At 68.4% G+C, this 57671-nt stretch carries 44 protein-coding genes (2 of these 44 running past the window's edge); 12 read left to right on the top strand and 32 right to left on the bottom strand.

The window, feature by feature from the left end; all coding sequences use genetic code 11:
• The 8 genes from M9945_RS15045 to M9945_RS15010 form a co-directional block, all read right to left on the bottom strand.
• Positions 1–943, bottom strand: the 5' portion of a protein-coding gene (locus M9945_RS15045; RefSeq protein WP_367945257.1) for an ABC transporter substrate-binding protein. Its footprint begins 50 nt before the window's first position; 943 of the gene's 993 nt are visible here — the first part of the coding sequence; it begins with the start codon at positions 941–943; its stop codon lies off the left edge, out of view.
• 23 nt (positions 944–966) lie between these two features.
• Positions 967–1824 carry an ABC transporter permease gene (locus M9945_RS15040; protein WP_367945256.1) on the bottom strand — a complete coding sequence of 286 codons (858 nt, stop codon included), beginning with the start codon at positions 1822–1824 and terminating at the stop codon, positions 967–969.
• Positions 1821–2744 carry an ABC transporter permease gene (locus tag M9945_RS15035; protein ID WP_367945255.1) on the bottom strand — a complete coding sequence of 308 codons (924 nt, stop codon included), beginning with the start codon at positions 2742–2744 and terminating at the stop codon, positions 1821–1823. Before M9945_RS15035 ends, M9945_RS15040 begins: the two co-directional genes overlap by 4 nt.
• Before the next feature lie 159 nt (positions 2745–2903).
• On the bottom strand, positions 2904–3737 hold the full coding sequence (locus tag M9945_RS15030) for an ABC transporter ATP-binding protein (RefSeq protein WP_367945254.1): 834 nt from the start codon (positions 3735–3737) through the stop codon (positions 2904–2906).
• A 10-nt stretch (positions 3738–3747) separates the two neighbouring features.
• Complete coding sequence (hydA, locus tag M9945_RS15025) at positions 3748–5199, bottom strand: dihydropyrimidinase (RefSeq protein ID WP_367945253.1); 1452 nt, start codon at positions 5197–5199, stop codon at positions 3748–3750.
• Between the two features lie 12 nt (positions 5200–5211).
• Positions 5212–6090 carry a hypothetical protein gene (locus M9945_RS15020; protein WP_367930947.1) on the bottom strand — a complete coding sequence of 293 codons (879 nt, stop codon included), beginning with the start codon at positions 6088–6090 and terminating at the stop codon, positions 5212–5214.
• Between the two features lie 12 nt (positions 6091–6102).
• Entirely contained in the window at positions 6103–7353 is a 1251-nt protein-coding gene (locus tag M9945_RS15015; RefSeq protein WP_367945252.1) for a Zn-dependent hydrolase, read from the bottom strand.
• A 104-nt stretch (positions 7354–7457) separates the two neighbouring features.
• Entirely contained in the window at positions 7458–8786 is a 1329-nt protein-coding gene (locus M9945_RS15010) for an aspartate aminotransferase family protein (RefSeq protein WP_367945251.1), read from the bottom strand.
• 244 nt (positions 8787–9030) lie between these two features.
• On the opposite strand from M9945_RS15010, the gene rutR reads away from it, so the two are divergent.
• The 3 genes from rutR to M9945_RS14995 all read left to right on the top strand — a co-directional run bounded on the left by rutR (position 9031) and on the right by M9945_RS14995 (position 10767).
• The gene (rutR, locus tag M9945_RS15005) at positions 9031–9663 is read left to right on the top strand and encodes an HTH-type transcriptional regulator RutR (protein ID WP_367930950.1); all 633 of its coding nucleotides are present in this window, start codon (positions 9031–9033) and stop codon (positions 9661–9663) included.
• 8 nt (positions 9664–9671) lie between these two features.
• Positions 9672–10310: an RNA polymerase sigma factor gene (locus M9945_RS15000; protein ID WP_367945250.1), complete on the top strand. Its 639-nt coding sequence runs from the start codon at positions 9672–9674 to the stop codon at positions 10308–10310.
• A gap of 73 nt (positions 10311–10383) precedes the next feature.
• Positions 10384–10767: a VOC family protein gene (locus M9945_RS14995; RefSeq protein WP_367945249.1), complete on the top strand. Its 384-nt coding sequence runs from the start codon at positions 10384–10386 to the stop codon at positions 10765–10767.
• Between the two features lie 9 nt (positions 10768–10776).
• On the opposite strand, the gene M9945_RS14990 is transcribed toward M9945_RS14995, so the two are convergent.
• The 3 genes from M9945_RS14990 to M9945_RS14980 all read right to left on the bottom strand — a co-directional run bounded on the left by M9945_RS14990 (position 10777) and on the right by M9945_RS14980 (position 13994).
• Positions 10777–11031: a hypothetical protein gene (locus tag M9945_RS14990; protein ID WP_367945248.1), complete on the bottom strand. Its 255-nt coding sequence runs from the start codon at positions 11029–11031 to the stop codon at positions 10777–10779.
• A 255-nt stretch (positions 11032–11286) separates the two neighbouring features.
• Positions 11287–12600 (bottom strand): NAD-dependent dihydropyrimidine dehydrogenase subunit PreA, encoded by a 1314-nt coding sequence (gene preA, locus M9945_RS14985; protein ID WP_367945247.1) that lies wholly within the window; start codon positions 12598–12600, stop codon positions 11287–11289.
• Between the two features lie 2 nt (positions 12601–12602).
• The gene (locus tag M9945_RS14980) at positions 12603–13994 is read right to left on the bottom strand and encodes an NAD(P)-dependent oxidoreductase (RefSeq protein ID WP_367945246.1); all 1392 of its coding nucleotides are present in this window, start codon (positions 13992–13994) and stop codon (positions 12603–12605) included.
• A gap of 248 nt (positions 13995–14242) precedes the next feature.
• On the opposite strand from M9945_RS14980, the gene M9945_RS14975 reads away from it, so the two are divergent.
• Complete coding sequence (locus tag M9945_RS14975) at positions 14243–19720, top strand: MG2 domain-containing protein (protein ID WP_367945245.1); 5478 nt, start codon at positions 14243–14245, stop codon at positions 19718–19720.
• A gap of 310 nt (positions 19721–20030) precedes the next feature.
• Positions 20031–22100: a penicillin-binding protein 1C gene (gene pbpC / locus M9945_RS14970; RefSeq protein ID WP_367928982.1), complete on the top strand. Its 2070-nt coding sequence runs from the start codon at positions 20031–20033 to the stop codon at positions 22098–22100.
• 409 nt (positions 22101–22509) lie between these two features.
• On the opposite strand, the gene M9945_RS14965 is transcribed toward pbpC, so the two are convergent.
• A complete protein-coding gene (locus M9945_RS14965; protein ID WP_367945244.1) occupies positions 22510–23751 on the bottom strand; it encodes an NAD(P)/FAD-dependent oxidoreductase in 1242 nt (413 codons plus the stop codon).
• A gap of 311 nt (positions 23752–24062) precedes the next feature.
• Between M9945_RS14965 and M9945_RS14960 the strand changes: the two genes are divergently transcribed.
• Both M9945_RS14960 and kynU read left to right on the top strand, forming a co-directional pair.
• Positions 24063–25244 carry an aromatic amino acid transaminase gene (locus M9945_RS14960; RefSeq protein ID WP_367945243.1) on the top strand — a complete coding sequence of 394 codons (1182 nt, stop codon included), beginning with the start codon at positions 24063–24065 and terminating at the stop codon, positions 25242–25244.
• The gene (kynU, locus tag M9945_RS14955; protein WP_367945242.1) at positions 25241–26527 is read left to right on the top strand and encodes a kynureninase; all 1287 of its coding nucleotides are present in this window, start codon (positions 25241–25243) and stop codon (positions 26525–26527) included. Before M9945_RS14960 ends, kynU begins: the two co-directional genes overlap by 4 nt.
• A 104-nt stretch (positions 26528–26631) precedes the next feature.
• Here kynU and M9945_RS14950 read toward each other — a convergent pair whose 3' ends face one another.
• Positions 26632–27615 (bottom strand): MBL fold metallo-hydrolase, encoded by a 984-nt coding sequence (locus M9945_RS14950; RefSeq protein WP_367945241.1) that lies wholly within the window; start codon positions 27613–27615, stop codon positions 26632–26634.
• Between the two features lie 230 nt (positions 27616–27845).
• Here M9945_RS14950 and M9945_RS14945 point away from each other — a divergent pair, with 230 nt between their 5' ends.
• A complete protein-coding gene (locus M9945_RS14945; protein ID WP_367945240.1) occupies positions 27846–29261 on the top strand; it encodes an MFS transporter in 1416 nt (471 codons plus the stop codon).
• On the opposite strand, the gene M9945_RS14940 is transcribed toward M9945_RS14945, so the two are convergent.
• The 18 genes from M9945_RS14940 to M9945_RS14855 form a co-directional block, all read right to left on the bottom strand.
• On the bottom strand, positions 29250–29990 hold the full coding sequence (locus M9945_RS14940) for an RlmE family RNA methyltransferase (protein WP_367945239.1): 741 nt from the start codon (positions 29988–29990) through the stop codon (positions 29250–29252). The genes M9945_RS14945 and M9945_RS14940 overlap by 12 nt on opposite strands.
• The gene (locus M9945_RS14935) at positions 29987–31513 is read right to left on the bottom strand and encodes a Ppx/GppA phosphatase family protein (protein ID WP_367945238.1); all 1527 of its coding nucleotides are present in this window, start codon (positions 31511–31513) and stop codon (positions 29987–29989) included. Before M9945_RS14935 ends, M9945_RS14940 begins: the two co-directional genes overlap by 4 nt.
• A 148-nt stretch (positions 31514–31661) precedes the next feature.
• Positions 31662–32690 (bottom strand): NADP-dependent oxidoreductase, encoded by a 1029-nt coding sequence (locus tag M9945_RS14930; protein WP_367945237.1) that lies wholly within the window; start codon positions 32688–32690, stop codon positions 31662–31664.
• A 126-nt stretch (positions 32691–32816) separates the two neighbouring features.
• On the bottom strand, positions 32817–34100 hold the full coding sequence (locus M9945_RS14925; protein ID WP_367945236.1) for a 4-aminobutyrate--2-oxoglutarate transaminase: 1284 nt from the start codon (positions 34098–34100) through the stop codon (positions 32817–32819).
• Positions 34101–34209: 109 nt separating this feature from the next.
• A complete protein-coding gene (locus M9945_RS14920) occupies positions 34210–34914 on the bottom strand; it encodes a Crp/Fnr family transcriptional regulator (protein WP_367945235.1) in 705 nt (234 codons plus the stop codon).
• Positions 34915–34982: 68 nt separating this feature from the next.
• Positions 34983–35372: a hypothetical protein gene (locus M9945_RS14915; protein WP_367945234.1), complete on the bottom strand. Its 390-nt coding sequence runs from the start codon at positions 35370–35372 to the stop codon at positions 34983–34985.
• A 170-nt stretch (positions 35373–35542) separates the two neighbouring features.
• The gene (locus M9945_RS14910) at positions 35543–37072 is read right to left on the bottom strand and encodes an aldehyde dehydrogenase family protein (RefSeq protein WP_367945233.1); all 1530 of its coding nucleotides are present in this window, start codon (positions 37070–37072) and stop codon (positions 35543–35545) included.
• 265 nt (positions 37073–37337) lie between these two features.
• On the bottom strand, positions 37338–37790 hold the full coding sequence (locus M9945_RS14905) for a DUF411 domain-containing protein (protein ID WP_367945232.1): 453 nt from the start codon (positions 37788–37790) through the stop codon (positions 37338–37340).
• A gap of 128 nt (positions 37791–37918) precedes the next feature.
• A complete protein-coding gene (locus tag M9945_RS14900; RefSeq protein WP_367945231.1) occupies positions 37919–38827 on the bottom strand; it encodes a cation diffusion facilitator family transporter in 909 nt (302 codons plus the stop codon).
• Between the two features lie 16 nt (positions 38828–38843).
• Positions 38844–41033, bottom strand: a complete 2190-nt coding sequence (locus M9945_RS14895) for an anthranilate synthase (RefSeq protein WP_367945230.1) — start codon at positions 41031–41033, stop codon at positions 38844–38846.
• Positions 41034–41322: 289 nt separating this feature from the next.
• Positions 41323–43524 carry a TonB-dependent hemoglobin/transferrin/lactoferrin family receptor gene (locus tag M9945_RS14890; RefSeq protein ID WP_367945229.1) on the bottom strand — a complete coding sequence of 734 codons (2202 nt, stop codon included), beginning with the start codon at positions 43522–43524 and terminating at the stop codon, positions 41323–41325.
• A gap of 306 nt (positions 43525–43830) precedes the next feature.
• Positions 43831–45510 carry a formate--tetrahydrofolate ligase gene (locus tag M9945_RS14885; RefSeq protein WP_367945228.1) on the bottom strand — a complete coding sequence of 560 codons (1680 nt, stop codon included), beginning with the start codon at positions 45508–45510 and terminating at the stop codon, positions 43831–43833.
• 121 nt (positions 45511–45631) lie between these two features.
• Positions 45632–46768, bottom strand: a complete 1137-nt coding sequence (locus M9945_RS14880; RefSeq protein WP_367945227.1) for a DUF2333 family protein — start codon at positions 46766–46768, stop codon at positions 45632–45634.
• Positions 46769–46782: 14 nt separating this feature from the next.
• The gene (locus tag M9945_RS14875) at positions 46783–48069 is read right to left on the bottom strand and encodes a DUF6638 family protein (RefSeq protein ID WP_367945226.1); all 1287 of its coding nucleotides are present in this window, start codon (positions 48067–48069) and stop codon (positions 46783–46785) included.
• A gap of 70 nt (positions 48070–48139) precedes the next feature.
• Complete coding sequence (locus tag M9945_RS14870) at positions 48140–48550, bottom strand: endonuclease domain-containing protein (RefSeq protein WP_367945593.1); 411 nt, start codon at positions 48548–48550, stop codon at positions 48140–48142.
• Between the two features lie 61 nt (positions 48551–48611).
• Positions 48612–50522 (bottom strand): ATP-binding protein, encoded by a 1911-nt coding sequence (locus tag M9945_RS14865; protein WP_367945225.1) that lies wholly within the window; start codon positions 50520–50522, stop codon positions 48612–48614.
• Between the two features lie 12 nt (positions 50523–50534).
• Positions 50535–51680, bottom strand: coding sequence for a hypothetical protein (locus M9945_RS14860; RefSeq protein ID WP_367928961.1), 1146 nt, complete (start codon positions 51678–51680; stop codon positions 50535–50537).
• A gap of 30 nt (positions 51681–51710) precedes the next feature.
• Positions 51711–52799, bottom strand: coding sequence for a hypothetical protein (locus M9945_RS14855; protein WP_367945224.1), 1089 nt, complete (start codon positions 52797–52799; stop codon positions 51711–51713).
• Between the two features lie 268 nt (positions 52800–53067).
• Here M9945_RS14855 and M9945_RS14850 point away from each other — a divergent pair, with 268 nt between their 5' ends.
• From M9945_RS14850 to choV, 3 genes are all read left to right on the top strand, one after another.
• A complete protein-coding gene (locus M9945_RS14850) occupies positions 53068–54015 on the top strand; it encodes a choline ABC transporter substrate-binding protein (protein ID WP_367945223.1) in 948 nt (315 codons plus the stop codon).
• Positions 54016–54209: 194 nt separating this feature from the next.
• Positions 54210–55064, top strand: a complete 855-nt coding sequence (gene choW / locus M9945_RS14845) for a choline ABC transporter permease subunit (RefSeq protein WP_367945222.1) — start codon at positions 54210–54212, stop codon at positions 55062–55064.
• Positions 55061–56242, top strand: a complete 1182-nt coding sequence (gene choV, locus M9945_RS14840; protein WP_367928957.1) for a choline ABC transporter ATP-binding protein — start codon at positions 55061–55063, stop codon at positions 56240–56242. The genes choW and choV overlap by 4 nt, the downstream gene beginning before the upstream one ends.
• Before the next feature lie 25 nt (positions 56243–56267).
• On the opposite strand, the gene M9945_RS14835 is transcribed toward choV, so the two are convergent.
• Complete coding sequence (locus tag M9945_RS14835) at positions 56268–56753, bottom strand: SRPBCC family protein (protein ID WP_367945221.1); 486 nt, start codon at positions 56751–56753, stop codon at positions 56268–56270.
• 222 nt (positions 56754–56975) lie between these two features.
• Here M9945_RS14835 and M9945_RS14830 point away from each other — a divergent pair, with 222 nt between their 5' ends.
• Positions 56976–57671: the 5' portion of a 3-hydroxyacyl-CoA dehydrogenase gene (locus tag M9945_RS14830; protein ID WP_367945220.1), read on the top strand. It continues 66 nt past the right edge of the window; the window shows 696 of its 762 coding nt (coding positions 1–696); its start codon is at positions 56976–56978; its stop codon lies off the right edge, out of view.

Raw genomic sequence — 57671 nt, 5'->3', positions numbered from 1 at the left:
GCTTCTTGGCGATCACCGGCTCGTCGCCGCCGGTCAGCAGCGTCTCGACGGTGCGCTCGTAGTCGGCCGGGTCGAGCGCGCCGTTGGAGCCGGCCGTCAGCTTGGCCACCTCGCGCGCCATGCGCTTCTGGTGATGCTCCTGCTGCGCACCGGTCTCGTCGTTCTCGAGCACGATCTCGGCCGCCTCGTCCGGGTTCTCCTCGGCATATTTCCAGCCCTTCATCGACGCCTTGACGAAGCGAGCCATCTTGTCGACGAAGGCCTCGTCGGCGAGGTTCTGCTCCAGCACCCAAAGGCCGTCCTCCAGCGTCGCGACGCCCTGGTCCTCGTATTTGAAGGTGATGAGCTCGTCTTCCTTGATGCCGGCGTCGATGACCTGCCAGTACTCGTTATAGGTCATCACCGAGATGCAGTCGGCCTGCTTCTGGAGCAGCGGATCGACGTTGAAGCCCTGCTTCAGCACGTTGACGCCGTCGGCCCCGCCCTGCGTCGGGATGCCGAGCTTGTTCATCCAGTTCATGAACGGATATTCGTTGCCGAAGAACCAGACGCCGAGCGTCCGGCCCTTGAAGTCCTCCGGCCCGGTGATGCCGGTGGATTTGAGGCACGTCAGCATCATGCCCGACGACTTGTAGGGCTGGGCGATGTTGACGAGCGGCACGCCGCGCTCGCGCGTCGCCAGCGCCGCCGGCATCCATTCGACGATGACGTCGGCGCCGCCGCCGGCGATCACCTGCGGCGGGGCGATGTCCGGCCCGCCCGGCTTGATCTCGACGTCGAGGTTCTCCTCTTCGTAGAAGCCCTTTTCCTTGGCGACGTAGTAACCGGCGAACTGCGCCTGCGTCACCCATTTGAGCTGGAGCGTGACCTTGTCCGCGGCAAGGGCCTGGAACGCGGCCAGCGACATCGCGCCGGCGAGAAGTGCAACTGCTGTTTTTTTCATTGTTTCACCCTCTGAGGTAGCGCCTATCCACCACGGACAGACGGATGCCAGAACGTCACGGCCCTCTCGGCGAGGGACACGACCCCGTAGAAGACGGAGCCCGCGACCGCCGCGACTGCGATCTCCGCCCAGACCATGTCGACATTCATCCGCCCGACCTCGGTCGAGATGCGGAAGCCCATGCCGACGATGGGCGTGCCGAAGAACTCGGCGACGATGGCGCCGATCAGCGCCAGCGTCGAATTGATCTTCAGCGCGTTGAAGATGAACGGGGCGGCCGCCGGCAGGCGCAGCTTGATGAGCGTCTGCCAGTAGCCCGCCGCATAGGTGCGCATCAGGTCGCGGTCGATCGACGAGGAGGCCGCCAGGCCCTGCACCGTGTTCACCAGCATCGGGAAGAAGGTCATGATGATGACCACCGCCGCCTTGGACGGCCAGTCGAAGCCGAACCACATCACCATGATCGGCGCGACGCCGATGATCGGCAGCGCCGAGACGAAATTGCCGAGCGGCAAGAGCCCGCGCTGCAGGAAGGGCGAGCGGTCGATCAGGATGGCGACGAGGAAGCCGCAGCCGCAGCCGAGCACGTAGCCGATCAGCACCGCCTTCAGGAACGTCTGCTGGAAGTCGGCCCACAGGATCGGCACCGAGCCGACGATGCGCGCCCAGATCATCGACGGAGGCGGCAAGAGCACCGAGGGGATCTGGAAGCCGCGCACGATGCCTTCCCAAAGCGCCAGAACCGCGATGCCGAACACGGTCGGCACCACGATGCCGATCAGCCGGCGCAAGGTCGACGAACGCGGCTCGAACCGCACCAGCCATTCGTTGAACGCCCAGGCGATGGCCCAGAACAGGAGCGCGAGGATGAGCGGCGTCATGGCGCCATCCCCATGCGCTTCAGCACCATGCGGTGACCGGCGCCGACGATGGCGACGAGGACGGCGGCCAGCGCCGCGGCCATGAACAGCGCCGACCAGATCTGCACCGTCTGGCCGTAATAGGAGCCGGCGAGCAGGCGCGCGCCAAGGCCAGCCACCGCGCCGGTCGGCAATTCGCCGACGATGGCGCCGACGAGGCTGATCGCCACCGCTACCTTGAGCGAGGTGAACAGATAGGGCATCGCGCTCGGCCAGCGCAGCTTCCAGAAGGTCTGGACGGCGCTGGCATTGTAGGTGCGCATCAGGTCGAGCTGGATCACCTCGGGGCTGCGCAGCCCCTTGACCATGCCGACGACGACCGGGAAGAACGAGAGATAGGTCGAGATCAGCGCCTTGGGCAGCAGCCCGGTCAGGCCGACCGCGTTGAGCACCACGATGATCATCGGCGCGATGGCAAGGATGGGGATGGTCTGGCTCGCCACCACCCACGGCATCACCGACTTGTCCATCGCCCGGTTGTGGACGATGAACACGGCGAGCACGATGCCGAGCAAGGTGCCGAGCACGAAGCCGAGCAGCGTCGACGACAGCGTGATCCACGCATGGTAGAGGAGGCTGCGCCGCGAGGTCGGCGCGACCTCGACCGTCGTGCGCCACATCTCGGCGAACACCTGATGCGGGCTCGGCAGCACCGGCCGCTCCTGCGCCAGCGTGTCGCGCACGAGATCGGCGAACATCCACGCCTGCCCCGCCCGCTCGTAGACGCCAAGCTGCCACGGCATGTTGAGCCAGACGGCAAAGCCGTACCACAGCGCGACGATCGCGGCGACGACGATCGCCACCGGCAGCGCGTTGCCGGCGGCGAGCCGCGAGACGAGACCGGGCCGCGCCGCGGGTTCCTGTGCGGCAAGCGCGCTCATGGCGCGTACCTGCGGGCCAGGCGCTGCCCCTCACCTGCCTGCCGGCATCCTCTCCCCGTGAACGGGGAGAGGAGGACTGGCCGCAACCTCGCCGCTTCCCCTTCTCCCCGTTCACGGGGAGAAGGTGCCCGAAGGGCGGATGAGGGGCGGCGCAGGCCTCTACTCGTCATAGCTGTGCCCCGCGCGCAGGCCCGCGCGCACCCGCGCGGCGATCTCGAGGAATTCGGGCGACTCGCGGATGTCGAGCGGCCGCTCCTTCGGCAGGGTCGAGTGGATCACGTCCGTCACCCTGCCGGGGCGCGGCGACATGACAACGATCTTGGTCGACAGATACACCGCCTCGGGGATCGAGTGGGTGACGAAGCAGATCGTCTTCTTCGTCCGTGCCCACAGCTCCAGAAGCTGCTCGTTCAGATGATCGCGCACGATCTCGTCGAGCGCGCCGAACGGCTCGTCCATCAGCAAAAGGTCTGCATCGAAGGCGAGCGCGCGGGCGATCGAGGCGCGCTGCTGCATGCCGCCGGAAAGCTGCCACGGGAACTTCTTCTCGAAGCCGGAGAGGTTGACCAGCGACAGCGTGCGGGCGATCCGCTCCCTGACCTCGGCCCTGGGATAGCCCATGATCTCCAGCGGCAGCGCCACGTTGCGCTCGATGGTGCGCCACGGGAACAGGCCCGCCGCCTGGAACACGTAGCCGTAGGAGCGCGCCTCGCGCGCCGCCCGCGGCGTCATGCCGTTGACGAGGATCGACCCTTCAGTCGGCTGCTCGAGGTCGGCGATGACCCGCAGGAACGTCGTCTTGCCGCAGCCCGACGGGCCGATGAAGGAGACGAACTCGCCCTTGTCGATGGCGAGGTCGACGTCGGACAGCGCGTGGACCGGCCCGTCATTGGTCTCGAAGGTAAGGCCGAGCTTCGATGCCGCGATCACCGTTGCCGGCGCGGTCGCGGGGTTCGTCGTGGCTGGCTCGATATGGCTGGCGGGTGCGTTCATGGGGCGGCCGTCAAACCCCGCTCGCCGGAATGCCGCTGCGCTCGATCGCGCGCGGGGCGACCAGCTCCTTCCAGGTCGACAGCGCCTTGTTGACCGCCATGTGCGGCTGGCGCGCCACGAACTCGCCATGGCCGGGCTTCGCCTCGACCCTGCCTTCCTCGACCACCGGCTCGCCGCGGGTGAAGACGAAGCGCGGCAGGCCCCTGACCTCGACGCCCTCGAACACGTTGTAGTCGATGACCGACTGCTGCGATTTCGCCGAGATGGTCTTCGTCCGCTCCGGATCCCAGACGATGATGTCCGCGTCGGCGCCTTCGAGGATCGCACCCTTTTTCGGATACATGTTCAGGATCTTGGCGATGTTGGTCGAGGTGACGGCGACGAACTCGTTGGGCGTCAGCCGGCCGGTGTTGACGCCGCGGGTCCACAAGACGGGCAGCCTGTCCTCCAGCCCGCCGGTGCCGTTCGGTATCTTGGTGAAATCGCCGACGCCATAGCGCTTCTGGTCGGTGGTGAAGGCGCAATGGTCCGTCGCCACCACCTGCAAGGAGCCGGCGGCGAGCCCGGCCCACAGCGAATCCTGATGCTGTTTGTTGCGGAAGGGCGGGCTCATCACGCGCCGCGCCGCGTGGTCCCAGTCCTTGTCGAAATATTCGCCCTCGTCGAGCACGAGGTGCTGGATGAGCGGCTCGCCGAACACGCGCATGCCCTTCTGCCGTGCGCGGCGGATCGCCTCGTGGCTCTGCTCGCAGGAGGTGTGGACGACATAGAGCGGCACGCCCGCCATGTCAGCGATCATGATCGCGCGGTTGGTCGCCTCGCCCTCCACCTCCGGCGGGCGCGAATAGGCGTGCGCCTCCGGGCCGTTGTTGCCCTCGGCGAGCAGCTTCTGCGACAGCGCCGCGACCACGTCGCCGTTCTCGGCATGGACGAGCGGCAGCGCGCCGAGCTCGGCGCAGCGCTGGAACGAGGCGAACATCTCGTCGTCGTTGACCATCAGCGCGCCCTTGTAGGCCATGAAGTGCTTGAAGGAGGTGATGCCGCGCTTGACCACTTCCGGCATCTCGTCGAACACCTCTTTCCCCCACCAGGTGATCGCCATGTGGAAGGAATAGTCGGCGCAGGCGCGGGTCGATTTGTTGTCCCACATCGCCATCGCCTCGATGAGCGACTGGCCGGGCGAAGGCAGGCAGAAATCGACCACCATGGTCGTGCCGCCGGACAGCGCGGCGCGCGTGCCGCTCTCGAAATCGTCGGCCGAATAGGTGCCCATGAACGGCATTTCGAGATGGGTGTGCGGGTCGATGCCGCCCGGCATCACGTAGCAGCCGGTGGCGTCGTATTCGTGGTCGCCGTGGAGATCATGGCCGATGCCGACGATCCTGCCGCCCTTGATCAGCACGTCTGCCTTGTATGTGCGGTCGGCGGTGACGATGGTTCCGTTCTTGATGACCTTTGTCATGTCGTTCCCCTGTTATGGCCGCAGCCGGCGCGGCCGCCGGCTGCGGATGTCTTTTATGAGCGCGTCGAGCGTGCCGTAGATCGGCACCACGACGGCGAAGCTCGCCGACCGGAACTGGTGGCCGGCGGACTGGCAGACAGTCGCCATCCGCTCCTGGTAGTGTGGCGTAAGCCAGATGCGGGCGAAACCCAGAAACTGCACCACGACGTCCTCGCGCAGGTTCATGATGCGCGAGTGGTTGGCGCGGAAGATCGAGAAGGCGGCGTAGAGCGCGGTCAGAACCGACAGGCCGAAGATGATGACGAGGAAGGTCGGGTCGCCGGTGTAGCTGCCGGAAACCATGGCGTAGGCCCAGGCCAGCGCCGAGAACAGGACGAAGGTCTTGGCGATGCGGAAGCCCGAATTGATGCCTTCCAGCTCTGCGCGATACTTGTCCTCGATCTGCTGCTCGATCTCGCGCAGCTTCTTCTTGAACTCGTAGAGGCGCTGGTTCTCCTCGTCGGTGTGCTCCTCGCCGCGTGCCTCGCCGAGAATGTCGAACGCTTTCAGCGTCATCTCGTCGATGGCCGACCAGCCCGGCAGCGGCAGGATCGCCGGCGGCAGGTACTGGCCGATGCGCTCGAAGACGACATAGATGATGTGGATCGTCGTCAGGAACATGAACAGGATGAGCAGCAGCGCGAAATCCGACACGCCGAGCACGTCGAAGATCGTCTGGTAGTTCTGCACCACCTGATTCAGAAGCTCCAGATCCGGCAGGAACCCCTCGGAAGCATTGCCGATTTCGGTGAAGCCGGAGGCGACGTAGAATACCAGCCCGGAGACGACGAGCCGCGAGGTCATGAAGTTCGAGAAGCGGATTACGTTCTGGAGCAATCCCTCGACGTCCATGACCCGCCATCCCTATTCGACGATTTCCGCCGTCTCGACCACGGCGTGGAACAGCACGTCGGCGCCGGCCGCCGCCCACTCCTTCGAAATCTCTTCCGCCTCGTTGTGCGAGAGGCCGTCGACGCAGGGGCACATCACCATCGCCGTCGGCGCGACGCGGTTGATCCAGCAGGCGTCGTGCCCCGCGCCGGAGACGATGTCGCGGTGCGAATAGCCGAGCCGCCCGGCCGCATTGCGGATCGCCCTGACGCAGCCCTCGTCGAAGGTGACGGGCGCGAAATGGCCGACCGCCTCGACCTCGAAGCCGATGTCGAGCGCCTCGCAGATGGTGGCGATGCCGTCCTCGATGCGCGCGCGCATCTCGTCCAGCACCTCCTCGTTCGGCGAGCGGATGTCGATGGTGAACACCGTCCGGCCGGGGATGACGTTGCGCGAGTTGGGGTGGACCTCCATGTGGCCGATGGCGCCGACCGCGTCGGGCTGGTAGTCCATCGCCACCTCGTGCACCAGCTCGGTGACGCGCGCCATGCCGAGGCCGGCGTTGCGGCGCTTGGGCATCGGCGTCGAGCCGGTATGCGCGTCCTTGCCGGTCAGCGTCACTTGCAGCCACCACAGGCCCTGCCCGTGGGTGACGACGCCGATGTCGATCCCCTCGTCCTCGAGGATCGGCCCCTGCTCGATGTGGAGCTCGAAGAACGCCTTGATCTTGCGCGCCCCGACCTCCTCCTCGCCCTTCCAGCCGATGCGCTCCAGCTCGTCGCCGAAGCGCTTGCCGTCCTTGTCCTTCCGGTCATAAGCCCAGTCGAGCGCGTGCTGGCCGGCAAAGACGCCGGAGGCCAGCATCGCCGGCGCGAAGCGGGTGCCTTCCTCGTTGGTCCAGTTGGTGACGACGATGGGGTGCTTCGTCCTGATGCCGAGATCGTCCAGCGTGCGGATCACCTCCAGCCCGCCGAGGACGCCCAGCACGCCGTCATAGCGCCCGCCGGTCGGCTGGGTGTCGAGATGCGAGCCGACATAGACCGGCAGCGCCTCGGGGTCCGTGCCCGGCCGCATGGCGAACATCGTCCCCATCTGGTCGACGCCCATGTCGAGGCCGGCGTCCTCGCACCAGCGCCGGAACAGGCGGCGGCCCTCGCCGTCCGCGTCGGTCAGCGTCTGGCGGTTGTTGCCGCCGGCGACGCCGGGGCCGATCTTCGCCATTTCGTGGATCGAATCCCACAGACGGTCCGCATTGATGCGCAGATTCTCGCCCGGTGCCGCCATCGGTTCAAAGCTCCCATTCTCGATGTTCCCGAAGGAGCCGGCGGTTCCCGACGCCGGCCCTTCCGGGCATTTTCTTATGTCGGCCCTTTCCGGCCGGGCGTCCGTCAGTCGATCGCCTTCAAGACCTCGCGCACGCCGTCCACCAGCTCGTCGATCTCATTCTTTTCGATGATGAGCGGCGGCGACAGCGCGATGATGTCGCCCGTGGTGCGGATGAGGTAGCCCTTCTCGAACGCCTTGACGAAGGCGGAGAAGGCACGCTTGGTCGGCTGGCCGTCGATCGGGCGAAGCTCGATCGCGCCGACGAGGCCGATATTGCGGATGTCGATGACGTGCGGCGCGTCCTTGAGCGAATGCAGCGCGTCCTCCCAATAGGGTGCGAGCTCGGCGCCGCGGGTCAGCAGCCCCTCTTCCTTGTAGGTGTCGAGCGTACCGAGGCCGGCGGCCGAGGCGATCGGATTGCCGGAATAGGTGTAGCCGTGGAAGAACTCGATCAGGTGCTCCGGCCCGGTCATGAAGGCGTCGTGGATGTCCTTCTTGACGAACACCGCGCCCATCGGGATCACGCCGTTGGTGACGCCCTTGGCCGTGACCATGATGTCCGGGGTGACGCCGAAATAATCGGCCGCGAACGGCGTGCCGAGACGGCCGAAGCCGGTGATGACCTCGTCGAAGATCAGGACGATGCCGTGCTTGTCGCAGATGGCGCGCAGGCGCTGGAGATAGCCCTTCGGCGGGATGAGCACCCCGGTCGAGCCCGCGACCGGCTCGACGATGACGGCGGCGACCGTCGAGGCGTCGTGCAGGGCGACGATGCGCTCCAGCTCGTCGGCGAGGTCCGCGCCATGCTCCGGCTCGCCGCGGGTGAAGGCGTTCTTGGCCGGCAGGTGGGTGTGCGGCAGGTGGTCGACGCCGGTGAGCAGCGTGCCGAACATCTTGCGGTTGGCGACGATGCCGCCGACCGAGATGCCGCCGAAATTGACGCCGTGATAGCCACGCTCGCGGCCGATCAGCCGGGTGCGCGAGCCCTCGCCGCGCACGCGGTGATAGGCGAGCGCGATCTTGAGCGCGGTGTCGACCGACTCCGAGCCCGAATTGGTGAAGAAGACGTGGTCCATGCCTTCCGGCGCGAGATCGACCAGCCGGTTGGCCAGCTCGAACACCACCGGATGGCCCATCTGGAAGGCGGGGGCATAGTCGAGCTCGGCGGCCTGGCGCTGGATCGCCTCGGTGATCTTCGGCCGGCAGTGGCCGGCATTGACGCACCAGAGGCCCGCCGTGCCGTCCATCACCTTGCGGCCGTCGGCCGTGGTGTAGTGCATGTCCTTGGCCCCGACGAGCATGCGCGGCGCCTGTTTGAACTGACGGTTCGCCGTGAACGGCATCCAGAATGCGCTGAGATCGTTCGGCGCCACGTTGAGCCTGTTGGACATGACCAAGCCTTTCCTTTTCGCTTCTCCGGTGCCCCTCGTGCGGCCAACGCTTGGTTCATGCTGCGCAATCGTGCTACGCAATTTTTTGACCGATTGGACAAACGTTAGCATCGCCAGACGGGCGGTCAAGCGATTACTAGCGCAGGAGCGGGAGCCAAGCGCGCTCCACAGGCAAACCGACGGCTGGTCCAGACGATTGGGCCAGAATGGAACGGATCGCGGGAGAAGGAGAGCCGGGCGCGCCATGGACGCCGTACGATCGAAGCGCCGCAGCCGCATCCAGACGCAGAAGCGCGAACTCATCCTCGAAGCCGCGCTCGAAGTGTTCTCGCAGCACGGCTTCCGCGGCGCGACCATCGACCAGATCGCCGAGGCCGCCGGCATGTCGAAGCCGAATCTCCTTTACTACTTCCGCTCGAAGGAAGCGATCCATGTCACGCTGATGCAGCGCCTTCTTGAGACCTGGCTGGCGCCGCTTCAGGAGATCGACGACGTCGGCGATCCGATCAGCGAGCTCAGCGCCTATATCCGCCGCAAGCTGGAGATGGCGCGCGACTACCCGCGCGAAAGCCGCCTGTTCGCCAACGAGATATTGCAGGGCGCGCCGCGCATCATGCCGATGATCGAGGGCGAGCTGAAGACGCTGGTCGACGAGAAGGCCGCGATCATCAAGGGGTGGATGAACGCCGGCAGGATCGCCCGCACCGACCCCTACCACCTGATCTTCGCCATCTGGGCGACGACGCAGCATTATGCCGATTTCGACGTGCAGGTGCGCGCCGTGCTCGGCCCGAAGCGCGGCGGCGACGGCCGCTTCGACGACGCGGCGCGATTTCTCGAACAGCTCTTCCTCGACGGGCTGAAGCCGGAAGCGTGAGGCCACGAATGCCGCACCCCGCGATCACCGCCGCCGAGCTGCGCGCGCTCCGGGCCATCGCGGCCCGCCACGCGGCGACGCCGCACGAGGCGGACGACATCGTGCAGGACGTGCTGCTGGCGGCGGTCCGCGCCGGGCGCGCCTGCGGCGGCGACGGCTTCCTGCCGTGGGCGCGCGGCGCGATCCGCAACCACAGCCGCTTCCTCGCCCGCTCGGCCGGGCGCAGGCGGGCGCGCGAGACTGCGCATTACGACCTCCACGACGGCGGGCAGGATCGATCCGGCGAGGCTGTTGGCGGCAGGATACCGGATACGGTCATCGCCGGGCTTTCCCCGGCGGTGCGGGTGCTGGCGCTGCTGGTCAATCTCGGCATGGGCAGGGCCGAGATCGCACATCTGCTCGGCCTCGGCGACCAGGCCCTGCGCCAGCGCATCCACGCGCTGCGCAAGGCCGTCGCCCGGGCCGGCGCGGCGATCGAGCGCAACGGGCCCCGCGGCGAGCCGGCCGGCGCGCCCGGCCTCGCGCGCCGCAGCCTGAAAGCCGCGATGCCGGCCCATGGCGCGCGGCGCTTCGCCGTGCGCGACCCCGACGGGATGGGAATTTTCTTCTCGGTCGCTCACGTTCCGGGCCACGGCGGCAACAGATAGAGCATTTGGCAGCGGAAGCAGCGTTCTCAGGAACGCCCGCCGCTCCAGCGCACGATCAACGCAGGAGGCAACGATGGCCGTCAGGTTTCATGGCATTTCGATCATCTTCAACGTCGCCGACGTCGACCGCACCGAGCGGTTCTACCGGCAGCATCTCGGCGTCGACTTCACGCGCAACACGGAGGAGGACGGCTCCGTATGGCTGCTGGCGACGCTGGCGCAGGATACCGAGCTGGTCGTGTTCGCCGGCGAGCCGCGGCCGGGCAACACGCCGCTCATCGTCTTCGGCCTGCCCGAAGGCGGCATCGAGACCGTGGTGGAGTCGCTGGCGGCGGCCGGGGTCGAAATCGTCACGCCCGTCTCGGAAGCGCCGGGCGGCTGGTCCGCCGACTTGCTCGACCCCGATGGGCAGACGGTTTCCGTCTATCAGGACGGCAGCCTGCCGATGCGGCTCTAGCCCTCGCGGCTAGAGCAGGTATTCGCCGCTTTCCTCGACCGCGACGGGCATCAGCTCGAGCAGCGCGGCCTGCGTCTGCGGCGAGATCGAGGCGGCGGGCAGCGTGCTGACCGTCGGGCGCCTGCGCCGGCGCTGCGGCGCGGCTTCGACCTCCTCGGGCGCGATGTCGATGTCCCCGGCATCGAGCGAGGTCGCCGAAAGCTCGGTCGCGAGCCGGCGCAGGGCCTTCACATCCGGCGCGCCGCTGGCCTTGATGACGATCATGCCGTACCTTCCGCGCGTTCCCGTGAACCTTGCGCGAGGCTTGCCGATTTTCGGTTAAGGATCGGTTGACGGCAGCAACGGCGGGGTAATTGCGGAAGCCGGCGCCGCCCCTCACCTGCCTGCCGGCATCCTCTCCCCGTGAACGGGGAGAGGAGACACTGCCGCAACGTTGCCGCCTCTTCCTTCTCCCCGTTCACGGGGAGAAGGTGGCCCGAAGGGTCGGATGAGGGGCAGCGCGGCGCGGGCCGGAAAGCCCTACTCCGCGGCGACCCGCGCCATCGGATTGTTCGGATGCGTCGTCCAGTTGGCGTAGGCCGGATCGACCGGCTTGCCGGTGCGCCGGTCGAGCGCGCCCGCCGCCAGCGGCTCCATGGTGATGCAGCCCTCGACCGGGCAGACATTGACGCACAGATTGCAGCCGACGCACTCCTCCTCCTTGACCTCGAAGTGGCGGGCCCCGTTGACGATGGCGGTGATCGCCTGATGCGAGGTGTCCTCGCAGGCGATGTGGCAGCGCCCGCACTTGATGCACAAATCCTGGTCGATGCGCGCCTTGGCGATGTAGTTGAGGTTGAGATACTGCCAGTCGGTGACGTTGGGCGTGGCGCGGCCGACGATGTCGTCGAGGCTGGCATGGCCCTTGGCGTCCATCCAGTTCTTCAGCCCCTCGATCATCTCCTGCACGATCTTGAAGCCGTAGGTCATGGCCGCGGTGCAGACCTGCACGTTGCCGGCACCAAGCGCCATGAACTCGGCCGCGTCGCGCCATGTGGTGATGCCGCCGATGGCGGAGATCGGCAGGCCATGCGTCTGCCGGTCACGCGCGATCTCGGCCACCATATGCGAGGCGATCGGCTTGACCGCCGGGCCGCAATAGCCGCCATGCGTGCCCTTGCCGTCGATGGAGGGCTCCGGCGAGAAGTTGTCGAGATCGACCGAGGTGATCGAGTTGATGGTGTTGATCAGAGACACCGCGTCCGTGCCGCCGGCATGGGCGGCGCGGGCCGAATGGCGGATGTCGGTGATGTTCGGCGTCAGCTTGGTGATGACGGGCATGCGCGTGTTCTGCTTGCACCAGCGCACCACCATCTCGACATATTCCGGCACCTGGCCGACCGCCGCGCCCATGCCGCGCTCGCTCATGCCGTGCGGGCAGCCGAAATTCAGCTCGATGCCGTCGGCGCCCGTCTCCTCGACCAGCGGCAGGATCGCCTTCCACGCCGCCTCCTCGCACGGCACCATGATCGAGACGATCAGCGCGCGATCCGGCCAGTCGCGCTTGACCTGCTTGATCTCGCGCAGGTTGACGTAAAGGTCGCGGTCGGTGATCAGCTCGATGTTGTTGAGGCCCAGCAGCCGCCGGTCCGCGCCCCAGATCGCGCCGTAGCGCGGGCCGTTGACGTTGACGACGGGCGGGCCCTCCTCGCCCAGCGTCTTCCACACCACGCCGCCCCAGCCGGCCTTGAAGGCGCGCACCACGTTGTAGGCCTTGTCGGTCGGCGGCGCCGAGGCGAGCCAGAACGGGTTCGGCGACCGGATTCCGAGGAAGTTCGAGCGAATGTCGGCCATGGTCATGCCCTCCCGTTCGCGCTCAGCGTACGATGGATGCTCTCGGCCGCGTCCCGGCCGGCCGCGACGGCGGCCACCGTCAAATCCTCGCGGGCGTCGACGACGCAGTCGCCGCCGGCCCAGACCTTCGCCATCGAGGTGCGGCCGTCCTGATCGACCCGGATGCGCCCGCCCTCGAGCGCGATCCGCTCGCCGGAGCCGTTGAGCGGCGCGGCGTCGAAGCTCTGGCCGATGGCCTTGAACACCTGGTCGGCCTCGATGGTGACGGTCTCGCCGGTGCCGGCGAGCCTGCCGTCGCGCATCTCGGTATATTCCAGCTCGATGCCGGCGGTGCGCCCGCCCTCGGTCACGACCCGCTTCGGCTGGAGCCAGTGGCGGATCAGCACGCCCTTGGAGGCGGCGAGGTCCTGCTCCATCGCCGAGGCGTTCATGTGCTCCTTGCCGCGCCGGTAGCAGATCGTCACCTCCTCGGCCCCGAGCAGCTTCGACTGGATCGCGGCGTCGATGGCGGTCATGCCGCCGCCGATGACGACGACGCGCCGGCCGACCGGGATGGAGGCGAGGTCGCGCGCCTGCCGCAGCCCGGCGATGAAATCGACGGCGTTCTCGACGCCTTGCGCCTCCTCGCCCTCGGCCCTCAACGCATTGACGCCGGCGAGCCCCATGCCGAGGAACACGGCGTCGTAGGTGGCGGCGAGCCCGGCCAGCGAGACGTCGCGCCCCAGTGCCTTGTCGTAGTCGATGGCGATGCCGCCGATCTCGGTGACGTAGTCGACTTCGGCGCGGGCGAAATCGTCGGTCGCCTTGTAGGCGGCGATACCGTACTCGTTCAGCCCGCCCGGCTTCGGCCGCACTTCAAAAATGGTCACGTCATGGCCGTGGACGGCGAGCCGGTGGGCGCAGGCGAGCCCGGCCGGCCCTGCCCCGACGACCGCGATCCGCTTTCCGGTCGGCGCGGCGCGTTCGTAGAACTGCCGCCCGGCCGTCATCGCCGCGTCGGTGGCGTAGCGTTGCAGCCGGCCGATCTGCACGGGCTTGCCCTCGGCCGCCTCGCGCACGCAGGCTTCCTCGCACAGCGTCTCGGTCGGGCACACGCGGGCGCACATGCCGCCGAGGATGTTCTGGTCGAAGATGGTGCGGGCGGCCCCAAGCGGATTGCCGGTGGATATCTGGCGGATGAACAGCGGAATGTCGATCTCGGTCGGGCATGCCTGCATGCAGGGCGCGTCGTAGCAGAAATAGCAGCGGTCTGCCTCGACCACGGCCTCGTGCCGGTCAAGCGGCGGGTGGAGATCGGAGAAGTTGTCGGCGTATTGCGGCGGGGCAAGCCGGCCGGCGGCTATGCCCTCCCTGTGCTGGCCATCATGCTGGCCCCAGTGCTGGCTCTGCGCCATGGCGATGTTCCCCAATTATGGTTTTGGGAAAATGCTAGCACGTTCCGAATTTTTATCAATCGGTCAAAAATTTCACAAGTCGTTGAATTTACTTGTGAAAAACATGATAATTCCAGTCATGTTATCGTACTCCGACTCGTCCGGGGCCGTTGTCGCGATCCCGTCGCAATCCTGCGCCACCAGTTGACAAATCGCCCGCCGGCCTGCTCATCTGGCGCGAGGGACAGCAGCAGCATCCGGAGAATGCCATGACCATGCGCGCGGCCCATTTTCTGTCCGCATTTCTTTTCGCTCTCGCTGTCCTGACCGGCCCCCTGATCGTGCCTGCCGGCGCGCAGGAAAACCGCTCCGTGGTGAGGACTGAAGGCGCCGACTATTTCGGCTTCGATCTGCGCTTCGAGACCGACGTGACGCTCGACGCCTGCGAGGCAGTCTGCCTCGCCGATGACGAATGCCGCGCCTTCACCTACAACACCCGCGCGCAACGCTGCTTCCTGAAGTCCGATTATTCGACGCTGACGCCCTTCGTCGGCGCGGTTGCCGGCAAGGTGGTGACGGAGGCGGACGAGCCGGACCTCGGCGCGCCGCCGGCCCTCTCCTACGTGCCCGATTACATGACGATCGACGCACGCCGCTATCGCGCCGATCTGGCGAAGGCCGAGCCCGACGCCGAGGCCGGCATCGCCTCGCTCGCCGCCGCCGGCCGCGAGGCGCTCGACGCCGGCAACGCCCGCGAGGCCGTCGACGCCTACAAGGCCGCGCTCGCCATCGACATCGACGACACCGCGCTGTGGACCGGGCTTTCCACCGCGCTCCTCGCCGTCGAGACGCAGAATTATTCCGAGCGCGCCCAGCTCGCCCGCGACGGCGGCTCCGCCGCGCTCAACGCCTACGCCCTTGCCCGTTCGGTGACGCCGCGCGCGCAGAGCCTCGCCGCCGTCGCCAGGGCGCTCGACCGGCGCGAGCTTTCGCGTCCCGCGCTTCAGGCCTACGAGGCGAGCCTCGCGCTGGCCGACGACGCCGCGGTGCGCGCCGCCTATGCGGACCTCAAGTCGCGCAAGGGTTTCCGCGTTCTCAACCACACCGTCGACGCCGATCTCGCCGAGCCGCGCGTCTGCGTCCAGTTCTCCGAGGACCTCGTCAAGTCGGGCATCGACTACGCTTCCTTCGTCACCGTCGACGACGCCGCGCCCAAGGCGGTCTCGACCAGCGCCCGACAGATCTGCGTCGAGGGGCTGGAGCATGGCGAGCATTATCGCATCGCCGTGCGCCAGGGCCTGCCGGCCGCCATCGGCGAGGTGACGGAAAGCCCGGTCGCGCTGTCGATCTACGTCCGCGACCGCGCCCCGACCGTCCGCTTCTCCGGCGAGAACTTCGTGCTGCCGGCCACCGGCCGCCACGGCCTGCCCATGGTGTCGATCAACGCGCCGACGGCGAAGCTGAAGCTCCACCGCATCGGCGACCGCGCGCTCGCGCCGCTGCTGTCCGGCTACAATTTCCTCAACCAGTTGAGCAGCTACAACATGGACCTGCTCGACGAGAGCGGCGAGCTCGTCTGGGAAGGCGAGATCGACCTCGGCGGCGGACTGAACGAGGAAGTGCTGACCAGCTTCCCGGTCGATGAGGCGCTGCCGGAGCGCAAGCCGGGCGTTTACGTGCTGGTGGCGACCCCCGAGGGCGACCAGAGTGAATCCTGGCAGGGCAAGGCGACCCAATGGTTCGTCGTCTCCGACATCGGCCTGTCGACCTATGCCGGCGAGGACGGCCTGACCGTCTTCGCCCGCTCGCTGTCGAGCGCGAAGCCCCTCGCCAACGCCACGCTGCAACTGCTCGCCCGCAACAACGAGATCCTCGGCGAGGCGACGACCGACGCGCGCGGCCGCGCCTCCTTCACCCCCGGCCTGATGCGCGGCGCCTCCGGCCTCGCCCCGGCGGGACTGACGGCGAAGGGCGCGGACGGCGATTTCGTCTTCCTCGACATGACGCGGGCCGGCTTCGACCTCTCCGACCGCGGCGTCACCGGCCGGGCCGCGCCCGGCGCGGTCGACGTCTTCGCCTTCACCGAGCGCGGCATCTACCGCGCCGGCGAGACGGTGCATGCCGCCGCGCTCGCCCGCGACGATGCCAGCGAGGCGGTGGAGAACCTCCCGCTCACCTTCGTCTTCACCCGCCCCGACGGGGTGGAGGAGCGCCGCGTCGTCAGCGACGGGCGCGCGTTCGGCGGCCACCACGTCCCGTTCGCGCTCCAGCCCAACGCCATGCTCGGCACCTGGGCGCTCGCCATCCACACCGACCCCAAGGCTCCGGCCATCTCCCGCATCAACTTCCTCGTCGAGCAGTTCGTGCCCGACCGGATCGAGTTCGATCTTCGCGTCGCGACGCCCGAGATCGCTATCGGCGAGACGGCCGAGGTCACGCTCGACGGGCGTTATCTCTACGGCGCGCCGGCGACGGGGCTGGAGCTGGAGGGCGAGGTCTCAGTCGGCACGAAGCGCGAATGGGACCGCTTCCCCGGCTTCTTCTTCGGCCTTGCCGACGAGGAGGTCGAGGCGGTGACGACGCCGCTGGCGCTCGACCCGACCGACGAGGACGGCCACGCCGAATTCGAGGCGGCGACCGGCACCCTGCCCTTCACCACCCGCCTCCATGACGGCAAGGTGACGGTGCGCATGCGCGAGGGCGGCGGCCGTGCCGTCGAGCGCAGCGCCTCCTTCGCCATCCGCCCCGAGGCACCGGTGATCGGCATCCGCCCCGACTTTAACGGCACGGAAGTGCCGGAGAACGCGACCGCCGGTTTCCGCGTTATTGCGGTGACGCCCGAGGGCGAGCGCGAGGCGATCGAAGGCGCACGCTGGACGCTGACGAAGATCGAGCGCAACTACCAGTGGTATCGCTCGAACAATTACTGGAACTACGAGGCGATCGAGAGCGAGAGCCGCGTCGCGGACGGCCGCATCGACATCGCCGCCGATGGCGACCCGGCAGCGCTGTCCCTGCCCGTCGGCTGGGGCCGCTACCGCCTCGACGTCGAGAGCGACGATCCCGCTGGCCCCGTCGCCAGCTTCGCCTTCAACGCCGGCTGGTTCGTCGAGGCGACCTCGACCGAGACGCCGGACGGGCTGGAGATCGCGCTCGACAAGGACCGCTACGAGGCCGGCGAGGTGGCGCGGCTGAAGGTGTCGCCGCGCTTCGCCGGCGAGCTGCTGGTGACGGTGGGCGCGGAGCGCCTCTACACCACGCTCGATGCCAGCGTGCCGGAAGACGGCGCCGAGATCGAGATTCCGGTCACCGCCGACTGGGGCGCCGGCGCCTATGTCACGGCCACGCTCTACCGCCCCGGCGAGGCGAGCGAGAGCCGCCTGCCCGCCCGCGCCATCGGCGTCAAATGGCTGGCGGTCGAGCCGGTCGGGCGCAGGCTCGACGTCGCGCTCGGCGCGCCGGAAAAGGCCGAGCCGCGCGCGGCGCTGACCGTGCCCGTCGCCCTCTCCGGCCTCGCGGCCGGCGAACAGGCCTTCGTCACCGTCGCCGCGGTCGATGTCGGCATCCTGAACCTCACCCGCTACAAGGCTCCCGACCCGTCCGCCTGGTATTTCGGCCAGCGCCGGCTCGGGCTCGAATTGCGCGACCTTTACGGGCGGCTGATCGACGGCTCGGCCGGCGCGTTCGGCCGCCTGCGCACCGGCGGCGACGGCGGCGGCATGACCGTCGAGGGCAGCCCGCCGACCGAGCAGCTGGTCGCCTTCTTCTCCGGCCCGGTCGAGGTCGATGCCGAGGGCAAGGCGGAAGTCTCGTTCGACATTCCCGAGTTCAACGGCACGGCCCGCATCATGGCCGTCGCCTGGACGAAGAAGGCGGTCGGGCAGGCGAGCGCCGACGTGGTGATCCGCGACCCGCTCGTCGTCACCGCCGGCCAGCCGCGCTTCCTCGCCACCGGCGACAAGGCGACGATCCGCCTCGACATCCACAACACCGACGGCCCGGCCGGCGACTACACGCTCGCAATCGAGAAGAACGGCAAGGCCGGCCTCGATTTCGGCGACGCGCCGCAAACCGTTACGCTCGATGCCGGCCAGCGCACGACCGTCACCCTTCCGGTGACGGCGGGCGAGACCGGCGACGCCACGATCACCGTCTCGCTCGTCCATGCCGACGGAGCGACGGTCGAGCGCACGCTTTACCTCCCGGTGCGCCAGCCGGCCATGCCGCTGACCAGCCGGCGCGTCGTCAGCCTCGCCGCCGACGGCGGCTCGATCCGGATCGACGGCGGCCTGCTCGACGACAGCCTGCTCGACGGCGCCTCCGTCGCGGTCGGCGTCTCGCACGCGGCCGCCTTCGACGTGCCGTCGCTGATGACGTCGCTCGACCGCTACCCCTATGGCTGCTCGGAGCAGACGACGAGCCGCGCCCTGCCGCTGCTCTACGCCGCCGAATTGTCGGCTGCCGCCGGCATGGAGGTCGCGCCCGACCTGACGGACAGGATCGACAAGGCCATCGCCCGCATCATGACCTTCGAATCCTCGTCCGGCTCGTTCGGCCTGTGGGGGCCGGGCTGGGGCGATCTGTGGCTCGACGCCTACATCACCGAGTTCCTGACCCGCGCCCGCGAGGCCGGCCACACCGTCCCGGCGCAGGGCTTCGCCAGCGCGCTCGACAACCTCCAGAACCAGCTCTCCTACACGACGGAAGTCGAGGAACGCGGCACCGAGATCGCCTACGCGCTCTACGTGCTGGCGCGCAACCGCAAGGCGTCGATCGGCGACCTGCGCTACTACGCCGACGCGCGCATCGACGAGTTCACCAGCCCGATGGCCCGCGCCCAGCTCGCCGCCGCGCTCGCGCTCTACGGCGACAACGGCCGCGCGGAAAAGGCGTTCGCCTCGGCGCTCGCCGCGGCCGAGGCCGGCGCGGACGACAGCCTCGCCCGCTCCGACTACGGCTCCAGCTTGCGCGACGGCGCGGCGATCCTGGCGCTCGCCGCCGAGGTCCGCCCCGCCCCGGCGGTGGTGCCGGCGCTCGCCCGCTTCGTCGCGCAGGAGCGGCAGGAGAAGGACAACCTTTCGACCCAGGAACAGGTATGGCTGGTACTGGCCGCCCGCGCGGTCGCCGCCTCCAGCGAGACGATCCGCCTCGACATCGGCGGCGCGGCGCATGAGGGCGCCTTCGCCACCCGCATCGACGGCGCGGAGCTGACGCAGAACCCGCTCGTCATCGCCAACCGCGGTAGCACACCGGTCGACGCCGTCATCACCACGGTCGCCGCGCCCGCCGAACCGCTGCCGGCCGGCGGCGAGGGCTTTTCCCTCACCCGCACCTACTACTCGCTCGACGGCGAGGAGGCGAACGTCACCGAGGTGGCGCAGAACGACCGCTTCGTCGTGGTGCTGAACATCGAGGCGCACAACGAATGGCCGGCGCGCATCGCGCTCACCGACCTGTTGCCGGCCGGCTTCGAGATCGACAATCCCCGCCTCGTCGGCAGCGCCCAGCTCGGCAATTTCGACTGGCTCGGCGACCCGGAAGTCGCGCACAGCGAGTTCCGCGACGACCGCTTCGTCGTCGCCTTCGACGCCGACGGACCGGGCGACTTCACCGCCGCCTATGTCGTGCGCGCGATCACGCCCGGCACCTACGCCCATCCGGCCGCCGTGGTCGAGGACATGTATCGCCCGCAATTCAATGCGCGCACGGCCGCCGGCATCGTCGAGGTGACGGCGCCGACGCGGTGAGCGGACGGAGGCACGTCGCCATGCGCCCGCAGCAACGCCGCCGCTTCCCCTTCTCCCCGCTCGCGGGGAGAAGGTGGCCCGAAGGGCCGGATGAGGGGCAGCGACAACGTCTCGAGGACGAGACGATGGCGGTGCAGCACCTTCGCCACCCGCCGCGCCGCGCCTCACCTGCCTGCCGGCATCCTCTCCCCGTGAACGGGGAGAGGAGATACTGCCGCGACCTCCCCGCTTCTTCCTTCTCCCCGTTCACGGGGAGAAGGTGGTCCGAAGGACCGGATGAGAGGCAGCGCGAACCGGCGCAGAAAAACCGATGCGGCTGAAGCGCGCCCTCCTTGCCCTCTGCCTCACCGCGCTCGCCGGCACGGGCGCAATGGCGGGACTCGGCGCACTCGACCGCGCCTTTCCGCCGCCGCTCGATCCCCCGGCGACCGCGACCGAGATCGTCGGCCGCGACGGATCGCTCCTGCGTGCGCTGGCGACGCCGGACGGCGCGTGGCGGTTCAGGGTCTCGCTCGACGATGTCGACCCGCGCTTCGTCGAGATGCTGGTCGCTTATGAGGACCGGCGGTTCTTCGACCATTCCGGTCTCGATCCGCTCGCCTTCGGTCGCGCCGCGTTCCAGCTTGTCGCCAATCGCCGCATCGTCTCCGGCGGCTCGACCATCACCATGCAGCTTGCCCGGCTGACGGAGCCGCGCACCGAGCGCTCGCTCGCCGCCAAGCTGAAGCAGATGGCGCGCGCGCTCCAGATCGAGCGGCGGCTTTCCAAGCGCGAGATCCTCGAACGCTATCTGACCCTCGCGCCCTATGGCGGCAATCTTGAGGGCATCCGCGCGGCGAGCCTCGCCTGGTACGGCAAGGAGCCGAAGCGGCTCGGCCTCGGCGAGGCCGCGCTTCTCGTCGCCCTGCCGCAACTGCCGGAGCGCCGCCGCCCCGACCGGCACCCCGAGGCCGCCGAGGCCGCGCGTGACCGCGTGCTGGACCGCATGGTCGTCGCCGGGCTGATGGAGACGCAGGAGGCCGCGCGCGGCCGCGACCACGCCGCACCCGCCCGCCGCCGGCCCCTGCCCTTCCTCGCCGCCCATGCGGCGGAAGCAGCGCTGCGCGACCATCCCGGCGAGGGTCGCGTCCGGCTCACGCTCGACCGCCGGGCTCAGGAGGGGCTGGAGGAGGTGGCGCGCGAGGCAGCAGTGCGGCTGGGGCCGAAGGTCTCGCTCGCCATGGTGCTGGCCGACGCGCAGAGCGGCGATATCCTCGCCGAAGTCGGCTCGGCCGGCTTCTTCGACGAGGCTCGCTTCGGCTGGATCGACATGACGCGCGCGGTGCGCTCGCCGGGCTCGGCGTTGAAACCCTTCATCTACGGCCTCGCCTTCGAGGAAGGCATGGTGGCGCAGGAGACGATCATCGCCGACCGGCCGTCGAACTTCTCCGGCTACCGGCCGAAGAATTTCGACCTCGCCTATCAGGGCGACGTCTCGGTGCGCACGGCGCTGCAGATGTCGCTGAACGTGCCGGCGGTGCATCTTCTCGACGCGGTCGGGCCGGCGCGGCTGACGACGCGGCTGCGCCATGCCGGCGTCGGACTTGCCCTGCCGCGCGACGAGGCGGCTGGGCTCGCCATCGCCCTCGGCGGGGCCGGCATCTCGCTGCGCGACCTCGTCCAGCTCTATACCGGACTCGCCAATCGCGGGCTGGCGACCGCGATCTCCGACCGGCCGGCGGAAGGCCCCCGCGCCGCCGCCACCCTGCTCGACCATCGCGCCGCCTGGCAGGTGGCCGACATCCTCGCCGGCGTCACCCCGCCCGAAGGCGCGAACCAGCGCGGCATCGCCTACAAGACCGGCACAAGCTACGGCTATCGCGATGCGTGGTCGGTCGGCTTCGACGGCCGCCACGTGCTCGGCGTCTGGGTCGGCCGGCCCGACGGCGCGGCCGTGCCGGGCCTGTCGGGCTACACCAGCGCCGCGCCCGTCCTGTTCGACGCCTTCGCCCGCTCAGGGGTCGGCATCGCCGCGCTGCCGCGCGCGCCGGCAGGCGCGGCGCGCACCGCCCGCGCCGACCTCCCGGTGACGATGCGGCGCTTTGCTTCCCCGCGCGCGGTGCCCGACGACGCGCGCGTGGCCGAGCCCGCGCCGCAGATCGTCTTTCCGCCCGAGGGCGCGCGCGTCGAGCTTGGCGCGGCGCAGGGCGAGGCCGCGCCGCTGGCTCTGAAGCTGCAGGGCGGGCGCGCGCCCTTCCGCTGGCTGGCCAACGGCCGCCCGCTCGACGGCCCGACCCGCCGCCGCACCGCGAGCTGGCAGCCGGACGGAGCCGGCTTCTCGACGCTCACCGTCATCGACGCCGCCGGCCGCGCCGCCAGCGTCAAGGTGCACGTGGAGTGATGAGGGCGCGCCGACGATCGCGCAATCCCGCCAGCCCCCGCCTGGCTGCATCCTCTCCCCCGTGAACGGGAAGAAGGGGATGCGGAGACGGCGCGGCAGCTTTTCCTCTCCCCCTCTGGGGAGAGGTGGCCCGAAGGGCCGGTGAGGGGTCGGCGCCGGCGTTTTTCCATATGCTCCCGCGCCCATCCTCGGGCACTTCGCACGGCGCGGACGGCGTCGAGGACGTTGGTGCGTCACTCTCCACCGCTTGCGCCGGCCCCTCACCGCCTCGCTCCGCTCGGCACCTCTCCCCAGAGGGGAGAGGAAAAGCTGCCGCAACGTCTTCGCATTCCCTCCTCTCCGTAAACGGCAGTAGCCGGCCCGAAGGGGCGCGCGGACGGCAGGCACCGGCGGGCGATCGCTCGGCCGGTCAGGCAGCCGCCTTCGGCATCAGCGCCTTGAGGTCGGCGGCGGGGTCCTGCGCCATCTCCTTCGGCACCGGAATACCGGCGGCGATCAGCCGGCGCGCCACCATGTGGTCGCCGGCGCTGTTGACGCTCTCGACCGCGATCAGCCGCCCCGCGCGGTAGACGAAGACCGAGAACTTGCCGCTCGCCGGGTCGCCGCGTGTCACCGTCTCGTCCATGCCGAGCGACAGGCCGGCGATCTGGAGCTTGATCGGCCCCTGATGCGACCAGAACCACGGCAGCGCGTCGTAGGGCTGCGCGCTGCCCGTCAGCCGCGCCGCGACGCACTTGCCCTGGTCGACCGCGTTCTGCACCGATTCCAGCCGGATCGGCCCGTCGCCGCCATAGGGGTTGGGATGCGAGGCGCAGTCGCCGATGGCCGAGATGGCCGGGTCGGAGGTCAGGAGCAGGGCGTCGACCGCGACGCCGTTGTCGACGGCAAGGCCGGCCTCGACCGCCAGCTCGACATTCGGCACCACGCCGGCCGCGACCACGACCGCGTCGGTGTCGAGCATCGAGCTGTCGGAGAGGCGCAGCGCAAAACCTTCGCCGCGCGGGGCGATGTCCGTCGCAAGCGTGCCGAGGCGCAGGCGCGTTCCCATCTCCTCGTGGAAGGCGCGGAACGCCGCGCTCATCGCCGGTGACAGAACGCGGCCCATCAGCCGGTCCGCTGCCTCCAGCACGTCGACCGCGATGTCGCGCTGGCGCAGGAGCGCCGCGACCTCGAGCCCGATGAAGCCGCCGCCGATGATGGCGACGTGGCGCAGCGCCGGCAGCCGCGCCGTCAGTGCCCGCGCATGCGCCAGCGTGCGCAGCTCCAGCACCCGCGCCGGGTCCAGCCCCTGCACCGGTGGCAGCCGGTTGCGCGCGCCGGTGGCCAGAACGAGATGGTCGTAAGGCAGCCGCTCGCCGCTCGTCAGCACCAGCTCGCGCCGCGCGCGGTCGATGCGCTCGGCCACCGCGCCGAGCATGAGCGTTATGCCGTTGGCGGCGTAGAACGCCTCGCCGCGCAGCGGCAGCGAGGAATCCTCGACGCTTTTCAGGAACTCCTTCGACAGCGGCGGCCGCTGGTAGGGCAGGTCCGGCTCCTCGCCGACGACGGTGACGCTGCCGGAAAAGCCGCGTTGACGCAGCGCCGCGGCGGTCTCGATGCCCGCCTGCCCGCTGCCGACGATCACCACCCGCTCGATGCCCGTTTCGCTCATGCCGATGCTCCTTCGTTGCCGGGTCCGCGCCTTGCCGCCGGCACGGCGACATGAATCGCGAAGCCATGGCCGAATATAGGCTGCGAATGGCGTTCCATCACGCGGCCGCGCGCGCCTCTCCGCCGGTCTACATGCAGGGCGGCGGCCGGCGCAATGCCGCTTCGCGACGCCGCGGGCCGAATCTGTTGCGCCTGCGGCGATTTTGGAGTTTGTGGGAGCAATCGCGGAAGCCACGGAATGCCGTCCCGTTGCTCCGATCGTTTGATTTGGTCGCCGATCCGTCCGGCGGCAAGATGCTCTGGGAGGCACCGATGTTCGAGACGCTGAAGCCCGCCGCACCTGACGGCATCCTCGCCTTGATGTCGCTCTATCGCGACGATCCGCGCGCCGGAAAGATCGACCTCGGCGTCGGCGTCTATCGCGACGAGACCGGCGCGACGCCGGTGATGCGCGCCGTGCGCGAGGCCGAGCGCCGCCTGCACGAGACTCAGGCGAGCAAGACCTATCTCGGCCTTGCCGGCGACACCGCCTTCAACGCGCTGATGATCGGGCTCGTCCTCGGCGAGGATGCCGACCGCACCCGCCTGCGCGCGGCGCAGACCCCGGGCGGCACCGGCGCGCTGCGCCAGCTCGCCGACCTCGTCAGGCTGGCGCGGCCCGACGCCACGGTCTGGACGCCCGACCCGACATGGCCGAACCACCTGCCGATCCTGCGCGCGGCCGGGCTGAAGATCGCTTCCTTCCCTTATTACGACCCGGCCGAGGGCATCACCTTCGACGCCGCCGTCGCCGCGCTGAACAACGCGGTCAGCGGCGACGTGGTGCTGCTGCACGGCTGCTGCCACAACCCGACCGGCGCGGACCTTTCTCTCGACCAGTGGGCCGCGATCGCCGACCTTACTGTCAAGCGCGGGCTCGTCCCCTTCGTCGACATCGCCTATCAGGGCTTCGGCCAGGGGCTGGACGAGGACGCGGCCGGCGTGCGGCTTCTGGCGGCACGGGTGCCGGAGATGCTGGTGGCGGCGAGCTGCTCCAAGAACTTCTCCGTCTATCGCGACCGCGTCGGCGCGGCGATCCTGCTGGGGCGCAACGCGGCGGAGGCCGACGCCGCCTACAGCCAGCTTCTCGGCGTCGGGCGCGGCATCTGGTCGATGCCGCCCGACCACGCCGCCGCCTGCGTGCGCATCGTGCTGGAGGACGAAGCCTTGCGCGCCGACTGGCAGGCCGAGCTCGACGCGGTGCGCACCCGCATGCTGGCGCTCAGGCAGGGCTTCGCCGAGGCGCTGCGCCGGGCGTCGAACTCCGACCGCTTCGATTTCATCGCCGGCCAGCGCGGCATGTTCTCGCGCCTCGGCCTGACGCCGGACGAGGTGACGCGCCTGCGCGACGAGCACGGCGTCTATATCGTCGGCGACAGCCGCTTCAACGTCGCCGGCCTGCCCGGCGACCGGCTGGACGATCTGGCCGCAAGGATCGTCGCGGTGCTGCCGTGAGCGCGACCGTCGAAGCGGCCATTGCCGCCCGCAAGGCGGATACGCCGGAACGCGCGCGGGCGCGCGCGCTCGACCAGCGGGACAAGCTCGCCGGCTTGCGCGCCCGCTTCGATCTGCCGGCCGGCGAAATCTATCTCGACGGCAACTCGCTCGGCGCGATGCCGGTCTCGGTGCCGGCGGCGATTAACGGCGCGCTGACAGAGGGTTGGGCGAAGGACCTGATTCGAAGCTGGAACGGCCGCGACTGGCACAATCTGCCGGTGACGGTCGGCGACCGGCTCTCCCCTCTGATGGGCGCTGCCAGGGGCGAGGTGCTGGCGGCGGATTCGACCTCGGTCAACCTCTACAAGGCGTTCTGCGCCGCGATGCGCATGCGGACGGGGCGCGGAAAGATCGTCTCCGAGCGCAACAACTTCCCGACCGACGTCCACATCCTGCAAGGCGCCATCGCCAACGTGTTCCCTGAGGCGAAGCTCGCGCTGGCCGAGGACAGCGACGAATCCGTGCTGGCGCTGATCGACGCCGACACGGCGGTCGTGTGCCTCAGCCACGTCAACTACCGCTCCGGCCGGCTGCGCGACATGGCGGCGGTGACGAAGGCGGCGCACGCGGCCGGCGCGCTGGTCATCTGGGATTTGTGCCACTCGCTCGGCGCGCTGCCGGTCGATCTCAACGCCTGCGAAGCGGATTTCGCGGTCGGCTGCACCTACAAATACATGAATGGCGGCCCCGGCGCGCCGGCCTTCCTGTTCGTCGCCGGCCGCCATCTCGACGGCGCGCGGAACCCGCTGAACGGCTGGCAGGGTCACACCGCGCCCTTCGGCTTCGAGATCGACTACCGCCCGGCAAAGACGATGGAAAAATTCCGCGTCGGCACGCCGCCGGTCCTGTCCTACCTGCCGCTTCTGGAAAGCCTCGCCGTATTCGAGGAAACCGACATGGCGCGCTTGCGCGAAAAGTCGCTGGCACTGACCGACTTCTTCATCGAGATGGTCGAGGCGCGGCTGGCGGGGCATGGCCTCTCGCTCGTCACGCCGCGCGACCACGCCCTGCGCGGCAGCCAGGTGGCGCTGACGCACGAGAACGGCTGGCCGATCATGCAGGCGCTGATCGCCTGCGGGGTGGTGGGCGACTTCCGCGCGCCGGACATCCTGCGCTTCGGCTTCACGCCGCTCTATGTCGGCTTCGAGGACGTGTGGGGCGCGATCGCCACGCTCGAGGCGATCATGACGGGCAGCCTGTGGCGCGAGCCGCGCTTCGCGGAGCGCAAGCTCGTCACCTGAAGGCCGGTCCTAGGGCAATTCCAGCAAAAGTGCGAAGCGGTTTTTGCGTCCGAAATTGCGTAAAAACAAAGAGATAGATCGTTTCACCGTTTCCGTGAAACGATCTAGAGCAGGAACTGGTAGCTCGCCGGCACGAAGCGGTAGCCGACATCCAGCTTCTCGATGAAGCCGACGGCCGGGAACGGCATGTGATAGCCGAGGAACGGGATGCGCTCGGCCGCCACCATGTCGAAGACACGGGTGCTCGTCGCGGCCCCTGCCTCCTTGTCCATGTCGAAGCTGACATGCCAGTCCGGCCGGCGCAGCGAGGCGACATAGTGGTTCGACGTGTCGGCGGTGAGCAGCAGCCGGCGGCCCTCCGATTCGAGATGGAAGATCATATGGCCCGGTGTGTGGCCGGCCGCCAGCATGCCGGTGACGCCCGGAATGACCGCGTCGCCGTCGCCGATGAAGGTCGTCTTCTCGGCCAGCGGCACGACATTGGCCTGGACGCCGCGCGCCGCGTTCTCGGTCGGCCCCGACTGGCGCTCGTCCGCCGTCCAGAAGTCGTATTCGGCCTGCCCGGTAACGTAGCGCGCATTGGGAAAGGCCGGCTCGCCGCCCTCCATCAGCCCGCCGATATGGTCGCCGTGGAAATGGGTGAGGACGACGATCGTGACGTCGCCCGGCGTATAGCCCGAGGCTTCCAGCCGCGCCCGCAGCTGGCCGAGGCCGCCCTCGCGCGCGCCGGCCCCGAGGCCGGTGTCGAACAGGACGAGGTCGGAGCCGGTGTTGACCAGCGCCGGCGTGAACGAATTGACGAAGCGGTCGGCCGGCAGGAAGTTCTCCTCCAGCAGGGCCGAGACCTCGGCCTCGTCGCGGTCGACGCCGAAGATCGTGTGGATGCCGTCGCCCGGCCGCGTCCCGTCATTGATGGCGGTGATCTCGAATGCGCCGAGCCGGAACCGGTTGAAGCCGGGATTGCCCACCTGCGACGACGGCGCCTTGGCCTGCGCGGCCCGCATCATGAGCTGCGGCGTTGCGAGCGCCGCGCCCGCGGCAAGCCCCATCGTCAGGACGGAACGGCGATCTGCTGCAATCGTCATCATTTCCTCCCTTTCGGCTGAACGGATGAGCCAGAATGGGACCGGCGGCCTGCCCGCTCAAGGGCTTCACGGTAACTTGACCGCGCGCCGTCGGAGCGCATGGCTGCACCAAAGGCCGACCGCGCCTGCCGGTTGAACGGCTTTCCGGCTCGTGCTACCCGGCAGCCCGCGTCACGTTTCCCCCGCGTGTTTCCCTCGCCTGCCGTCGCGCGGCGCGTTCCCGGATCGCCCTGTTGAATCGCACCGTTCCCCTCGTCCTGGCCGTCGCCCTGTTCATGGAGCACATGGACTCGACGGTCATTTCGACCTCGCTGCCGGCCATCGCCGACGACATCGGCACCAGCCCGATCACGCTCAAGCTGGCGCTGACGGCCTATTACGTCGCGCTCGCCATCTTCATCCCGGTCTCGGGCTGGGCGGCCGACCGCTTCGGGGCGAAGCGCGTCTTCCGCGCCGCCATCCTCGTCTTCGTCGCCGGCTCCGTCGCCTGCGCCGCCTCCGGCTCGCTGACGGAATTCGTCGGCGCGCGCTTCATCCAGGGCATGGGCGGGGCGATGATGACGCCGGTGGCGCGGCTGGTGCTGGTGCGCTCGACGCCGCGTAGCGCGCTGGTCTCGGCCATGGCGTGGCTGTCCATTCCGGCGCTGATCGGGCCGCTGGTCGGCCCGCCTGTCGGCGGCTTCATCACCACCTATTTCTCCTGGCACTGGATCTTCATCATCAACGTGCCGATCGGCCTGATCGGCGTCGCCGTCGCCGGCCGCGTGCTGCCCGACATGCCGCCGGTGCCCGTCGGGCGGATCGACCGGATCGGCTTCGTGCTCGCGGCCATCGCCTCGGCCGGCATCGTCTTCGGGCTCTCGGTCGTCAGCCTGCCGGCGCTGCCGCCGGCAGTAGGCTTCGCGACGCTGCTGGCCGGCGCTGCCGCCGCCTTCGCCTATGTCCGCCATGCGCGCCGGGCGGCAAGTCCCATCCTCGATTTGCGGCTGCTCGCCAACCCGGTGCCGCGCATCGCCATCGCCTCGGGCTCGCTGTTCCGCATCGGCCTCGGCGCGGTGCCGTTCCTGCTGCCGCTGCTGTTCCAGCTCGGCTTCGGGCTGACGCCGTTCGCCTCGGGCCTGCTGACCTTCACCAGCGCCATCGGCTCCATCGCGCTGAAGTTCTTCGCCTCGACAGCGCTGCGGCTGATGGGGTTCCGCACCGTGCTGATCGCGACCTCGCTCAGCGGCGCGGCGCTGATGGCGGCCAACGCCTTCTTCACGCCGACGACCGCGCACTGGATCATCATCACCGTGCTGGTCGCGGCCGGCTTTTCCCGCTCGCTCTATTTCACCGCCAACAACGCGCTGGTCTTCGCCGAGATCGACGACCGGCAGGCGAGCCAGGCGACCGCGATCGCCGCCGTGGCGCAGCAGGTCTCCATCGCGCTCGGCGTCGCGGTCGCCGGCATCTTCCTCGAGGCGCACCATCTTCTCACCGGCGAGGAGACCGGGCTGTCGGCGTTCTTCACCGCCTTCCTCGGCGTCGCGGCGCTGACCGCCTGCGCGGTGTTCCCGATCCTCGGGCTGGCCCCGGAGGCCGGCCGTGCCGTCTCCGGCCATGGCGCCGGGAAGCCGCCGCCGGGCGAAGGGCCTCACTCAGGCGAGTGAGGCGTCCCTGCCGTCCGGCTCTTCCTCCTCGCCCTCGGCCCTGCCCTCGAAACCCTTGGCGAGGATGTAGAGCTCGACCGATTCCTCGCGCGAGGCGGGCGGCTTGACGTGATGGACGGAGCGGAAGCTGCGCTTGAGCATGTCGAGCAGCCCGCCCTCGGTGCCGCCCTGGAAGGTCTTGGCGAGGAAATGGCCGCCCGGCTTCAGCACCCTGACCGCGAAATCGGCCGCCACCTCGGCCAGATGCATGGTGCGGATATGGTCGGTGCGGCGATGGCCGGTGGTGGGCGCGGCCATGTCGGACAGCACGATGTCCGGCGCCTCGCCCAGCGCCTCCATCAGCCGCGCCGGCGCGTCGTCGTCGAGGAAATCCATCTGAAGGATCGTCGTGGCGGGGATCGCGTCCATCTCCAGATAGTCGATGCCGACGACGGCAGGAGCGTCCTCGCGCGACTTGACCCGCGCCGCCGCGACCTGGAGCCAGCCGCCGGGCGCGGCGCCGAGGTCGATCACCTTCTGGCCCGGCTTCAGCAGCTTGTGCTTGTCGTCGATCTCGATCAGCTTGTAGGCCGCGCGCGAGCGATAGCCGTCCGCCTTCGAGCGGTGGACGTAAGGGTCGTTCAGGTGGCGCTGCAGCCAGCGGCGCGACGATTCCTTCAGGCCGCTCTTCTTCTTTACCCGCGTCGTCAGCGCACGCGCGCCGCTGCCGCCCTTGCCCGGTTTCTTCATCGCGACACCGCCCCTCCGTGCCCCCCTTGGCGCCCCTCTTGGCGGTTTCGCCGCCACACGCCGTCATCGGCCATCAGTTCCGACAGCATGCCCTCGCGCAGGCCGCGGTCGGCGACGCGCAGGCGCTCGCTCGGCCAGCAGCGGCGGATCGCCTCCAGGATGGCGCAGCCGGCCAGCACGAGGTCGGCGCGGTCGGCGCCGATGCAGGGATTGGCGACGCGCGCCTCGAAATCCCACGACAAGAGCCGCGCGATCATGGCGTCGACATTGTCGTTGTCCAGCCACAGGCCGTCGACGCGGCGGCGGTCGTAGCGCTCGAGCCCGAGATGGACGCCGGCCAGCGTCGTCACCGTTCCCGAGGTGCCGAGCAGGTGGAAGCGCGCACCGGAGGCGAGATGGGCGAGCCGGCCGCGCCCCTCGAAGCGGTCGAGAAGCCGCGCCACCTCGCCCACCATCGCCTCGAACACGCTTTCCGTCACCTCGCGGCCGCCGAACCGCTCGGCCAGCGAGACGACGCCGACCGGCAGCGAGGTCCACGAGACGATGTGGTTGGCGAGGCGCGGCGTGCGGTGACGCGACACGTCGATCAGCGCGATCTCCGACGAGCCGCCGCCGATGTCGAACAGCACGACGGCGTCGGTGCCGCGCTCGACCAGCGGGCCGCAGCCGGACACGGCGAGCCGCGCCTCGGTCTTGCGGTCGATGATCTCCAGCTTCAGGCCCGCCTCCTCCTCGACCCGGGCGAGGAACTCGGCCCCGTTGTCGGCGGCGCGGCAGGCCTCGGTGGCGATGAGGCGCGCCTTGCGCACCTTGCGGTTGCCGAGCTTGTCGGCGCAGACCTTCAGCGCCTCGACGGCCCGGTCCATCGCCGGCTGGCCGAGCCGGCCGGTCGAGGATAGCCCCTCGCCCAGCCGCACGATGCGCGAGAAGGCGTCGATGACGCGGAACTGCCCGGGCCGGCCGGGAACGGCGACGAGCAGCCGGCAATTGTTGGTGCCGAGGTCGAGCGCGGCATAGACCGGCAACGGCGCCTGCCGCTGGGCGAAACCGGCAGCGCCCGCCCCCGGCGCGGCCGGGGGTGCGGCATGCCCGTTGGGCTGTCGCTGATGCTGGCGCTGCGGAGCGGCGGCGGCCTCGCCGGTTCCCGGCACCGCCTGTCCATTGAGCGGCCGCTGGTGCTGGCGCTGCTGCCCTGCCGCGCCAGCTGCTGTCGGTGCGGCCGGCGCGTTCGCCGCCGGCTGCGGCTGCGCCGCCGGCCCGGCCGCGCCGTCACGCGCGAACACCTTGCGGCCGCGCCGGCGCTTGCGCCGCTTCCTCGGTTGCTGCTGTGCGTGCGATTCGCCGCCCGGCGGCCTGTCCGGCGCGCCCTTGGCATGGCGGGGATGGCGACCGGAGCACGCGGGCCGCCCGCCCCTGTCGGGGTCGGGCGCGCCGTGCGCCTTCTGCGCGGCAGGGCGTTCGCCCTCTCCGCCGCCGGCCGCCCCGCCCCCTGGCGCATCCGCGCCGCGTTCGGGGTCTTTCACTGTTCCGTCCTTCGGCGCCGCGCGCACCTGACGGACGCAGCAGGCACCTTCATCTCTTGTGTTGGGAACAGAGTATCAGCGCGAACCGTAAACACCAAGTGCGCGGGCCTGCGTTTTTTTCGCCGCCGCGCGCGACCCGGCGGAAAGACTATTCCTGCGCGATGCGCACCACGAGCTTGCCGAAATTCTCGCCCTCGAGCAGGCCGGCAAAGGCTTTCGGCGCATTCTCGAGGCCGTCGATCATGTCCTCGCGGATCTTCACCTTGCCCGCAGCCACCCACGCGCCCATGTCGCGGGCGAACTCGGCATAGTCCGTGGCGTAGTGGTCGGAGATGATGAAGCCCTGCATCTTCGCCCGCTTGACGAGAAGCGAGCGCTGGAGGACCGGCATCCGGTCCGGCCCTTCCGGCAGGGCCGTCGCGTTGTAGGCGGCGATCAGCCCGCACAGCGGAATGCGGGCGTGGACGTTGATCAGCGGCAGCACGGCGTTGAACACCGCCCCGCCGACATTCTCGAAATAGACGTCGATGCCGGCCGGCACCGCTTCCTTCAGCTTCTTCGCGAGATCGGGATCGCGGCGGTCGAGGCAGGCGTCGAAGCCGAGCTCGTCGACGACGAAGCGGCACTTTTCCGCGCCGCCGGCGATGCCGACCACGCGGCAGCCTTTCAGCTTCGCGATCTGGCCGACGACCGAGCCGACCGCGCCGCTGGCAGCGGCGACCACGACGGTCTCGCCCTCCTTCGGCTCGCCGATCTTCAGAAGCCCGTACCAGGCGGTGAAGCCGGGCATGCCGAGGACGCTGAGCGCCCATGACGGCCGCGCCAGGCCGGACGGCAGCGCCATCAGGTCCGCGCCGTCCGAGAGCGCGTAATCCTGCCAGTTGCCGAAGGCGAGCACGAGATCGCCTTCCTTGAACGCGGCGTTGCGCGATTCGACGACGCGGCCGACCGTGCCGCCGCCCATCACCGCGTCGATGGCGATCGGCGTCGCGTAGGACGGGCCGTCGCTCATCCGCCCGCGCATATAGGGGTCGAGCGAAAGATAGAGGTTGCGCACCAGCACCTCGCCCTCGCCCGGCTGCGGCACCGCCGTCTCCTCCAGGCGGAAATTCTCCGGCGCGGGCGCGCCGACCGGGCGCGAGGCGAGGACGATGCGGCGGTTGACGGCTCTGCTCATGGCTCTCTCCGGGCTGCGAAGCTGCGGGCGCGCCGGGCGGAGCAAGCCGGCCGGCGCGGATCGCCCCTCCTTACCGGCTTTGCCCGGCCGGGGGCAATGCCGCGCCCCCGGTGCATGCGCGCTCGTTCAGGCCGCCGCGCCGGCCACTTCCACCATCGCGGCTTCGAGCAGGTCGAGCGCCTCGGTGAAGGTGTCGTCGGCGACGGTGAGCGGCGGCAGGAAGCGGATGACGTTGCCATAGGTGCCGCAGGTCAGGAGGATCAGCCCCTTCTCCAGCGCCTTCAGCCTGACCGCCTCGGCGAACGCCGCGTCCGGCGACGCCTCGCCGCGCTTGTTGAACTCCGTTGCCACCATCAGGCCGGGGCCGCGGATGTCGGCGATCTGCGGCACGGACTGGCGCAGGCTCTCCAGACGCTGCTTGAGCCGCGCGCCGAGCTGCTCGGCCCGGTTGCACAGATCCTCGTCCTCGATCACGTCGAGCACCGCGTGCGCGGCCGCCACCGCCACCGGGTTGCCGCCATAGGTGCCGCCGAGCGCGCCCGGGCCGACCGCGTCGACGATCTCGGCCTTGCCCGTCACCGCCGCGATCGGGAAGCCGCCGCCGAGGCCCTTGGCCATGGTGACGAGGTCGGGGGCGACGCCGTAGCGATCCATCGCGAACAGCTTGCCGGTGCGGGCGAAGCCGGTCTGGATCTCGTCGGCGATCATGACGATGCCGTGGCGGTCGCAGATCTCGCGCAACGCCTCCATCAGCGCCTGCGGGGCCGGGTAGAACCCGCCCTCGCCCTGCACCGGCTCGATGATGATCGCCGCCACGCGCGCCGGCTCGATGTCGGCCTTGAACAGCCGCTCCAGCGCCGCCAGCGAATCCGCGACCGAGATGCCGTGCAGCTCGACCGGGAACGGGATGCGGTAGACGTCGCCGACCAGCGGGCCGAAGCCAGCCTTGTAGGGCGCGACCTTGCCGGTCAGCGACATGCCGAGGAAGGTGCGGCCGTGGAAGGCGCCGCCGAAGGCGATGACGCCCGAGCGCCCGGTCGCGCCGCGCGCGATCTTGACCGCGTTCTCGACCGCCTCCGCGCCGGTGGTGACGAAGACCGTCTTCTTGGCGAAGTCGCCGGGCGTCAGCCCGTTCAGCCGCTCTGCCAGCGCGACGTAGCTCTCGTAGGGCACGACCTGATGGCAGGTGTGGGTGAATTTCTCGATCTGGTCCCTGACCGCCGCCATGACGCGGGGATGGCGGTGGCCGGTGTTGACGACGGCGATGCCGGCAGCGAAGTCGATGTAGCGCCGGCCCGACGCATCCCAGATCTCGGCGTTCTCGGCCCGCTCGGCATAGACCTGCGTCGAAACCCCGACGCCCCGCGCGATCGCCGCGCTGCGCCGGGCGGAAAGTTCACTGTCCGTCATCGTCGACCTCATTCGTCAAAGGGTTGCAACCTGATAGCCGCAACCCTCACACTCCGGCCGCGCCAGATCAAGGAGCAACTGCACCAACATGGGTGGCACAGGCGCGGGATCAGAGCCCCGCGGCCTGCGGCAGCCTGCGCCGCGCCGGCTCGCCCTGCCCCGACGCCAGCACTTCGAGGCCCTCGCGGTCGCGTATGGTGATGACCTTGGGGTGGTCGAAGGCGATGAGCCCGGCGCGCTTGAAGGCGTTGAGGCCGCGGCTGACGCTGGTCAGCGTCAGGCCGAGCCAGTCGGCCAGGTCGGCGCGGGTGAGGTGAAGCGTGAAGGTCGTCTCCCCGTCCGGCCCCGTGCCGAACTCGCCGCCGAACTGCCGCTCGAGGTCGATGAGGCAGCTGGCGACGCGCTCCGACACGGCGTTGCCGCGCAGGAGCAGCGCATGCGACTGGGCGCGCTTCAGCATGGTGCGGGTGGCCTCGGCGATCCTCGCCGGCTCCTCGGAGGCGGCTACGGCCGCAAGGCGCGTGCGCGTCAGCGCCAGGACGTTGCAGGCGGCAAGGTCGGTCAGGAAGGCGCCGACGAGATGGCCCGGCCCGAGAATGTCGAGGATCCGCCGGCCGCCGTCGCCCGCCTGCTGATAGAGGCAGACGGCCCCCTCGACGATGCGCACGGTCCCGGCGCTGCCGAGGCCGGCGGGAAACAGCGGCGTCCCGGCGGAAACGACGCGGCTTTCGGTGCTGCGCTCGTAACGGTGTTCTCCGAGGGTGAAGGTGATGGAGGGCGGCATCTCTGTGCCTATGACGGAACTGTCCAGCATGATGGGGCATCCTGACCTGCGCCGGCCACGCGGCGCGAACTGCGAAATGCTGCGGCGAGCAGCTTCATTCAGGCAGTCCGGATGGAAGGAGGGGCGCGCGGCGAGGCGTTGGCCGGCACGAGATGGCGGCCGGGCGCCTGAACCTGCGTCGGCGGCAAGTCGCGTTCGAGGCGCGGTAAAAGCCAGGCCGTCATGCCCTGCGGCACCGGCAGGGCGAAATCGGCGTTCAGGCGGCACGCCGAGCAGCCCTTGCCCATACCCGCGTTGCCGCCTTCGTCGCCGGGCAGGCAGAGCACTGGCAAGGTGCCGTCGGGAAACGCGTAATGCGTGAGTTCAAGTGAGGAGGGCTGCGCCTGGCCTACGGAAGGCGGCATGTGCGCGAAGAAGCCGATGCACAGGAGGGCGACAGCGCAGACGATGCGCAGCCACCCTGCCATGCCGGTTATCCTGTCGAGCATGCTCGGCCTTCCTTCATCGCCATTACGGCGATGGTGCCAGACTAGCGCCGCATGCCGCTATCCTGATTGACGGAAGTCAACGAAGCGGCATTTTGCCGGACAGGCAAAAAAGGCGATGCCGGAGACGGGCCGACCGCCTCCGGCATTCGGACCATTTCGCGGATGGACTGCTACTCGATGTCGAAGGAGACGCCCTGCGCCAGCGGCAGCGCGGTCGAGTAGTTCACCGTGTTGGTGGCGCGGCGCATGTAGCCCTTCCAGGCGTCCGAGCCGGATTCGCGGCCGCCGCCGGTTTCCTTCTCGCCGCCGAACGCGCCGCCGATCTCGGCGCCCGAGGTGCCGATATTGACGTTGGCGATGCCGCAATCGGAGCCGCCGGCCGACAGGAACGCTTCCGCCTCACGCATGTCGAGGGTGAAGATCGACGAGGAAAGGCCGGCCGCGACCGCGTTGTGCATCGCGATCGCGTCGTTGAAGTCGGAATATTTCATCACGTAGAGGATCGGCGCGAATGTCTCCTCCAGCACCGGACCGGACTGCTTCGGCATCTCGACCAGCGCGGGGCGGACATAGTAGGCGGTGTCCTTGCCGGCCTCCGCGACGCGCGCGCCGCCGGTGACGACGCCGCCCTCGGCCTTCGCCGCTTGAAGCGCCTTCTGCATCGCCTCGAACGCCGCCTTGTCAACCAGCGGGCCGACCAGCGCCGACGTCTCCAGCGGGTTGCCGACCGAGACGCTCTCATAGGCCTTCCTGAGGCGCGGGACGAGCGTGTCGTAGACGCTCTCGTGCACGATCAGGCGGCGCAGCGTCGTGCAACGCTGGCCGGCCGTTCCCATCGCGCCGAAGGCGATGGCGCGCAGCGCCATGTCGAGATCGGCCGAGGGGCAGACGATGCCGGCATTGTTGCCGCCGAGCTCGAGGATCGAGCGGGCGAAGCGCTTCGCGAGACGCGGGCCGACCTCGCGGCCCATGCGCGTCGAGCCGGTGGCCGAGATGAGCGCGACCTTCGGGTTGTCCACCAGCGCCTCGCCGGTGGCGCGGTCGCCGATCAGGAGCTGCGACAGGTTCGCCGGCGCGTCCGGGCCGAAGCGGGCGATGGCGCGCTCGAGGATCGCATGGGTGGCGAGCGCGGTCAGCGGCGTCTTCTCGGACGGCTTCCAGACGATCGAATCGCCGGCGACGAGCGCCAGCGCCGCGTTCCACGACCACACCGCGACCGGGAAGTTGAAGGCCGAGATGATGCCGACGACGCCGAGCGGATGCCAGGTCTCCATCATCCGGTGGCCGGGACGCTCGGTGGCGATGGTGAGGCCGTAGAGCTGGCGCGAGAGACCGACCGCGAAATCGCAGATGTCGATCATCTCCTGCACTTCGCCGAGCCCCTCGGAGGCGATCTTGCCGGCCTCGATGGAGACGAGGCGGCCGAGCGCCTCCTTGTTGGCGCGCAACTCCTCGCCGAGCAGCCGCACGAGCTCGCCGCGCCGCGGCGCCGGCACGTTGCGCCACGCCTTGAACGCCTCGTGCGCGACATCGACCACACGGCCGGTGTCAGTCGCCGACGCGACCGCGACCCTGGCGATCTCCTCGCCGCTGACCGGGCTGTGGGACGCCATCGTCCCCTTCGTCCACGCCGCGCGCTCGACGCCGAGCGCATCGAGAAGGCGTCCGGTCTCCTGCCTCACGTCAACGGTGCTGGTCATGTTCTCGTCTCCCATCGTCCTGCCGCGCGAAGGCGGCATGGTTTTCAACGTCTTGCCTTGGGGGCGTGTTATTTCCGCTGCCGGACAATAGCAACTGCCGGCCGCCGCGTAAGCGGCAACGAAGCCGAAAGCGGAGCCCATTCCGGTGCGGGACAATAGCCGCGGGGGCGGCGCGCCGATTGCGATAAATCCGACTGATCTGATGCGCGCACGGAATGAAACCGGCCTCCCCTGCGAGGAGGTCGGCCTCACACCCGGCTTTCGATCAGCCGCCGACGCTGAGGAAGATGGAGGGCGCGGCCTTCGGGTCGCGCGGCACCGCGTAGACCGCGTAGGGCTCGGGATCGCCGCCCATGCCGAGCGAACCCTGCGGCATGCCGGGGACGGCAAGGCCGGCGATGTCGGGCCGCTCGGCCAGCAGCGCCGCGATGGCTTCGAGCGGCACATGCCCTTCGAGGAAATAGCCGCCCGCCGCCGCGACATGGCAGCTCAGCATGTCGGAGGGGACGCCGGCCTGCTGCCGCACCTGCGACAGGTCCTCCAGATCGATCGTCTTGACGTCGTAGCCCGCCTCGCCGAGCGCCTGCGCCCATTCGTGGCAGCAGCCGCACCACGGCGTCTTGTAAACCGCGACCGCCTCGCCGGCGGCCGCGACGCCCGCCGCCAGCGACGCCAGCAGCAACGCGAGCCCGCCCGTCAGGGATTTCATCTTCGTCATGGCTTTTTCCGTTCCGCTTCGTGATGACGAGCCAGCATAGGACAGGTCCGGCCGCTCCTGTTTGCGGCCGATCAAGCTGCGGCCCGTGCACGATCAACTTCGCGAGAGCGGACAGGGGATAAAAGGGGTCAGGCGAACGGCACCGCGCCGGTTCCGTGCGGCAGCTTGGCCTCGTCCTCGGGCTCGACATGAATGACGACCCGCACGGAGGGGATCTCGGCCTTCAACGCCTCCTCGATGCGGTCGCAGATGGCATGGCTGTCGCCGACCGTCATCGCCGCGCTCACCACCATGTGGAACTCGATGAACGTCGCCCGGCCGGCGATGCGGGTCTTGAGGTCATGGACCTCCAGCGCGCCCTTCGAGTTGGCGGAGATGATGTCGCGGATGCGCATCGTCTCCCCGACCGGCACGGCCTTGTCCATCAGCCCGTCGAGCGACGAGCCGATGACCCGCCAGCCCTGCCACAGGATGTTGAGCGCCACGATCAGCGCCAGCAGCGGGTCGAGCATGTGCCAGCCGGTGAGCACCGCGCCGACGAGCCCGGCGATGACGCCGACGGACGTGACCACGTCGGTCATGATGTGGCGGCCGTCCGCCTCCAGCGCCGGCGACTTCTCGCGCCGGCCGACGCGGATCAAGAGCACCGCCCACACGCCGTTGATCGCGGCGGCCAGCCCGTTGACGGCAAGGCCCTCCCACGCCTGCGTCAGCGGCGCGGGGTTCTGCCAGGCCCGCCAGACCTCGGCGATGATGAGCAGCGCCGCGACGACGATCAGCACGCCTTCGAGCACGGCCGAGAAATACTCGGCCTTGTGGTGGCCGAACTGGTGGTCGCTGTCGGCCGGCTTGTGGCTGACCGAGATCGCCCACAGCGCGGCGGCGGCGGCGATGACGTTGACGATGGATTCGAGCGCGTCCGAATAGAGCGCGACCGACCCGGTCATCCTCCAGGCGGCGAACTTCAGCGCCATCACGCCGAGCGCGACGACGATGGACCAGGCGGCGAGCCGCCTTATCGTCCGTTTGCCGCTCATGCCGCCCGCTCTCTCCTTAAGCCGCCTTGGTCCTCGCCCGGCGCGGCAGGTGCGCCACCACGTTCTCGATCATCCGCATGCCGGCGTCGTGCCCGAGCGTCATGATCGATTCGGGATGGAACTGCACCGCCGCCACGCGCTCGTGCCGGTGCTCGATCGCCATGATGACGCCGTCCTCGGTCTCGGCCGTGACGAGGAAATCCTCCGGCAGGCGCGAGGGATCGGCGAAGATCGAGTGGTAGCGGCCGACCGTCACCTCCTTCGGCAGGCCGGAGAACACCGTGCCCGGCTTGTTGACGCGGATACGCGACGGCTTGCCGTGCATCGGCTCGCGCAGCTGGCGCAATTCGCCGCCATAGGCCTCGGTGAGCGCCTGAAGGCCGAGGCAGACGCCGAAGATCGGCAGGTCGCGGGCGCGGGCCTTGTCGATGGTGGCCTTGCAGTCGAAATCCTTCGGCGTGCCCGGCCCCGGCGACAGGACGACGAGATCGGGCTTGAGGCGATCGAACACCTCCTCGGCGACCGGCGTGCGCACGGTCGCCACCGTCGCGCCCGTCTGGCGGAAATAGTTGGCGAGCGTGTGGACGAAGGAATCCTCGTGGTCGACCAGCAGGATCGATACGCCCTCGCCGACCCTGGCGCTTTCGCGCGTCGTGGCGGCCGCGTTGCCGGCCGAGGCGTCACGGATCGCCGCTAGCATCGCTGACGCCTTCAGCTCGGTCTCGGCCTCTTCCTCGGCCGGGTCGGAATCGTAGAGCAGCGTCGCGCCCGCCCTCACCTCGGCGATGCCGTCCCTGATGCGGATGGTGCGCAGCGTCAGGCCCGTGTTCATGTCGCCGTTGAAATGGACCATGCCGATCGCCCCGCCATACCAGGCGCGCGGGCTCTTCTCGTGGTTCTCGATGAAGCGCATCGCCCACAGCTTCGGCGCGCCGGTGACGGTGACGGCCCAGGCGTGGGACAGGAACGCGTCGAACGCGTCCATGCCCTCGCGCAGGCGGCCTTCGATGTGGTCGACGGTGTGGATCAGCCGCGAATACATCTCGATCTGGCGGCGGCCGATGACGCGCACCGAGCCCGGCTCGCACACCCGGCTCTTGTCGTTGCGGTCGACGTCCGAGCACATGGTCAGCTCGGACTCGTCCTTCTTGGAGTTGAGCAGCTTCAGGATCTGCTCGGAATCGGAGATGGCGTCGTCGCCACGCCGGATGGTGCCGGAGATCGGGCAGGTCTCGACCCGGCGGCCGTTGACGCGCACGAACATCTCCGGCGACGCGCCGATCAGGTATTCGCGCTCGCCGAGATTGATGAAGAAGGAATAGGGCGACGGGTTGATCGTCTTCAGCCGGCGCGAGATCTGCGACGGGCGCGACCTGCAGGTCTCGAAGAACATCTGCCCGGGCACGACCTCGAAGAGGTCGCCGCGGCGGAAGCTTTCCTTGGCCTTCTCGACCAGCCGCGCATATTCGCCGGGCTCGTGGTCGCCGCGCGGCGGCGTGATGCCGGACGGCGTGAACGGCTCTTCCCGCCCGCCGCGCGCCAGCCCTTCCGTCGAGAAGCCGTCGCCGGAAAAATCGTAGCGGTCGCGCCATGCGCGGGCCTGATGGTGGTCGACGACGAGGATCTCGTCGGGCAGGTAGAGCACGAGGTCGCGCTGGCTCGCCGGGCGCGTCAGCTTCGCCGCGACCGTATCGAACTGGAAGGCGAGATCGTAGCCGAACGCGCCGTAAAGGCCGATATTGGCGTCGTCGTCGGAGCGGAACAGGTCGACGAGCGCGCGCAGCACGGTGAAGACCGTCGGTGCCCGCGAGCGCTCCTCCTCGGTGAAGACGCGCGACGGCTCGGCGACGGTGAGCAAAAGGCGCGTGGCCGAAGCCTCGTCCGGCGTCACCTCCGGCAGCGCCTCGACGGTGCGGCGAATGACGGGCAGCAGCGCCTCGCCGCGCGGGTTCAGCGCCTCGATCACCATGGCGCGGCCGCGCGCCGAGACGACCAGCGGCGGATCGATGATCGCCGTGTCCCAACGCGTGTAGCGGCCGGGATATTCGTAGTTGGAGGAGAAGACGCAGCCCCGGCGCGAGTCGAGGCCGTCGATATAGGCCTCGATGGCGCCCGCATAGGGCGTTTCATGGCGCTTGCGGGTGATCTTCACCCCGCCTCTGGTCGCGTAGCGTTCCGCGCCGTCTTCAAGCAGTTCGAGCGTCATTCCATCGTCTCCATCCGTTCGCGCTCACGGCGTCCCCGGACCGGCTTGAAAACAAAATGGCCGCCCGGAAATCCGTTGCGGCCACCCAAGTTTCACGCGCACGCGTTTCGACCAGCCGCTTCTAGCAGCCCCACCGCCACAGCTTCGCGGTCGAGATCGTGTTCATGGCAAAACCCTTAGCGGCGAACGGCATCTGCGGCAAGAGGATTCGCTGTCGCATGAAAGGGGCCGCATGAAAGGGCAAGGGCGACGCAAGCGCCGCCCTCGTCCTTTGCCGGTGAGGCAGGGATCAGAATTTTTGCGTCAGCGAGAATTTGAAGCTGCGGCCGGGCTCCGAGTAGAAGTCGACCGGCTGGTTACCGCGCGACTGGGTCGTCGGGTCGACGCCGCGGACGGCGACGCCGTTCCAGTACTTCCAGTCGAACAGGTTGTAGACGCCGGCCTGGATGCGCAGGCCCTTGACCTGCTCCGGCTCCCACCAGCCGGTCAGGTTGGCGATGCCGTAGCCGGGCGCGTCGAAGGTTTCGTACGGCGCGCCCGTCTGCGGGTCTATCTGCGGGCCGTCCTCCCTCATGTGCCCGGCGAAGATGCCGGTCAGGTCGACGCCCCAGTTCTCCCGCTCGTAGCCGATGCCGATGATCGCCTTGAACGGCGCGATGGAGTTGAGGATGGTATCGTCCGTCTTGTTCTTGCCGTAGGCGTAGGAGAGCGCGCCGCTCAGGTAGAACCCGTTCGCGAAGTCCTTGCGGGCCTTCAGCTCGATGCCGGAGATTTCCACCTCGCCGACGTTGCGCCAGGACATGATCAGCGGGGCGCCGCTGACCTGATAGCCCTCGATGAAATTCCTGTAGCGGTTGTGGAAGACGGTGAGCTTTCCTGAAAGGTCGCCGCTCTCGTAGTTGGCGCCGACCTCGAAGCCGTGCCCCGTCTCCGGCTTGAGGTCGATGTTGCCGTGCACCTCGTAGAAGCTGCTCGGATAGTAGATGTAGTACTCGTCGATGGACGGCGCCCGGTAGGCCATCGACCACTGCGCGAACAGCTCCGTCTGCGGCGTCATCTGGTAGGTCGCGAGCAGCTTGGGCGAAATGCGCATGCCGTCCTTCGACACGAGCGGGCCGGTATAGCCGGGCGCCGCCTTCGGCTCATAGTCGTACCAGTCCAGCCTCAGGCCGGGCGTCAGGGCGAAGCCGCTGTCGCCGAGGCCGATCCGGTCGTCGAGGTAGAGGCCGAGCTTGGTGCCGCTGACATGCGGCATGTCGGCCTTGTTCAGCACCGAGCTGGCCGGAAGACCCGCCATGAACTGTTCGGTCTGAAGGAACTGGAGCGTGCCGCCGAAGCGGACCTCGTGGGCAAGGTTTCCCGTGTTGAACGTGGAAAGCAGACCGCCGGTAAGGCCGTACGAGCTCTCCTCCACGTCATTGTCACGGAGATACCGCGCGGAATCGCTGGTGCGAATGCCGTCCGAACCGGCGTTCTTGTTCAGCTTCTGCCAGTAGAGCGTCAGCGCGGCGGCATCGATAAGGCCCCCTTCCGACGGCGCCTCGTAGCGATAATCCAGCGAAACGCGATCGCGATGGGTGGACTCGAAACCCCAGCCCTGATCGTACTGGTACAGGGAGTTCTGCATCGTCTTCAGTTCGAAGTCATTGTCGAGACGATAGCGCTCGGCCGTCATGCCGATGCGATGGCCGCCCTCCAGGTCATGCCGCACCTTGAACAGCAGGTTGCTCTGGTCGATATCGGCCGGATTGGGCTTCGTGCGCGTGACGCCGTAAATATCGTCGGTGCCCTTGTTGTCGCGCTCGTGGCCCTTCTTGTAGGCGCCCTGGAACAGGAAGGACGTGCTCTCGAACCGCTTGGCGATGGCGAGGGAGCCGGCGACGCTCCGGTCGGAGCTGTCGTAGCCCACCTTGCTGATGCCGCCCCAGTCGCGGCCGTCCTCGATCAGGTCGTCGGGCTCCAGCGTCCGCATCAACAGCCCGCCGGCGAGCGCGCCCGCCCCCAGCCGGCTCGAATCGGCGCCGCGAACCACGTCGATCGCCGACAGGGACGAGAAGTCGAAGGAATTGGTGCCGTCGCTTATGCCCGTCATCGGCGACGGCGAACCGGCGCGGATCAGGTTGCCGAAACTGGAAATCGGGATACCGTCGATCACGGTCGCGATGCGCGGACCGCCGAGGCCGCGAATAGTGAGGCCGCCGACCTTTCCGGGCTGCGACTCGGTATAGTCCACGCCCGGCTCCGTCGTATTGCCGAGATCGCCGAGATCGGAGATTTCCTTCTTGCGGATGTCGTCGGCCGTGGTCTCGCTGGCGAGCGGCGTGTCGGCCGCGCCCTTTTCAAGCTTCTGGCCAGCGGACGTCTTCTTGCCCTCGACCTCGATCGTCTCGAGAACCGTCGAGCTGTCCTGCGCAGCGGCGGGAACGGCGATGTAGAGCATCGCAAGGGCAGTGCAGGCCATGAGGGGCGCGCGCGAATGCCAGGCTTTCATGTCGATTCAGTCTCCGGTTCCGAAGGCGCGCGGAAGCTGCCGGCCTTGGGAGAGCAACCGGTTGTCCGCGACCTGCTCGATCTCGTCAAATTTGTGACGAAAGGGGCTTCCCGTCACATTTCAGCCGTTTAGGAAACATGATTGAATGAGTCAAGAATTAAAAGATGACTTTTCGAATCAAGAATTTCGACGGCTGCCGTGATGTGTGAAAATTGACACAGAATGCCCCTGAAGGGCGACGCTAGGCGCGGCCGTCCCCGCCCGAATGACCGGCTGGAAAAATTGGGGGATGGTGCGCGGGATCGCTCAGAAAAGCCCTTCGATCTCGCCGCGCTCGTTGAGGAATATCCGCTCCGAGGACGGCGACCTGGGCAGGCCGGGCATGGTCATGATCTCGCCGCAGATCGCGACGACGAAGCCGGCCCCGGCGGCGAGCCGGACCTCGCGCACCGGCACGACATGCCCCGTCGGCGCGCCGCGCAGGTTGGGGTCGGTCGAGAACGAATACTGCGTCTTGGCCATGCACACCGGCAGGTGGCCGTAGCCCTGGCGTTCCCATTGGTGGAGCTGGTCGCGCACGCTCTTGTCGGCGATGGCCTCCGAGCCGCGATAGATGCGCTTGACGATGGTGTCGATCTTGTCGAACAGGCCCGTCTCGTCGGCATAGAGCGGCGCGAACTGCGCGACGCCGCTGTCGGCGAGATCGGCGACCTTGTGCGCCAGCTCCTCGATGCCGGCCGATCCTGAAGCCCAGTGGCGGCACAGCACGGCCTCGACGCCCTGCTCGGCCGCGAACGCCTTCACCGCCTCGATCTCGGCTTCGGTGTCGCTGGCGAAATGGTTGATCGCCACGATCGCCGGCACGCCGAACTGCTTCACGTTCTCGATATGGCGGCCGAGATTGGCGCAGCCCTCGCGCACCGCTGCCACGTCCTCCGCGCCGAGATCGTCCTTCTTCACCCCGCCGTTCATCTTCAGCGCCCTGACCGTGGCGACGATGACGGCGGCGGCCGGCGTCAGCCCGGCCTTGCGGCACTTGATGTCGAAGAACTTCTCCGCGCCGAGGTCGGCGCCGAAGCCGGCCTCCGTCACCACGTAGTCGGCGAGCCTCAACGCCGTCGTGGTGGCGACGACCGAGTTGCAGCCATGGGCGATGTTGGCGAACGGCCCGCCATGGACGAAGGCGGGGTTGTTCTCCAGCGTCTGGACAAGGTTGGGCTGCATCGCGTCCTTGAGCAGCACCGCCATCGCCCCTTGCGCCTTCAGGTCGCGCGCGAAGACCGGGCTCTTGTCGCGCCGGTAGCCGACGATGATGTCGCCCAGCCGGCGCTCGAGGTCCTCGAGGTCGCTGGCGAGGCACAGGATCGCCATCACCTCGGAAGCGACTGTGATGTCGAAGCCGGCCTCGCGCGGAAAGCCGTTGGCGACGCCGCCGAGCGAGCAGACGATCTGCCTGAGCGCCCGGTCGTTCATGTCCATCACCCGCCGCCAGGTGACGCGGCGCGTGTCGATCTCGAGCTCGTTGCCCCAGTAGATGTGGTTGTCGATCAGCGCCGAGAGCAGGTTGTGCGCCGTGGTGATGGCATGGAAGTCGCCGGTGAAGTGGAGGTTCATGTCCTCCATCGGCACCACCTGGGCGTAGCCGCCGCCGGCCGCGCCGCCCTTCATGCCGAAATTCGGGCCGAGCGAGGCCTCGCGGATGCAGATCGCCGCGCGCTTGCCGATCCGGTTCAGCCCGTCGCCGAGGCCGACCGTCGTCGTCGTCTTGCCCTCGCCCGCCGGGGTCGGGTTGATGGCGGTGACGAGGATCAGGCGGCCTTGCGGCCTGCCGGCGAGCGAGCGGATGAAGGCGGCCGACACCTTGGCCTTGTCATGGCCGTAGGGCAGCAGTTCCCCCGACGGGATGCCGAGCTTCGCGCCGATCTCCATGATCGGCTTCTTGTCGGCCGCGCGCGCGATCTCGATGTCGGTCCTGAACCCTGTCATCCGGCCCTCCCCCTCAAACTCGTTCTCTCGGAAAATAGAGCGCACGCAAGGCGCACGCGCGCTCCCGAAACGGTCGCGCGATGCGCGGTTTGCGACGTCGACGACGCAAACCGCATCGATGCTAACGGTCGAGGACCGAGCGGATCTCGACGAGGTTGGAGCGGACCTGGAGCAGGTTGAAGCCCATCGTCGCCAGATGCGACGGGAAGATCGCGCTCGACTCGTTGCCGTTGGAGATGATCCACGGCTGGACGTTGAGCGAGGCGCGCAGGTTCTCCTCCATCCGCGTCCACAGCACGGTCAGGTTGCGCTCGGCGATCACCGAGCCGAAGTCCGAGCGCGAGGCGACGAGGATGCCGTAATAGGCATAGAGCTGGCCGTAGGCGAACCAGAAGCGGTCGTCGGCGCGCAGGTCGAACCAGCCGGCGTCGGACAATTCGATGCGCTGGCGCAGGATGTCGGAGGTGGAGCCGATGTCGCCGGCCATGCGGTCGAGGAACTGCATCAGGTTGTCGGCGCGGGCGTCGAACGTCGCCTGGCAGCGCTCGAGGCTGGCGTTGAAGGCGCGCAGCTTCTCGATGCCGTCGCGGAAGACGCTGGGCGAAGGCCGGGTCGGGCCGCGCCAGCCGATATACCAGGCGGTCTCGGACCAGGCCATCGCGGTGCGCGCGTCCTGCAGGTTCTGGTCGATCTGCGAGGTGCCGCGCACGCGGCCAAGCGTGTCGACGAGCTCGGTGGTGGTGCGGCGCAGCACCTGGTTGATGCCGAGCTGGAACGCGGCCTTGTTGTCGAAGAACGGCGTGTTGCGCCACTCGATGCCGAACAGGCCGGCGTTCGACACCAGCATCGAGGAGATCCAGGCGTTCTGGTTGACGTTGAAGTCGATCAGGTCGGCGGCGATGCCGGCGATGGCCGAGGGCTTGCAGCTCTGCGCCGGCTGGCCCGCGCCGGAGGACGTCGCCCCCGAGGCGGCGGCGACGGGCTCGCCCGCCCCGGTCGTGCTGCGCGCCTGCACCAGCGAGGCCGGATAGTCCGGGTTGAAGTTGGTCCAGAATTGGGTGACGTAGAAGAAATAGCCGTAGAGCCCGATGATGCCGGCGACAATGGCGCCGACCACGGCGCGCAGGATCCAGCCGCGGCGCGTGTACCAGCGCCCCAGCCACAGGAACGGCCACAGCAGCGCGCCGATCAGGAGGCCGAGCCCCTTGCCGATGGCATGAAAGACGCGGGCGAAGAACGAGACGATCGGATCGAGCATCGGGTGAGGTCCTTTCAGTCTCTCAGGCCGTAGAGCCGCGCGCGAAAAGCGGCCTTGTTCTTCAGATACGTATCTTTCAGCGTCTCGACAACATGCCGCCGCCAGACGGGGTCGAAGCCTTCATAGTCGCGGTAGAAGCCCTGCTTGTTGAAGACGTAGCGCGCCATGAAGTCGTCGGGCACGAAATCCGAGATCAGCCGGTTGGTCAGCCACGCGTCGGGATGGTCGGGCCGGGCGCGGATGACGAGGAAGCGGCGGTCCGGCCGCACCTCCTCCATCCGCAGCTGGCCGAGCTGGGCGATCTCGCGCTTGGCGGCGTTGAGGAAGGGGAACGTCCCCTCCTGCGCGATCAGGTCGGCATGGCCGTGTATCCACGTCTGGAGCCAGACGCGGTCGACCTTGCCGAGGTCGCGCCCGGGCTCCGCCTTGCGGATCAGGTTGCGCACGACCATCTCGGCCCGGTGCTCGAGATAGCCCGAATCCTCGATCCACGACGCGCGCGGCAGCTCGACGCGCCCGGTCGAGACGAGGAAATCGTAGACGCGGCTTGCGTCGTGCAGCGACAGGTAGCTGACCTGCCACGGCCGCGAGCGGCGGAAGCCCGGCGCCGACGGATCGGAGATCACCGTCGTCATGTCGGGATCGACGAAGACGTAGAGCCCGCCGAAATGGCTGGTCCAGTAGGCGTTGTGGCGGAAGATCACCTGCTCGGGGACGAGCGCGTTCTCGCGGATGTCGCCCGTCACCTTGGCCAGCCCGACCATGTGTTCCAGCGCGGCGGTGTCGCGCCAGAACTCCGGCTCCTGCTTCAGCCGGTCGATCATCGTCGCCAGCTCCGCCGCCTTGCCGGTGACGTCCTCGGCCGACAGAACCTTGAACTCGACCTGGTTGATGGACAAGAGGTCCTCGATGTCCTCGACCCTGGCGACCGAATCCTCGATCTCGCCATAGATCACGTCCTTGATCGTCAGCGCGTTGATGACGCGCGCGTTCGCGGTCAGGAACTCGTAGAGAAGCTGCGAGGTGTTGGAGAACGCCGTGTGCACCACCGGCAGCGACACCTGAAGCGGCGTCAGGATGATGAAGCGGCGGTTGATCTGGTTCGGGTCGAGATAATGGATGTCGCCGAGGTCTTCCGCCACCTCCGGCGAAAAGCCGGTGCGGTCGATGGAGATTTTCTCGCGCGTCGTCGCCGGCAGGCCGAAGGCGCGCAGCGCCTTGTTGTAGCGCTCGATCAGATGCGGCTCCTCGACCGGGAGAAGCCTCCCGTAGATCAGCTCGTTGTCACGCAGAAGGTCCATTATTCCTTCTCCCCGTTCACGGGGAGAAGGTGGCCGAAGGCCGGATGAGGGGCGGCGCAAACGATCACAATCATTGCTCGGCGTTCCTGAAAGCGGGCAGGAATTTCATCTCGACGGAAACCATCCTGCGATCAAGCCGGCCGTCCAGCGCAGCCACTATCGTTTCAAGAACCTTCTTTCTGCTTCGTAGCACATCAGCGTGCCAAAATCGCAAAACCGACCAGCCATTCCTGTTCATCGTCTCGTCCCGAAAGCCATCGTGCTCTTGTTCGGCATGCTGACTTCCGTCCACTTCCACAACAAGGCTGGTTTCACGACAGGCGAAATCGGCGAAGTACGGCCCGATTGGCAATTGTCGTATGAACTTGTGCCCGTTCAAACGCCGTCCCCGCAATTCGTGCCACAATACCTCTTCAGCCTCATTCTCGACATGGCGAAGCTGCCTCGCCCTCGTCGTCCTTCGCGCATTTCCGCCACGCATCGCGCCGCCCCTCATCCGCCCTTCGGGCACCTTCTCCCCGTGAACGGGGAGAAGGAAACGATCAGGCGTTCCAGTGCCCCTTCGCCTTCAACGCCTCGATCTCGGCCAAGGCGCGCTCGCGCAGGCGGGCGTCGCGGACCAGCCTGTCGACCGCCGCGTCGTCGGACTTGTCGGAATAGCGGAACTCGGAATCGGCGTAGCGATTGATCTCCTGCATCACCATGTCCATCGTGAACGGCCGGCGCAGCTCGGAGATCATCGCCTTCTTCTCGTCGTAGGACTTGCCCATGAAGGCTTCGCGCGTCTCGAACCACTCGTCGGGCAATTCGATGTCCATGGCGCGCATCTTGATCGCGTCGGTGACGTTCTTGATCGCCCGCCCGGTGAAGCGCGGCTCGGCCTCCTTGATGCGGTGGAGATAGTCGCCGATCTCGGCCAGCGTCTTCGGCTCGCCGCGCTCGTCCATGAAGCGGTCGTAGACCTTCTTCAGCCCCTCCTCCTGCGGCTTCGAATGGTTTTCATAGGCCGTCTCGACGGCGCGCTGGATCTCCTGCGCCGCGTAGAGCTCGTGGTCGCCGAGCGGTATCGCGTGGTTCTTGCCGGCGAGCAGCACGAAGATGTCGATATAGTCGTCCTTCGTCTGCGGCCCGTCGACCAGCCAGCGCGCGCCGGCGCGCTGGCGCAGCGCGTCGTCGACATTCTCGGGATAGTTGGAGAACATGCCGAACGAGCAGTTGCCGCGCACGACGGTGGCAGCACCCGCGAATGCGTCCATCAAAACGCCGGTGATCTCCTGCTGGCCGGCCGAGGCGCGGTCGTCGGAGCGCTTCGCCGCCACCTGGTCGATGTCGTCGATGGTGCCGAAGCCGATGGCCCGCGGGTTCAGGACGTTGTTGATGAATTGCCGGCAGTTCTGGCCCGACTTGCCCTGATAGGATGAGATCTGGTCGACGCCGAAATTCTCGTAGTGGAAAGGCACCCCCGCCACCTGCGCGTAGTCGTTGACGATGCCGGCGATCATCTGGATCAGCGTCGTCTTGCCGGTGCCGGGCGCACCGTCGCCGATGAAGGTGAAGAGGAAGCCGCCCAGCTCGACGAACGGATTCGCCTGCCGGTCGAAATCGTAGGCCATCAGCATCTTGGCGAGCTTCAGCGACTGGTACTTAGCGATGTGGTTGCCGACCACCTCCTCCGGCTTGCGGAACTGCATCACCAGGGGCTTCGACTTGCGGCCGGGCGCGACGTCGAAGCCGTCGAGGGTGAAATCGTCCTTCTCGACGCGGATATGCGCGTTCTCGAACGCGCCCAGCGCGTCGAACCGGCCCTTGCGCGACAAGAGGCCCTCGATGGCGGCGGTGGCGAAGGCGCGGATGCGGGGGCTAAGGTCCGCATCGTCCTTCGCCCCGGCAAGCGCGGCATCGAGGCCGGCGATCAGGCTTTTCAGCGCGTCCTGCTGGGTATCGAACACATAGTCCGGCTCATGCACGTCGCTCGGGGCCTCGGCGTCGCTCTCGACGGTCTGGAGCAGGTAGGAGGCGAAGGTGAAGGCGGCGACGTAGGCCGCGGCCGAGAGCAGCCGCTTGTAATGGGCGACGTCCTCGCCCTCGAGCGGCGAGCGGGCGTTCTTCGCCTGAAGGTCCTCGAGCGCCGTCGAGCGGGCGAACACGTCGGCGACGGCCATGGCGACGGCGAGCCCGCGCCGCGCGCGGTAGAGCGCCGTGTGCTGGGGAACCGAAAGAAGCTGGTCGTCGGGCCGCACCGCCTGCACGGTTTTCGCCAGCTCCACCTCGCGGGTGCGCCGGACCGAGCCGGTCGAGACCGTCGAGACGAAGCGGCGGCCGGTGCCGGCAAGCTCGGTCTGCGAGCGCCCGGACGAATCCTCCAGCACCACGATGCGGGTGATGAAGCTCTGCGCCATCGCGCGATGCTTCTCGATGTCGGCTTCGGGAACCGCGGTCAGGCCGGTGTCCATGTCTTTCCTCTCCTAAACGTCGCTGATGACCTGGCCGTTGGAAATGATGTGCACCTGATAGCCGGCGAAGATCTTCTGCGCCTCGCCGGCGGCGTAGAGTGCCTGATAGGCCTCGTGCGGGATCAGCGCGTGGCGTTCGTAGGACGAGACACCCTGCCGCGCGGCTTCGAGGTCGTCGGTCTCGATGTGGAACTCCTCGCGCGCCGGCTGGCGCGAGAACAGGCCCTTGCGCGCCGGCTGCTCGGCCTTGGAGAAGATTTCCTGCACCGTCCATGTCAGCAGCCACGCATTCTCCTCGCGCCGCACCTTGGACAGGACTTCCGCCACGGTCGAATTGTGCTCGGTGATGCCGGCCGAGTAGAACGGCCCCAGGACGACGCGGCGAAGCTGCTTCGGATGCAGCGTCTCGAAATCCTTGTCGAGATTGCCGGCGATGGTGGCGGGCGACAGCGAATAGGCCGAGTTCTTCTCGCAGAAATCGTCGAAGCGGTGGGCGAGATCGGGGTTGAGCAGCCCCTCGATCGGAAGCGGCACCTTGACCTTCTCGTTGAGCTTGCCGTCCTTCGTCACCAGTGTCTTGACGACGTTCTCCGAGGAATCCTCGATCGTCGCCATGTAGACCAGCGGCAGATTGGCCGAGCCGTCGAACGCGCCCCAGTGGACGACGCAGATCGGCCGCATGGTCTTCGGGTTGACCGAGACGCGGATCGTCTTCGGCAGCACGAAGGGCGCGAAGGTCAGGCCCGACGACACGTCCTCCAGATAGAGCCGCTCGGCCATCGACTTGCGCAGCGCCTCGGGCATGGCCCGCCGGCGCAGGATGAAATCGGCCATCTCCGCGCGCAGCACGTCCGGCTCGGGGATGGCGGCCAGCCGCTTCTCGGCGGTGCGGCGGTCGTTCTCCAGCTCCAAGACGTTCTGGAACACCGGATAGCCGCTCTCGGCCCTGCTGATGCGGAACGTTTCCATGAAGCCGAGCCGGTTGCGCCACGAAGAGAACGAGTTCTCCAGCCGCACGATGTATTCCGACATCACGCGGGCGACGAGGTCGTGCCGGTAGAGTGGCGAGCGGTCGTCGCGCAGGAAGATGTCGAGACCTTCCAGCGCGGCGGTGATCGCGCCGAAATAGCGCGCGGCGGCATCGTTGGCGGGAGCCATGCGTCAGGAACCCCGGCTTGGCGCGGCCGCCTACTGCTTCACGTAGTCGGCGGCGTTGTGCTTCCGCAGCACGTCCTCGAAGCGGCGGGCGAAGGCGTCGTCGGCCAGCTTCTTGCGGCGCTGGATGTCGGCCGTCGTCACCATGTTCTTCTCGTGCAGCTCCAGCAGGTCGCCGATATGGCGCTGCGCCGCCGCGCCGATGCCGGCCATGGTCTCCTCGGCGGTGTTGTCGACCTGGCTGCCCAGCGTGTTGATGCGGTGGGCGACCTCCTGCTGGGCGGCGGTCTTCAGCGAATCCTCCAGCGCCTTGTAGAGGACGATGCGCTGCTCGGTGTCGATGGTCAGCTTGTTGATCAGCGTGTTCTGCGCCGCGATCTGGTTGTTGAGCGAGTCGACGAAGGTCTGGAACATCGCGGTGTAGCGCTCCAGCGTCTGGCTCTCGGCCAAGAGCTCCTGCTCCTTGGCCTGACGCTCGTTGTACTCCGTGGCGAGCTTCGAGCGCTCGCCCTCCAGCTCGGTGCGCTCGGTCTGGCTGGTCGAGGCGGCGATGCGGTTCTCGATGTCGAGCAGCAGCGGGTTCAGCTCCTCGATGCGCTTCTGCGTCGCGGTCAGCTCCTCGATGGTGCGCTTGCGCCGCTCGATCACCTGCGAAAGGCTGGCCTCCGAGGTCTTGTAGCGCTGGTCGAGGATGTTCTTCTGCTCCTTCAGGATGCCGACGATGGTGTCGGACTTGGCCAGCAGCTCCTGAAGGTTGCCGGCGAGCGACATGTTGCGCACGCGCTCGGTGCGCATGCGCTGCTTGCGCTGGGCGGAGAAGATGCCGATGAAATTCTCCCACGCCGTATAGCTCTTCATGCTCTCAAACTCGGAGCCGAAGACGTTGGTGGCGTCCTCCAGCCCGATGATGAGGTCGGCGATGTTGCCTTCCATCACCTTCTGCTGGTTGAGCACGTCCTGGATGCGCGCGTTCTCGATGTCGAAATCGGCGGCGCCGATCTTGGCGTCGGCCTGGGCGAACTGCTCCAGCACCACGCCGGACTGCTCGATCCTGGAGCGCATGTCCTCGACCACGCGTTTGGTCTTGGCGATCTCGGCGTCGAAATTCTGAAGCGTGGCCATGCGCGTGTCTCTCCGGTTGCTGGGGCGGTCTGTGCAGCGTTTGCGGAATATATGTGGCACGGATTGCGATTGAAAGACGGCAATCGGCGCCGTGCTGCGCTTCGCATTGCGGAACCGCCCGCAGCGGCCTATTGGAAAACGACAGGCACTGTCGTCGAAAGACAAGTGCACGGCGTCATTCGTCGCGCCCCTGCGGGTTGAAACGGCGGACAAATGATGTTTGGCTCAAGAACAAAAATTACCGCCAGTTCAGTTGGGGAGACGTTTTATGTCACGAATTGCAACGATTTCGGCCGCCTTTGCGCTTTCGCTCACGCTCGGTGCGGGCGCGGCGGCGGCGGCTGACGCGGAAAGCTGCCGCACCGTCACCTTCTCCGATGTCGGCTGGACCGACATCACCTCGACCACGGCGACCGCCTCCGTCATCCTCTCGGCGCTCGGCTACCAGCCGGAAGTGCAGGTGCTGTCCGTGCCCGTCACCTACGCTTCGCTGAAGAGCGGCGACATCGACGTCTTCCTCGGCAACTGGATGCCGACCATGGAAGCCGACATCGCGCCCTATCGCGAGGACGGCTCGGTCGAGACCATCGTCACCAACCTGACCGGCGCGAAATACACGCTCGCCGTGCCGAAATACACCTTCGACGCCGGGCTGAAGACCTTCCAGGACATCGCCCAGTTCCGCGACCAGCTCGAGGGCAAGATCTACGGCATCGAGCCGGGCAACGACGGCAACCGCCTGATCCTCGACATGATCGAAGGAGACCAGTTCGGCCTTTCCGGCTTCGAGCTGGTCGAGAGCTCGGAAGCCGGCATGCTGTCGGCCGTCATGCGCGGCGCGCGATCCGAGCAGCACATGGTCTTCCTCGGCTGGGAGCCGCACCCGATGAATGCCAACATCGAGATGGAGTATCTCGCCGGTGGCGACGACGTGTTCGGCCCCGACTATGGCGGCGCGACCGTCTTGACCAACACCCGCAAGGGCTACGTGCAGGAATGCCCGAACGTCGGCAAGTTCCTGACCAACCTCGTCTTCTCGCTCCAGATGGAGAACGAGATCATGGGCGCGATCCTCGACGACGGCAAGGAGCCGAACACGGCGGCGAGCGACTGGCTAAAGGCCAACCCCGACGCGCTGACGCCCTGGCTCGACGGCGTGACCGCCTTCGACGGCGGCGACGGATCGGCCGTGGTGAAGGCGGCGCTCGGCCTCTAGGCACCCACTAGGGAGACACGGCGCTGCCCCTCACCTGCCTGCCGGCATCCTCTCCCCGTAAAAGGGGAGAGGAAGGATGGCCGCGACCTCGCAGCTTTCCCTTCTCCCCGTTCACGGGGAGAAGGTGGCCCGAAGGGCCGGATGAGGGGCGGCGCAAGCCTGCCGGCCCGAGACGAAAGGGGGACTGAAGGACCATGGACCCGATCTCGCAATGGATCGCCGGGTGGAAGATCCCGGTCGGCCGCTGGGGCCGCGAGTTCTTCGATTTCCTGACGACCAACTTCGCCCTGTTCTTCGACACGCTGGCCGCCTGGCTCTCGAGCGTGCTCAACGGCCTCGTCGCCGGCCTGCTGTGGCTGCCGCCCATCGTCGTCGTGCTGCTGATCGCGGCCCTCGCCTTCGTCCTCAAGCGGTCGTGGACGCTCGCCGCCGGCGTCGTCCTCGGCTTCCTGTTCATCATCAACCAGGGCCTGTGGAAGGAGACGGTCGAGACGCTGGTGCTCGTCGTCGCCGCCACCGCCTGCTCTATGGCCATCGGCGTGCCCATCGGCATCTGGGCCGCGCATAACGAGCGCGTCTACCGCATCCTCCAGCCGATCCTCGACCTGATGCAGACGCTGCCGACCTTCGTCTACCTCATCCCGGTGCTGATCCTGTTCGGCCTCGGCATCGCGCCGGGGCTGATCGTCACCGTCATCTTCGCCTCGCCCGCGCCGATCCGCCTCACCTATCTCGGCATCACCTCGGTGCCGAAGCCGCTGCTGGAGGCCGGCGAATCCTTCGGCGCGACGAAGCGGCAATTGCTGTGGAAGGTCGAGCTGCCCTCGGCCCTGCCGACCATCATGGCGGGCCTGACCCAGTGCATCATGCTGTCGCTGTCGATGGTGGTGATCGCGGCGCTGATCGGCGCCAACGGCCTCGGCCGGCCGGTGGTGCGCGCGCTCAACTCCGTCAACATCCCGCTCGGGCTCGAAGCCGGCCTCGCCATCGTCATCCTCGCCATCATCCTCGACCGCATGGCGCGCATCGGCACGGAGCCGCGCAAATGAGCGCGGCCGTCGAGTTCAGACACGTCGACATCGTCTTCGGCGACGAGAAGGCCAAGGCCCTCGCCATGATCGACGCCGGCGCGAGCCGCGCCGAGATCCTCGAAAAGACCGGCTCCGTGGTCGGCTGCGCCGGCGCGTCGCTCACCGTGGAGCAAGGTGAGATCTCGGTGCTGATGGGCCTGTCGGGCTCGGGCAAGTCGACGCTGCTGCGCGCCGTCAACGGGCTGAACGCGGTGACGCGCGGCGAGGTCGTCGTCCACGACCGCGGCCGCTCCGTCGACGTCGTCTCCTGCCCTGCCGCGGAACTGCGCCGCATCCGCCGCGAGAGCGTCGCCATGGTGTTCCAGCAATTCGCGCTGCTGCCGTGGCGCACGGTCGAGGAAAATGTCGGCTTCGGGCTGGAGCTCGCCGGCGTGCCGGCGCCCGAGCGCAAGGAACGGGTGGCGAAGCAGCTCGCCCTCGTCGGCCTCACGGAATGGGCGGGAAAATACGCCCACGAGCTTTCCGGCGGCATGCAGCAGCGCGTCGGCCTCGCCCGCGCCTTCGCCACCGAAGCGCCAATCCTGCTTATGGACGAGCCGTTCTCCGCGCTCGACCCGCTGATCCGCACCAAGCTGCAGGACGAGCTGCTGGAGCTTCAGGCGCGGCTGAAGAAGACCATCGTCTTCGTCAGCCACGACCTCGAGGAGGCGCTGAAGATCGGCAACCGCATCACCATCATGGAGGGCGGGCGCATCGTCCAGACGGGCGCGCCGGAGGACATCGTCCTCAACCCGGCCAACGACTATGTCCGCGACTTCATCGCCAACGTGAACCCGCTGTCGGTGCTGACGGCATGGAACGTCATGCGCGACCGCCGTGACCTCGAGGACGCCGGCGACGGCTGGGTCTGGCTCGACCGGCGCAAGACCTCGCGCTTCCGGCTCGACGCCAATGGGCTGGTGACTGCGGCGATGCGCGACGACAAGCCGGCCGACTGGGTGTCGTGCGACCCCTTCCAGCCGCTGGCGGACACGGCGAGCAGCATCTACTGGGCCAAGCCCAGCACCTCGCTGAAAGCGGTGATGCAGGCGATGCACCGCTCGCGCACCGCGCCGGTCGCCCTGTTCGACGAATCCTCGCGCTTCGTCGGCGCAATCGGCATCACCGACGTGCTGGGCGCGGTGCTCAGGCGATAGCCGGCTGCGGGACGACGTCGTCCCGCTATCCGCCGTTCGCCTTGATGTGGGCCACCATCTGGTCGACCACGATGCCCCAGCCTTCGTGGAATCCCATCTGCTCGTGGCTCTTGCGCGTTTCTTCGTCGCCGTGGATGGCGACGGCCCGGTAATGCGTGCCCTGCCCGTGCGGGGAAAGCTCCAGAACCGCGGTGAAGAACGGCTTCGGCGACGGGCGGTATCCCGGCAGCAGTGTGTCGGTGAAGATCAGGCGCCGGTTGGGCGTCACTTCGAGATAGCAGCCGACATTGGGGAACTCCTCGCCCTCCGGCGAGCGCATCGTCGTGCGGAAATGGCCGCCCGGGCGCACGTCCATGTCGCAGGCGGTGATCGTCCACGGCTTCGGCACGAACCATTCGGGCAGCGACGAGGGCGTCGTCCACGCCGTCCACACGGCCTCGACCGGAACGTCGATCTCGCGTTCGAGCACGAGGTCGAGCCTCGGGTCGGCGTTGATGGGAATCTGCGTCATGCTGACCTCCTCGTCAGGTCCCCCGCGCGGATTGAACCCGGCAAATGTGGCGCTGTCGCGTTGTCTCCCCGCCCGCCCCGCCGGCCTGCCGCGGGAGGCGCGCCCACAGGCCGCACGGTCTTCTCCTTCCGTAACGCCCGGATCGGCTTGCGCCCCGGCGGGGCGGGTCGATAAGATGGCGTAAATTGTTCAACGTCCAACAATCCCCCGGGAGGAATTTTCATGAACCCAGCAGGACAGGTCGCGATCGTCACCGGCGGCGGCTCCGGTCTCGGTGAGGCCACGGCGCGCGCGCTGGCGGCGAAAGGCGCGAAGGTCGCGCTGTTCGACATCGGCATGGAGCGCGCGCAGGCGGTGGCGGCGGAGATCGGCGGCATCGCGGTGAAGTGCGACGTGTCGAGCGACGAGAGCGGCACCGCCGCCTTCGCCGAGGTCGCGGAGAAGCTGGGCGCGACCCGCATCCTCGTCAACTGCGCCGGCGTCGCCATCGCCATGAAGACCACGGGCAAGGACGGCGCGCACCCGCTCGACATCTACCGCAAGGTCATCGACGTCAACCTCGTCGGCTCGTTCAACATGATCCGGCTGTTCGCCGTCCGCGCCGAGGCGCTGGAGCCGCTGGCGGGCGACGAGCGCGGCGTCATCATCAACACCGCCTCCGTCGCCGCCTATGACGGCCAGATCGGCCAGGCCGCCTATTCCTCGTCCAAGGGCGGCATCGTCGGCATGACGCTGCCGGTGGCGCGCGACCTCGCCCGCTCCGGCATCCGCGTCATGACCATCGCGCCGGGCATCTTCAAGACGCCGATGCTGGCCGGCCTGCCGGAGGACGCGCAGAAGTCGCTCGGGCTTCAGGTGCCGTTCCCGTCGCGGCTCGGCGAGCCGTCCGAATATGGCGCCCTCGCCTGCCACATCGTC

The sequence above is a fragment of the Aquamicrobium sp. genome (assembly GCF_023954335.1).
Classification (GTDB): Bacteria; Pseudomonadota; Alphaproteobacteria; order Rhizobiales; family Rhizobiaceae; genus Aerobium.
Note: the sequence above shows the minus strand (reverse complement) of the source record. Positions and strands in the feature narration are given on the sequence as shown.

Coding starts and splice junctions, on each gene's coding strand:
- preA (WP_367945247.1), bottom strand. CDS start 12,600: ATGGCCGACATTCGCTCGAACTTCCTCGGAATCCGGTCGCCGAACCCG.
- M9945_RS14925 (WP_367945236.1), bottom strand. CDS start 34,100: ATGACGGACAGTGAACTTTCCGCCCGGCGCAGCGCGGCGATCGCGCGG.
- M9945_RS15015 (WP_367945252.1), bottom strand. CDS start 7,353: ATGGCGGCACCGGGCGAGAATCTGCGCATCAATGCGGACCGTCTGTGG.
- M9945_RS14950 (WP_367945241.1), bottom strand. CDS start 27,615: ATGATGACGATTGCAGCAGATCGCCGTTCCGTCCTGACGATGGGGCTT.
- M9945_RS14895 (WP_367945230.1), bottom strand. CDS start 41,033: ATGACGCTCGAACTGCTTGAAGACGGCGCGGAACGCTACGCGACCAGA.
- M9945_RS14920 (WP_367945235.1), bottom strand. CDS start 34,914: ATGCTGGACAGTTCCGTCATAGGCACAGAGATGCCGCCCTCCATCACC.
- hydA (WP_367945253.1), bottom strand. CDS start 5,199: ATGACAAAGGTCATCAAGAACGGAACCATCGTCACCGCCGACCGCACA.
- M9945_RS14980 (WP_367945246.1), bottom strand. CDS start 13,994: ATGGCGCAGAGCCAGCACTGGGGCCAGCATGATGGCCAGCACAGGGAG.
- M9945_RS15020 (WP_367930947.1), bottom strand. CDS start 6,090: ATGGACGTCGAGGGATTGCTCCAGAACGTAATCCGCTTCTCGAACTTC.
- M9945_RS14865 (WP_367945225.1), bottom strand. CDS start 50,522: ATGGACACCGGCCTGACCGCGGTTCCCGAAGCCGACATCGAGAAGCAT.
- M9945_RS14930 (WP_367945237.1), bottom strand. CDS start 32,690: ATGAGCAGAGCCGTCAACCGCCGCATCGTCCTCGCCTCGCGCCCGGTC.
- M9945_RS14900 (WP_367945231.1), bottom strand. CDS start 38,827: ATGAGCGGCAAACGGACGATAAGGCGGCTCGCCGCCTGGTCCATCGTC.
- M9945_RS14910 (WP_367945233.1), bottom strand. CDS start 37,072: ATGACCAGCACCGTTGACGTGAGGCAGGAGACCGGACGCCTTCTCGAT.
- M9945_RS14880 (WP_367945227.1), bottom strand. CDS start 46,768: ATGCTCGATCCGATCGTCTCGTTCTTCGCCCGCGTCTTTCATGCCATC.
- rutR (WP_367930950.1), top strand. CDS start 9,031: ATGGACGCCGTACGATCGAAGCGCCGCAGCCGCATCCAGACGCAGAAG.
- M9945_RS14850 (WP_367945223.1), top strand. CDS start 53,068: ATGTCACGAATTGCAACGATTTCGGCCGCCTTTGCGCTTTCGCTCACG.
- M9945_RS15035 (WP_367945255.1), bottom strand. CDS start 2,744: ATGAGCGCGCTTGCCGCACAGGAACCCGCGGCGCGGCCCGGTCTCGTC.
- M9945_RS14855 (WP_367945224.1), bottom strand. CDS start 52,799: ATGGCCACGCTTCAGAATTTCGACGCCGAGATCGCCAAGACCAAACGC.
- M9945_RS15040 (WP_367945256.1), bottom strand. CDS start 1,824: ATGACGCCGCTCATCCTCGCGCTCCTGTTCTGGGCCATCGCCTGGGCG.
- M9945_RS14860 (WP_367928961.1), bottom strand. CDS start 51,680: ATGGCTCCCGCCAACGATGCCGCCGCGCGCTATTTCGGCGCGATCACC.
- M9945_RS14890 (WP_367945229.1), bottom strand. CDS start 43,524: ATGAAAGCCTGGCATTCGCGCGCGCCCCTCATGGCCTGCACTGCCCTT.
- choW (WP_367945222.1), top strand. CDS start 54,210: ATGGACCCGATCTCGCAATGGATCGCCGGGTGGAAGATCCCGGTCGGC.
- M9945_RS14965 (WP_367945244.1), bottom strand. CDS start 23,751: ATGAGCGAAACGGGCATCGAGCGGGTGGTGATCGTCGGCAGCGGGCAG.
- M9945_RS14885 (WP_367945228.1), bottom strand. CDS start 45,510: ATGACAGGGTTCAGGACCGACATCGAGATCGCGCGCGCGGCCGACAAG.
- pbpC (WP_367928982.1), top strand. CDS start 20,031: ATGCGGCTGAAGCGCGCCCTCCTTGCCCTCTGCCTCACCGCGCTCGCC.
- M9945_RS14915 (WP_367945234.1), bottom strand. CDS start 35,372: ATGCTCGACAGGATAACCGGCATGGCAGGGTGGCTGCGCATCGTCTGC.
- M9945_RS14960 (WP_367945243.1), top strand. CDS start 24,063: ATGTTCGAGACGCTGAAGCCCGCCGCACCTGACGGCATCCTCGCCTTG.
- M9945_RS14870 (WP_367945593.1), bottom strand. CDS start 48,550: ATGCGTGGCGGAAATGCGCGAAGGACGACGAGGGCGAGGCAGCTTCGC.
- choV (WP_367928957.1), top strand. CDS start 55,061: ATGAGCGCGGCCGTCGAGTTCAGACACGTCGACATCGTCTTCGGCGAC.
- M9945_RS14835 (WP_367945221.1), bottom strand. CDS start 56,753: ATGACGCAGATTCCCATCAACGCCGACCCGAGGCTCGACCTCGTGCTC.
- M9945_RS15010 (WP_367945251.1), bottom strand. CDS start 8,786: ATGTCCAACAGGCTCAACGTGGCGCCGAACGATCTCAGCGCATTCTGG.
- M9945_RS14995 (WP_367945249.1), top strand. CDS start 10,384: ATGGCCGTCAGGTTTCATGGCATTTCGATCATCTTCAACGTCGCCGAC.
- M9945_RS15030 (WP_367945254.1), bottom strand. CDS start 3,737: ATGAACGCACCCGCCAGCCATATCGAGCCAGCCACGACGAACCCCGCG.
- M9945_RS14975 (WP_367945245.1), top strand. CDS start 14,243: ATGACCATGCGCGCGGCCCATTTTCTGTCCGCATTTCTTTTCGCTCTC.
- M9945_RS15000 (WP_367945250.1), top strand. CDS start 9,672: ATGCCGCACCCCGCGATCACCGCCGCCGAGCTGCGCGCGCTCCGGGCC.
- M9945_RS14990 (WP_367945248.1), bottom strand. CDS start 11,031: ATGATCGTCATCAAGGCCAGCGGCGCGCCGGATGTGAAGGCCCTGCGC.
- M9945_RS14905 (WP_367945232.1), bottom strand. CDS start 37,790: ATGACGAAGATGAAATCCCTGACGGGCGGGCTCGCGTTGCTGCTGGCG.
- M9945_RS14875 (WP_367945226.1), bottom strand. CDS start 48,069: ATGGACCTTCTGCGTGACAACGAGCTGATCTACGGGAGGCTTCTCCCG.
- M9945_RS14940 (WP_367945239.1), bottom strand. CDS start 29,990: ATGAAGAAACCGGGCAAGGGCGGCAGCGGCGCGCGTGCGCTGACGACG.